Source organism: Intrasporangium sp. Soil_C_50, from assembly GCF_057656595.1.
Genome location: NZ_JBDGKB010000007.1, coordinates 56,806 through 112,937 on the forward strand (window position 1 = coordinate 56,806; position 56,132 = coordinate 112,937).

At 73.9% G+C, this 56,132-nt stretch carries 51 protein-coding genes and 2 pseudogenes (2 of these 53 only partly in view); 31 read left to right on the top strand and 22 right to left on the bottom strand.

Features of this window, described 5'->3' with window-relative positions:
* Positions 1-380: the 3' portion of a BON domain-containing protein gene (locus AC3A5R_RS15490; RefSeq protein WP_487621661.1), read on the top strand. The gene continues 85 nt to the left of window position 1, outside the view; 380 of the gene's 465 nt are visible here — the last part of the coding sequence; its start codon lies beyond the left edge, outside the window; it ends in the stop codon at positions 378-380.
* Between the two features lie 74 nt (positions 381-454).
* On the opposite strand, the gene AC3A5R_RS15495 is transcribed toward AC3A5R_RS15490, so the two are convergent.
* Positions 455-913 carry a methyltransferase family protein gene (locus AC3A5R_RS15495; protein WP_487621662.1) on the bottom strand — a complete coding sequence of 153 codons (459 nt, stop codon included), beginning with the start codon at positions 911-913 and terminating at the stop codon, positions 455-457.
* A 318-nt stretch (positions 914-1,231) separates the two neighbouring features.
* A complete protein-coding gene (locus AC3A5R_RS15500) occupies positions 1,232-1,411 on the bottom strand; it encodes an ATP-binding protein (RefSeq protein WP_487621663.1) in 180 nt (59 codons plus the stop codon).
* Between the two features lie 9 nt (positions 1,412-1,420).
* Here AC3A5R_RS15500 and AC3A5R_RS15505 point away from each other — a divergent pair, with 9 nt between their 5' ends.
* Complete coding sequence (locus AC3A5R_RS15505) at positions 1,421-1,855, top strand: VanZ family protein (protein ID WP_487621664.1); 435 nt, start codon at positions 1,421-1,423, stop codon at positions 1,853-1,855.
* Here the strand turns inward: AC3A5R_RS15505 and AC3A5R_RS15510 are convergent.
* Both AC3A5R_RS15510 and AC3A5R_RS15515 read right to left on the bottom strand, forming a co-directional pair.
* A complete protein-coding gene (locus AC3A5R_RS15510; protein WP_487621665.1) occupies positions 1,812-2,150 on the bottom strand; it encodes a VOC family protein in 339 nt (112 codons plus the stop codon). The two genes, AC3A5R_RS15505 and AC3A5R_RS15510, sit on opposite strands and share 44 nt — an antisense overlap.
* Before the next feature lie 92 nt (positions 2,151-2,242).
* On the bottom strand, positions 2,243-2,779 hold the full coding sequence (locus tag AC3A5R_RS15515; protein WP_487621666.1) for a GNAT family N-acetyltransferase: 537 nt from the start codon (positions 2,777-2,779) through the stop codon (positions 2,243-2,245).
* 64 nt (positions 2,780-2,843) lie between these two features.
* On the opposite strand from AC3A5R_RS15515, the gene AC3A5R_RS15520 reads away from it, so the two are divergent.
* Positions 2,844-3,287 (top strand): DUF1810 domain-containing protein, encoded by a 444-nt coding sequence (locus AC3A5R_RS15520; protein WP_487621667.1) that lies wholly within the window; start codon positions 2,844-2,846, stop codon positions 3,285-3,287.
* A 186-nt stretch (positions 3,288-3,473) separates the two neighbouring features.
* On the opposite strand, the gene AC3A5R_RS15525 is transcribed toward AC3A5R_RS15520, so the two are convergent.
* The gene (locus AC3A5R_RS15525; protein WP_487621668.1) at positions 3,474-5,003 is read right to left on the bottom strand and encodes a CYTH and CHAD domain-containing protein; all 1,530 of its coding nucleotides are present in this window, start codon (positions 5,001-5,003) and stop codon (positions 3,474-3,476) included.
* 95 nt (positions 5,004-5,098) lie between these two features.
* Between AC3A5R_RS15525 and AC3A5R_RS15530 the strand changes: the two genes are divergently transcribed.
* Both AC3A5R_RS15530 and AC3A5R_RS15535 read left to right on the top strand, forming a co-directional pair.
* Positions 5,099-5,362, top strand: a complete 264-nt coding sequence (locus AC3A5R_RS15530; protein ID WP_487621669.1) for a DUF1905 domain-containing protein — start codon at positions 5,099-5,101, stop codon at positions 5,360-5,362.
* Positions 5,363-5,430: 68 nt separating this feature from the next.
* The gene (locus AC3A5R_RS15535) at positions 5,431-5,925 is read left to right on the top strand and encodes an aldo/keto reductase (protein ID WP_487621670.1); all 495 of its coding nucleotides are present in this window, start codon (positions 5,431-5,433) and stop codon (positions 5,923-5,925) included.
* A 53-nt stretch (positions 5,926-5,978) separates the two neighbouring features.
* Here the strand turns inward: AC3A5R_RS15535 and AC3A5R_RS15540 are convergent, their stop codons facing one another.
* Positions 5,979-6,362 carry a hypothetical protein gene (locus tag AC3A5R_RS15540; protein WP_487621671.1) on the bottom strand — a complete coding sequence of 128 codons (384 nt, stop codon included), beginning with the start codon at positions 6,360-6,362 and terminating at the stop codon, positions 5,979-5,981.
* A 188-nt stretch (positions 6,363-6,550) separates the two neighbouring features.
* Between AC3A5R_RS15540 and AC3A5R_RS15545 the strand changes: the two genes are divergently transcribed.
* The gene (locus tag AC3A5R_RS15545; RefSeq protein ID WP_487621672.1) at positions 6,551-7,528 is read left to right on the top strand and encodes a hypothetical protein; all 978 of its coding nucleotides are present in this window, start codon (positions 6,551-6,553) and stop codon (positions 7,526-7,528) included.
* 39 nt (positions 7,529-7,567) lie between these two features.
* On the opposite strand, the gene AC3A5R_RS15550 is transcribed toward AC3A5R_RS15545, so the two are convergent.
* The 3 genes from AC3A5R_RS15550 to AC3A5R_RS15560 form a co-directional block, all read right to left on the bottom strand.
* The gene (locus AC3A5R_RS15550) at positions 7,568-7,903 is read right to left on the bottom strand and encodes a DUF4760 domain-containing protein (protein ID WP_487621673.1); all 336 of its coding nucleotides are present in this window, start codon (positions 7,901-7,903) and stop codon (positions 7,568-7,570) included.
* 118 nt (positions 7,904-8,021) lie between these two features.
* Positions 8,022-8,501 (bottom strand): hypothetical protein, encoded by a 480-nt coding sequence (locus AC3A5R_RS15555; RefSeq protein WP_487621674.1) that lies wholly within the window; start codon positions 8,499-8,501, stop codon positions 8,022-8,024.
* Between the two features lie 90 nt (positions 8,502-8,591).
* Complete coding sequence (locus tag AC3A5R_RS15560; RefSeq protein ID WP_487621675.1) at positions 8,592-11,372, bottom strand: helix-turn-helix transcriptional regulator; 2,781 nt, start codon at positions 11,370-11,372, stop codon at positions 8,592-8,594.
* Between the two features lie 225 nt (positions 11,373-11,597).
* Between AC3A5R_RS15560 and AC3A5R_RS15565 the strand changes: the two genes are divergently transcribed.
* Positions 11,598-12,491, top strand: coding sequence for a DMT family transporter (locus AC3A5R_RS15565; protein WP_487621676.1), 894 nt, complete (start codon positions 11,598-11,600; stop codon positions 12,489-12,491).
* Positions 12,492-12,580: 89 nt separating this feature from the next.
* Here the strand turns inward: AC3A5R_RS15565 and serA are convergent, their stop codons facing one another.
* The gene (gene serA, locus AC3A5R_RS15570; RefSeq protein ID WP_487621677.1) at positions 12,581-13,792 is read right to left on the bottom strand and encodes a phosphoglycerate dehydrogenase; all 1,212 of its coding nucleotides are present in this window, start codon (positions 13,790-13,792) and stop codon (positions 12,581-12,583) included.
* 135 nt (positions 13,793-13,927) lie between these two features.
* On the bottom strand, positions 13,928-14,650 hold the full coding sequence (locus AC3A5R_RS15575) for a GntR family transcriptional regulator (RefSeq protein ID WP_487621678.1): 723 nt from the start codon (positions 14,648-14,650) through the stop codon (positions 13,928-13,930).
* Positions 14,651-14,666: 16 nt separating this feature from the next.
* Between AC3A5R_RS15575 and AC3A5R_RS15580 the strand changes: the two genes are divergently transcribed.
* The 4 genes and pseudogenes from AC3A5R_RS15580 to AC3A5R_RS15595 form a co-directional block, all read left to right on the top strand.
* Entirely contained in the window at positions 14,667-17,504 is a 2,838-nt protein-coding gene (locus AC3A5R_RS15580; protein WP_487621679.1) for an FAD-binding and (Fe-S)-binding domain-containing protein, read from the top strand.
* 45 nt (positions 17,505-17,549) lie between these two features.
* Positions 17,550-18,023, top strand: coding sequence for an ANTAR domain-containing protein (locus tag AC3A5R_RS15585; protein WP_487621680.1), 474 nt, complete (start codon positions 17,550-17,552; stop codon positions 18,021-18,023).
* A 164-nt stretch (positions 18,024-18,187) separates the two neighbouring features.
* Entirely contained in the window at positions 18,188-18,454 is a 267-nt protein-coding gene (locus AC3A5R_RS15590) for a three-helix bundle dimerization domain-containing protein (RefSeq protein ID WP_487621681.1), read from the top strand.
* A 362-nt stretch (positions 18,455-18,816) separates the two neighbouring features.
* Positions 18,817-19,014 (top strand): annotated as a pseudogene (locus tag AC3A5R_RS15595) (4'-phosphopantetheinyl transferase family protein); the annotation flags it as partial.
* Between the two features lie 234 nt (positions 19,015-19,248).
* On the opposite strand, the gene AC3A5R_RS15600 reads toward AC3A5R_RS15595, so the two are convergent.
* Together AC3A5R_RS15600 and AC3A5R_RS15605 are read right to left on the bottom strand one after the other, a co-directional pair.
* Positions 19,249-20,691 (bottom strand): M1 family metallopeptidase, encoded by a 1,443-nt coding sequence (locus AC3A5R_RS15600; protein WP_487621682.1) that lies wholly within the window; start codon positions 20,689-20,691, stop codon positions 19,249-19,251.
* A gap of 3 nt (positions 20,692-20,694) precedes the next feature.
* Positions 20,695-24,600, bottom strand: coding sequence for a Pls/PosA family non-ribosomal peptide synthetase (locus AC3A5R_RS15605; RefSeq protein ID WP_487621683.1), 3,906 nt, complete (start codon positions 24,598-24,600; stop codon positions 20,695-20,697).
* A gap of 465 nt (positions 24,601-25,065) precedes the next feature.
* Here AC3A5R_RS15605 and AC3A5R_RS15610 point away from each other — a divergent pair, with 465 nt between their 5' ends.
* From AC3A5R_RS15610 to AC3A5R_RS15640, 7 genes are read left to right on the top strand one after another with little or no spacing between them, the layout of a single operon-like run.
* Positions 25,066-26,070, top strand: coding sequence for an SDR family oxidoreductase (locus AC3A5R_RS15610; RefSeq protein WP_323097437.1), 1,005 nt, complete (start codon positions 25,066-25,068; stop codon positions 26,068-26,070).
* A complete protein-coding gene (locus AC3A5R_RS15615) occupies positions 26,067-26,255 on the top strand; it encodes a hypothetical protein (protein WP_487621684.1) in 189 nt (62 codons plus the stop codon). The genes AC3A5R_RS15610 and AC3A5R_RS15615 overlap by 4 nt, the downstream gene beginning before the upstream one ends.
* Before the next feature lie 15 nt (positions 26,256-26,270).
* On the top strand, positions 26,271-26,441 hold the full coding sequence (locus tag AC3A5R_RS15620) for a hypothetical protein (RefSeq protein WP_487621685.1): 171 nt from the start codon (positions 26,271-26,273) through the stop codon (positions 26,439-26,441).
* Positions 26,438-28,285 (top strand): glycoside hydrolase family 15 protein, encoded by a 1,848-nt coding sequence (locus AC3A5R_RS15625; RefSeq protein ID WP_487621686.1) that lies wholly within the window; start codon positions 26,438-26,440, stop codon positions 28,283-28,285. Before AC3A5R_RS15620 ends, AC3A5R_RS15625 begins: the two co-directional genes overlap by 4 nt.
* The gene (locus tag AC3A5R_RS15630) at positions 28,282-31,350 is read left to right on the top strand and encodes an FAD-binding and (Fe-S)-binding domain-containing protein (RefSeq protein WP_487621687.1); all 3,069 of its coding nucleotides are present in this window, start codon (positions 28,282-28,284) and stop codon (positions 31,348-31,350) included. The genes AC3A5R_RS15625 and AC3A5R_RS15630 overlap by 4 nt, the downstream gene beginning before the upstream one ends.
* A complete protein-coding gene (locus AC3A5R_RS15635; RefSeq protein WP_487621688.1) occupies positions 31,347-33,152 on the top strand; it encodes a thiamine pyrophosphate-requiring protein in 1,806 nt (601 codons plus the stop codon). Before AC3A5R_RS15630 ends, AC3A5R_RS15635 begins: the two co-directional genes overlap by 4 nt.
* Before the next feature lie 8 nt (positions 33,153-33,160).
* The gene (locus tag AC3A5R_RS15640) at positions 33,161-34,327 is read left to right on the top strand and encodes an enolase C-terminal domain-like protein (protein ID WP_487621689.1); all 1,167 of its coding nucleotides are present in this window, start codon (positions 33,161-33,163) and stop codon (positions 34,325-34,327) included.
* A 262-nt stretch (positions 34,328-34,589) separates the two neighbouring features.
* On the opposite strand, the gene AC3A5R_RS15645 is transcribed toward AC3A5R_RS15640, so the two are convergent.
* On the bottom strand, positions 34,590-35,120 hold the full coding sequence (locus AC3A5R_RS15645) for a DUF4383 domain-containing protein (protein ID WP_487621690.1): 531 nt from the start codon (positions 35,118-35,120) through the stop codon (positions 34,590-34,592).
* Positions 35,121-35,407: 287 nt separating this feature from the next.
* Here AC3A5R_RS15645 and AC3A5R_RS15650 point away from each other — a divergent pair, with 287 nt between their 5' ends.
* The 10 genes from AC3A5R_RS15650 to AC3A5R_RS15695 all read left to right on the top strand — a co-directional run bounded on the left by AC3A5R_RS15650 (position 35,408) and on the right by AC3A5R_RS15695 (position 46,206).
* Entirely contained in the window at positions 35,408-36,307 is a 900-nt protein-coding gene (locus AC3A5R_RS15650) for a hypothetical protein (RefSeq protein WP_487621691.1), read from the top strand.
* Positions 36,304-36,771 carry a phage holin family protein gene (locus AC3A5R_RS15655; RefSeq protein ID WP_487621692.1) on the top strand — a complete coding sequence of 156 codons (468 nt, stop codon included), beginning with the start codon at positions 36,304-36,306 and terminating at the stop codon, positions 36,769-36,771. Before AC3A5R_RS15650 ends, AC3A5R_RS15655 begins: the two co-directional genes overlap by 4 nt.
* A complete protein-coding gene (locus AC3A5R_RS15660) occupies positions 36,768-37,511 on the top strand; it encodes a DUF3618 domain-containing protein (RefSeq protein ID WP_323097446.1) in 744 nt (247 codons plus the stop codon). Before AC3A5R_RS15655 ends, AC3A5R_RS15660 begins: the two co-directional genes overlap by 4 nt.
* Before the next feature lie 115 nt (positions 37,512-37,626).
* The gene (locus AC3A5R_RS15665) at positions 37,627-38,208 is read left to right on the top strand and encodes a hemerythrin domain-containing protein (RefSeq protein WP_487621693.1); all 582 of its coding nucleotides are present in this window, start codon (positions 37,627-37,629) and stop codon (positions 38,206-38,208) included.
* 393 nt (positions 38,209-38,601) lie between these two features.
* Positions 38,602-39,327, top strand: a complete 726-nt coding sequence (locus AC3A5R_RS15670; RefSeq protein WP_487621694.1) for a GAF and ANTAR domain-containing protein — start codon at positions 38,602-38,604, stop codon at positions 39,325-39,327.
* A 151-nt stretch (positions 39,328-39,478) separates the two neighbouring features.
* Positions 39,479-41,944 carry a molybdopterin oxidoreductase family protein gene (locus AC3A5R_RS15675; protein ID WP_487621695.1) on the top strand — a complete coding sequence of 822 codons (2,466 nt, stop codon included), beginning with the start codon at positions 39,479-39,481 and terminating at the stop codon, positions 41,942-41,944.
* Positions 41,941-42,423, top strand: a complete 483-nt coding sequence (locus tag AC3A5R_RS15680; RefSeq protein WP_323097452.1) for a hypothetical protein — start codon at positions 41,941-41,943, stop codon at positions 42,421-42,423. Before AC3A5R_RS15675 ends, AC3A5R_RS15680 begins: the two co-directional genes overlap by 4 nt.
* 119 nt (positions 42,424-42,542) lie before the next feature.
* Positions 42,543-44,153 carry a phytoene desaturase family protein gene (locus AC3A5R_RS15685; RefSeq protein WP_487621696.1) on the top strand — a complete coding sequence of 537 codons (1,611 nt, stop codon included), beginning with the start codon at positions 42,543-42,545 and terminating at the stop codon, positions 44,151-44,153.
* Entirely contained in the window at positions 44,150-44,602 is a 453-nt protein-coding gene (locus tag AC3A5R_RS15690) for an SRPBCC family protein (RefSeq protein WP_323097454.1), read from the top strand. The genes AC3A5R_RS15685 and AC3A5R_RS15690 overlap by 4 nt, the downstream gene beginning before the upstream one ends.
* A gap of 761 nt (positions 44,603-45,363) precedes the next feature.
* Positions 45,364-46,206 carry a cytochrome P450 gene (locus AC3A5R_RS15695; protein WP_487621739.1) on the top strand — a complete coding sequence of 281 codons (843 nt, stop codon included), beginning with the start codon at positions 45,364-45,366 and terminating at the stop codon, positions 46,204-46,206.
* Here the strand turns inward: AC3A5R_RS15695 and AC3A5R_RS15700 are convergent.
* From AC3A5R_RS15700 to AC3A5R_RS15730, 7 genes and pseudogenes are all read right to left on the bottom strand, one after another.
* Positions 46,117-46,359, bottom strand: a pseudogene (locus AC3A5R_RS15700) (STAS domain-containing protein); the annotation flags it as partial. The gene AC3A5R_RS15695 and the pseudogene AC3A5R_RS15700 sit on opposite strands and share 90 nt — an antisense overlap.
* A complete protein-coding gene (locus AC3A5R_RS15705) occupies positions 46,269-48,098 on the bottom strand; it encodes an ATP-binding SpoIIE family protein phosphatase (RefSeq protein WP_487621697.1) in 1,830 nt (609 codons plus the stop codon). The pseudogene AC3A5R_RS15700 and the gene AC3A5R_RS15705, both read right to left, overlap by 91 nt.
* Complete coding sequence (locus AC3A5R_RS15710) at positions 48,095-48,886, bottom strand: GAF and ANTAR domain-containing protein (RefSeq protein ID WP_487621698.1); 792 nt, start codon at positions 48,884-48,886, stop codon at positions 48,095-48,097. Before AC3A5R_RS15710 ends, AC3A5R_RS15705 begins: the two co-directional genes overlap by 4 nt.
* Before the next feature lie 131 nt (positions 48,887-49,017).
* Positions 49,018-49,884, bottom strand: a complete 867-nt coding sequence (locus tag AC3A5R_RS15715) for a glycosyltransferase family 2 protein (protein WP_487621699.1) — start codon at positions 49,882-49,884, stop codon at positions 49,018-49,020.
* Positions 49,874-50,956 (bottom strand): glycosyltransferase, encoded by a 1,083-nt coding sequence (locus tag AC3A5R_RS15720; RefSeq protein ID WP_487621700.1) that lies wholly within the window; start codon positions 50,954-50,956, stop codon positions 49,874-49,876. The genes AC3A5R_RS15715 and AC3A5R_RS15720 overlap by 11 nt, the downstream gene beginning before the upstream one ends.
* Entirely contained in the window at positions 50,953-52,035 is a 1,083-nt protein-coding gene (locus AC3A5R_RS15725) for a glycosyltransferase (RefSeq protein ID WP_323097459.1), read from the bottom strand. The genes AC3A5R_RS15720 and AC3A5R_RS15725 overlap by 4 nt, the downstream gene beginning before the upstream one ends.
* The gene (locus AC3A5R_RS15730; protein WP_487621701.1) at positions 52,023-53,126 is read right to left on the bottom strand and encodes a glycosyltransferase family protein; all 1,104 of its coding nucleotides are present in this window, start codon (positions 53,124-53,126) and stop codon (positions 52,023-52,025) included. Before AC3A5R_RS15730 ends, AC3A5R_RS15725 begins: the two co-directional genes overlap by 13 nt.
* 212 nt (positions 53,127-53,338) lie before the next feature.
* Between AC3A5R_RS15730 and AC3A5R_RS15735 the strand changes: the two genes are divergently transcribed.
* The 3 genes from AC3A5R_RS15735 to AC3A5R_RS15745 all read left to right on the top strand — a co-directional run bounded on the left by AC3A5R_RS15735 (position 53,339) and on the right by AC3A5R_RS15745 (position 55,893).
* Positions 53,339-54,493 carry a YihY/virulence factor BrkB family protein gene (locus AC3A5R_RS15735; RefSeq protein WP_487621702.1) on the top strand — a complete coding sequence of 385 codons (1,155 nt, stop codon included), beginning with the start codon at positions 53,339-53,341 and terminating at the stop codon, positions 54,491-54,493.
* Positions 54,490-55,224 (top strand): alpha/beta hydrolase, encoded by a 735-nt coding sequence (locus AC3A5R_RS15740; RefSeq protein ID WP_487621703.1) that lies wholly within the window; start codon positions 54,490-54,492, stop codon positions 55,222-55,224. Before AC3A5R_RS15735 ends, AC3A5R_RS15740 begins: the two co-directional genes overlap by 4 nt.
* Positions 55,225-55,323: 99 nt before the next feature.
* A complete protein-coding gene (locus AC3A5R_RS15745; RefSeq protein ID WP_323097463.1) occupies positions 55,324-55,893 on the top strand; it encodes a hemerythrin domain-containing protein in 570 nt (189 codons plus the stop codon).
* A gap of 82 nt (positions 55,894-55,975) precedes the next feature.
* Here AC3A5R_RS15745 and AC3A5R_RS15750 read toward each other — a convergent pair whose 3' ends face one another.
* Positions 55,976-56,132, bottom strand: the 3' end of a protein-coding gene (locus AC3A5R_RS15750) for a glycosyltransferase family 2 protein (protein WP_487621704.1). It continues 608 nt past the right edge of the window; 157 of the gene's 765 nt are visible here — the last part of the coding sequence; its start codon lies off the right edge, out of view; the stop codon is at positions 55,976-55,978.

Consider the following 56,132-nt stretch of genomic DNA (forward strand, 5'->3'; position numbering starts at 1 on the left):
ACCGCATCGGTGTGGCGATCACCGACGGGGCCGTCACCCTGTCGGGTGAGGTCGACACCGACCTGGAGAAGGAGGCCGCCCTGCGCGCGGCGTTCCGAGCCGAGGGGCTGACCGCAGTGGCCGACGAGATGGTCGTCAGGCTGCGCGCCGGGTGCGCCGACGTGGACCTCGTGCGATCCGCGGCCGAGGCACTGGCCTCGGTGCCGGGCATGCCGCCGGACGGCGTTCGTCTCACCGTGCACGACGGCCGGGTGCTGCTGACGGGCTGGCTCAGCTCCCACGACCAGCGCCAGGCGGCCGAGCGGGCCGTGCGAGGCGTCCACGGCGTCATCGCGGTCTTCAACGTGGTCGAGGTCGAGCCCGGTCCTCAGCCGCGATGAGCGTTGAACCGCAGTGGCCTGAGTGACCATCCCCGACCGGCAGACTCACGGCCGGGGGCCGACGACGGGTACAGCTAGAGCCACCGACGCACCCGGGCACGGTAGGCGTCGTAGGCCGGGCCGAACTTGGCCGCCAGATACCGCTCCTCCGGTCGGATCGCGCCCCAGAACAGCACGGCGACGCCGACGGGCACGAGCACGAGTGCCCAGGCCGAGGGCGCCAGCAGCGAGAGCGCGACGTCCAGTGCGATGAGGCCGAGGTAGAGGGGGTTCCGGCTGACCCGGAAGGGCCCCGACTGGAGCAGCTGCGTCGTGGGTCCGCCCGGCAGGACGGACGTGCCCCGCGCGGCCATCACCCACAGCGTCCACCCGTTCCAGAGGACGAACGCCCCGGCCAGCACCCCACCGATCCGGCGTGCCGGGTCGGTCGGGAGCGTGAACGGGTCGCCGAGCGTGTTCGTGAGCACGACGCCGAGCAGCAGCGGCACGCCCAGGGCCACGGGCGGCCACACCCGGAACGACGGGGCATCCACGCCGCGATCGTCCCACTCCGGACCCGCCCACCCCTGCTACTCCACGGCAGCCGATGCGGAAGCTGCGGACGCGCGGCTTTCGCGATTCCTGGGACGCCGCCGCGTACCGGTGCAAATCTGGAAAGTGGTTCGACAACCGGTCGATCTGGCGGTGGCGGCGCGTTGAACAGCGAGCGCGCCGGCGCCGGCAGCGGAGTCGACCCTCGGGTTCGAGGGGACGCCGGTCCCGGGACGAGGCACATCTGCTGACCCGTCCCGGTCGACGGCAAAGGCCCCCGCCGCGTGGGCAGCGCGGTGGGGGCCTTCTCGCGCCCGACGTCAGGCGGCCGGCAGCCGGACCGTGACGCGGAGACCCCCGCCCGGGCGGGGCTCGAGGGTGAGGGTGCCGTCGTGCGCCTCGACGATACGGTCGACGATGGCCAGGCCCAGCCCGATGCCCGAGTGGTCGGAGGGGATGCGGTCGGTGCCGCGTCGGAACGGCTCGGTCAGCGTCGACACCAGCTGACCATGGATCCCGGCGCCCGCGCGGGCTCCGTCACCGGCGCCGTGAGCCTCGTGCCGCTGGAGGACCTGCCCCACATGGGGACCCTCCAGGTCGTCGGCAACCTCCTCCTCCTGGCGGTACCGGGGTTGCTGGCGCCTCTGCGGTTCGCGGCAGTGGCGTCGCTACCGCGGATGCTCGTGGCCGCGGCGGTCGTGTCGGCGTCGATCGAGACCGCCCAGTACGTCCTGCGGCTGGACCGCGTGTCCTCCGTCGACGACGTGCTGCTCAACACCATCGGGGCAGGGCTGGCGGCCCTGGCCTCCCGACGCTGGTGGCACGACGCGCGACCGTGGCGTCGTGAGCAGGGCGGCTGCGACCGCGATCCTGACGTCCCGGCGTGCGCGTCGGGGGACGTCAGTGCTCCACGCAGAACTCGTTCCCTTCGGGGTCGGCCATGACGACCAGCTCGCCGTCGGCGGCGATGATGCGCCCGCCGAGCGCGACGAGCCTCTCGACCTCGGCCTCGACCGGCCCCATGGCCCGGAGGTCGAAGTGCTGGCGGTTCTTGGCGGTCTTGGGCTCCGGGACACGTCGGAACCACAGGTTGGGCCCTCCCCATCCGGCCGGCTCGACCCAGGCGCGGTCCGTGGTGCTGTCCTCGTCGACGTTCGAGCCCATTGCCGCGGCCCAGAAGGCGGCGAGGGCCAGGGCGTCGGCGCAGTCGAACGTCACGGACTTCACGTGAGAGACCATGCTCAGGAATCTAGGCCGACGTGGGCCGCTCAGCACTCAGGAGGGCGAGCCGTGCTCACGGCAGTGCGTCGCGGGTGCTCGGCGGCGGAACGCTACGGGGCCAGATGGGCCAGGGTGCAGTCGTCGAGCCAGCGGCCGTCCCGGCCGAGGACGGCAAGACGCTCGGTGGCCTCGAGAGCGAACCCGTTCTTCACGAGGACGCGGATGGACGCGGCGTTCTCCGCGAACGTCTTCGCGACGATCCGGCGGATCCCGGCTCGGTGCAGGGCGGCGACGACCAGACCGGTCGCCGCGCCGGCGACGCCGTGGTTCCAGTGGTCGGGGTTGACGGAGTAGCCGAGGTAGAAGTCGCGCACGGTCGGCTGGGGTCCCAGCGTCTCGGGCACGTAGCGGCGCCCGCCGATGTCGCCGACGACCTGACCGTCCAGCAGGACGGCGCACAGCAGTGCGTCGGGGTCGGCGCGCCGCTCGGCGATCAGGGACCGCGACTGCTCGAGGGTGTCGACGGTGCGAGTGACGTAGGCCTGGCACTCCGCCCGTCGCTTGTAGTCGAGGAAGGCCGCCGCATCGGCGTCTTCGGCTGGTCGTACGGTGATCCGGTCGTGGGCCAAGGGCCAGGACAGCTCCATGTCGACCGGACAGTAGCCCACGCGCCGCTCAACGACGACGCTCTCGGTGAGGCACGATCGACTCATGGTCGATGACGCCTTCAGCCTGGTTCGCTTCGTGACGGCGCAGGACGCCGGTGGGACCTACGACCGGGCGCTCGCCGAGCTGCGCGCCGGGCGCAAGCAGTCGCACTGGGTGTGGTTCGTCTTCCCGCAGGTGGCCGGACTGGGTCAGAGCCCGACGGCTCGCACCTACGCGGTCAGTGGACTCGACGAGGCCCGCGCCTACCTGGCCCATCCGCTGCTCGGTGCCCGGCTCCGCGAGGCGACGCTCGCCGTGGCCGACTCGGGCTCGCGCGATCCCGTCGAGATGATGGGCTCGGGCATCGACGCCATGAAGCTGCGCTCCTCCATGACCCTCTTCGTCGCGGCGGCGCAGGACGAGGACGACGAGCGGCTCTTCCAGCGGGTGCTCGACCGCTACTTCGACGGCGAGCCGGACCCGCGGACCACGGCCCTGCTCGCCTGAGCCGGGGTGCTGGACCGGCCGGCGGCCGATCGCCCGGCGTTCACGGACTGTTCGGCGAACCGTCCATCGGGGCGGGGTCGGTGGGGGCCGTGGACGGATAGCGTCCTGGGTGCAGGCAGCCGCGACCGCCAGTGCGGTCGCGCCGGACGCCCTGACCACCGAGTTGGTGCTCATGACGTCCTGCCGTCAGCGCGCCCAGCGCCGGACCTGCTTGCGGCAGAACGTCGCCCAGGCGCTCTCGAACTCCGACTCGGCCCGCTCGGCGCGCGTCTGCTCGAGCGCGTGGAGCCGACCGTAGGTGAAGCTGTTCTCGCCGGCGAGGTGCGCCTGGACGCCGAGCTCGCGCAGCCGGACGCGCGCGGTCACCGCGTCCTGGTGGGTGCCGAGGATCTTCTGCACCCGCTTGGCGTCCTTGCCGAGCGAACGAGCCCGCTTGCCCAGCGTCGATGCCGCCGCCTCGGCGGCGTAGCGCAGGCGCTTGGCCTTCTTGCGGGCCTCGTGGTACGCCGCGTCGCTCTCGGCGTGGCCCGAGGCGTCCGCGATGTCCCCGACGGCTCGACGGAGCCGCTCGAGGTCACGGGCCAGCAGTCGCCGTGCCACCTTGCGGGCCGGCTTCGCGGCACCGGGGCGCAGCGGCGGGGTGGCCAGGAGCTCGTCGAGAGTGTCGAGCAGGCGCAGGTAGCGCTCGCCGTTGACCGCCTCGTCGGCCTTCGCCAGCCCGGACTCGTGGTCCGCGCGCAGCTCGTCGTCGATGCGGGTCGCGACCGCCCCCATGACCAGCTCCGGGGGCTCGGTGCCGGTGAGCTCGATGAGGTGCTCGCGCAGCACCTGGGCGTCCCGCGCGGGGGCGAGCTCCTGCCCGAGCCACCGCAGCTCCTCCCGCACCGGATCCGTGACGGGACGGTCGAGGACCGGCCCGAAGGTCGTGAGGGCGGAGCGCAGCGTCCGGGCGGCGATGCGAAGGCGGTGGACCGACTCGGGCAGCCCCGCTCGGAAGCGGGCATCCTGCTCGTGCAGTCGATCGACCTGCTCGGCCACGTGCGTCGCCCACAGCGCGCCGGCCGTCCCGTCGGGGAGCTCCGCGCGGGCCGGCCGGTCCTGCTCGGCGGCGAGCGTGTCACCCAGGGCGCGGGCCAGCTTCGACGCGGTGGCTGCCGGCGCCGCGCCCGCCTCGAGCAGGACGTCGGCGAGGGCATCGAGCACCGCGGCCGGCCCCTGGTCGAGCTCGACCTCCCACTCGCGCCACGCCTGCTCAGGGCCCTCGGTCGCGAGCAGACGCGCTCGCACCGAGTCGTCCGTGACCCGGGCGAGGACGCCGCCGTCGGCGTCGCAGACGGCGTACTCCCGTCGGGCCGTGCTCAGGGCGACGACGGGGGAGAGGGGCCGGTTCCGGGTGACACCACGGGCGCGGCTGCGCAGCTCCTCGGGCAGCCCGTCGTCGGCGGTGCCGAGCGGTACGCGCACCTCCGTCCGGGTGTCCGGCCCGGCGGGCAGCTTGAGGGTCCAGCCGTCGTCGGTGCCGCCGGAGCGCCGGCGCAGCGTCATCCCGTGCCGTGCGAGGTCGTGGTGCGGCGTGTCGTAGTACACGGCCTCGAGACGGAGGTCGTCGGGCTGCTCGACCGAGACCACGCCCTCGGCCGCGGTGAGGTTCGGGAAGACGGTCTCCGTCCCCACGTCGAACTTGAGCTCGGTCTCGTCCACCTGCGAAGCGCCCATGCTCTGATCTTGGTCCGCCGGGCCCCGCAGGCAAAGGCCCATGGCCCTGTTCCGTTCGCCGGGAGGACCGCCGCTGCGCGGTTATCGTGGGCCGCATGGCGACCTTCCGTACCGTGCTCGAGGCGACCGGCGGCAACAACGTCGGCATCGTCGTGCCCGAGGCGACGGTGCTCGCCTTCGACCGCGGCAAGCGCGTGCCCGTCATCGTCACGATCGACGGCGGCTACACGTACCGGACCACGATCGGCGTCATGGGCGGTCGCTACCTCGTCTCGTTCAACGCGGCGACCCGCAAGCAGACGGGCCGCGGCGCGGGTGACGAGGTCGAGGTCGAGCTGGTCGTCGACCCCGAGCGCTGACGGCCGGTCGCACCACTCACGTCGCCTCGCGGTCGACGGGCGCGTCGACCGGGCGTCCGGCCGACGTCGTGGCCCAGCTGGCCAGCAGGGCGAGCGCGTCGGCGGCCGGACCGATCTGGCGCGAGCCGGAGGATGCGATCCTGCTCGCCCCCGAGGAGCTCGGCATCGGGTTCGTGCCGTTCAGCCCGCTCGGTCGCGGGTTCCTGACCGGGCAGGTCACCGCCGAGACGCGGTTCGGGGAGGGCGACGTCCGCGCCACGCTGCCGCGCTTCGGGCAGGAGGCACTGCAGGCCAACCTGGCGCTCGTCGACGAGGTCACGAGCGTCGCGGAGCGCAAGGGTGCGACGGTCGGACAGGTCGCGCTCGCGTGCCTGCTGGCGCAGCAGCCCTGGATCGCCCCGATCCCCAAGACCCGGCGCCCGGCACGTCTGGAGGAGAACCTCGGCGCCATGGACCTCGAGCTCACGGCCGAGGACCTGGACGAGCTGGACCGGGCCTCCGCCGGCATCGAGGTCCAGGGCGACCGGTACCCCGAGGCCATGCAGCGCCTGATCGACCGCTGAGGCCATCGTCCTGGATCACGGGCGCGGCCCTGCTGGTTGGCGCACCAGGGCGCTCAGGACCGGCAGTCGACCGCGACCACCTGAGGTCCGGAGCCGAACGGCCCGTCGTCGACCGGCACCGTGGCGAACCTGATCGGCACCTGCTGAGGTCGGCTCGGGTGCTGTTCGGTGGGGGGCATGAGGCATTCGGGCCACCCTCCGTGGTGGCTCTCACCGCGCGCGTCGACCCACCGCGACACCGAGCCAGTGGCGCCATAGGTCCAGTCCTCGTCCGAGCCCGACCTGGCCGTGAACTGCGGCGACGCCTCGTCTCCTCCGAGGATCGCCGTGCCCGTCAGCCAGGTGACGTCGTCGCCCGTGGCGCGCCCGAGCGCGAAGGAGCCGGCGGCGACCAGGGCGGTGGCCGTCACGGCAAGTACGACGTCGCGTGTCTTCATGCGTCCCCTCGGGTGGTGCGCCAGCAGGTTCTACCGTGGCGTGACCGTCGACGCCCGCTGAAGGGAGCATGGCACGGCAGCGGTCGCTCCGGCCCGCGTCGGAGGGGAGCGAGGACGGGGCATCCATCCTCCGACGTCACTCCGGGAGGGTGACGCGCGAGGGTGGTCGGCTGACGGCACAATCGCTCATGGGAGGACACGTCCGCCGGTTGGGTGCCGTCGCAGCGCTCGTCGTCGTCGCGACCGCCGGATGCACCGGGGGTGGCTCGGTCACGCTGCCGACGGCGGTATCCCGGACCAGCTCGACGAGCGCCGCAGCGCCCAGCCTGACGCTGCCCACGGTGACGCGTCCCGGCGAGAGCCCGAGCGAGGCCCCCGCCGAGACGCCGGCGGCCTCTCCGAGCCCGACGAGCGGCACGGCGTCCGAGAGGCCCACGGTCACCAGGCCAACGCAGCCCGCGACCGTGACCCAGACGAACACGGCCACGGTGACGCAGACGAACACGGCCACCGTGACCCAGACGAACACCGCGACTGTGACCCAGACGAACACCGCGACCGTGACCCAGACCAGCACGGCGACCGTGACCGCGACGCCCACGACCGCCACGCCCAGCCTGTCGGAGAGCGCGACTCCGCCTGCCGGAGAGGTGGCCGCGACGCCCATCTCCGACCAGGGGACGGTCTGGTGGCCGTGGCTGCTCCTCGCTCTCGTCGTGCTCGGGCTCCTCGCGTGGCTGCTCCTGGCCCGCCGCCGCGCCAACCAGGTGCTCGCGGCGTGGGACGCCCGGCTCGACGCCGCGAGGGCGGAGGCCTCGTGGGTCGAGGACGCGCTGACCGGCCAGGTGCTCTCGACACCGACGACCGAGGAGGCACAGGCGATCTGGAGCGCGGCGCAACCGCGCCTGCTGGCCATGGACGAGAGCCTCCACGCGCTCGTGGCCGACGCTCCGGACGAGCAGCGCGCCGCGGCTGCGACGAACCTTCGCGACCAGCTGGGTCGGCTCGTCGAGGCCGTCGGCACCGACGTGGCCGGCGGGTCGGGCGGGAGCGCCGACGACTTCCGGACGCGTCGGGCCACGATCGACACTGCGCGTCACGAGCTGCGCCAGACCCTCGGCCCCGTCGGGCCGCCACCGCCGGCCCCCGGGGCCGAGCTCCCCTGAGCAGAGTCGTCTCGTCGGGGTGACAGGTGAAGACGTGGATCAGTCCTGCCTGGCGGCCAGCGCCTCGAAGTTCTCGTACAGCTCGGGGACACCGAGCTTGTCGCGCAGCTTCGTCGCAGCCGGACCGACGCGCGCCCAGAGCCCTGAGACCCAGAGCCAGTCCAGGACGAGGTCGGTGTCGAGCAGCCCGTTCTTGGTGAGCGTCCCGATCGTCTCGCCCCAGGTCAGGATCCGCGACACGAGGACGTCGTCGACCGACGCCGTCTCGGGGTCGAACGTGTCGGCCCACACCGCGTGCTGTGCTTCCTCGATGCCCATCCCCGAGCCCCACTGTGCGAGCTGCACGAGCAGGGCTGCGTCCTCACGGTTGGCCACGTGACCTTCTCCTGTCCGGCCTCGGTCCCCGCCCCTCGGTCCTCGATGCTGACGTCACCGACGCTACTCGCGCGGTCATGCCCGGGGAGAGGGTTTCGGCCACGATGCTGGGCCGGGATCAGCGTTCCACCGTCGCCCGGATGGCACCGGAGACGTCGCCGGAGACGAAGTCGGCGACCGTGAGGAAGTGGCCCTCGGCCTCGAGTTCGCGGTAGCCGCCGGTCCCGGCGATGAGGCGTGCCGATCCGCGACCGAGGGCGCGCGGTGCCCCGAGGGGGTAGGTGATGCCGGTGAAGGACCATGTCATCCGGCCGGCGTGGCCGTGGAGCACGAGGTTCCCGGTCAGTCGCCCGACGCTGGTGCTGAGGGGGTCGACGTGTGGGGTGGCGTCGGCCGGGCCCGCGTCGCTGACGGCGCCGGCGGCCGCGAAGTGACCTACGGCGGTCCCGTCGGGCCGGAACCCGAGGTCGAAGGTGATGACCACCTCGGACCGTGTGGGAGCGCCCTCGTGACGGGCAAGCGGAACAGCCGTGCTGGGCTGTGCGGCGGTGATGGCGGCCGCGACCATCACCGCACCGACGAGCGTGCGACGGATCATGTCAACCTCCCGGTTTGTCCTGTCCCTGTCACAGGTCAGGCTGCGCCGAGGGCTCCGGACTGCGCATCGGGGGAAACCCTTGCAGGAGGGTCACATCGGGGTCAGCAGTCGTCTGGCGAGCTCGGTCCGCGAGCGCACACCCAGCTTGGCGTAGACGCGGGACAGGTTCGCCTCCACCGTCTTGATCGACACGTGCAGCGTCGAGGCGATCTGCCGGTTGGTCAGCCCCCGCGTCACGGCCTCGGCCATGCGTCTCTCGGTGGGGGTCAGGAGGGTCCCCTGGCCGGTCAGGCCGAATCGGTCGTTCTCGTCGTCGAGTCGCTGTTGCCACAGTCCGATCCCGTGCCGGGCGCAGCACTGGCGTGCGGCATCCAGCCGGCGCAGCGCGTCCGGCCTCCGGCGAAGCCGTCGCCGGATGGTCACGTCCAGCAGCAGCGCACGGGCCCGATCGCTCGGGTGCCCGCACTCGGCGAAACCCTGCTCGGCGCGGTCGGCGGCCACGGACGCAGCGGGAAGGTCGTCGGAGCTCGAGAGCACGATGGCTCGGGCGAGCTCGGCAGCGGCTCCCGACCAGGCGAACCGTGCCCGCGCCGACAACCGCGCCGCGACCGCGGTTGCCCGCTCGAGGTCACCACACGCGGCCAGCGCCTCTACCGCCGACAGCTCGATGCGCAGGAACCCGGGCTCGCGGAAACCGCACTCGTCGGCCAGATCGACAGCCGGTGCGAGCACGGCTTGCGCGAGGTCGAACTCGCCGCGGGCGATGGCGACGTCACCGAGGACCCGGGCGTGCCTGACCTGCTGTCGCGGGTCGCCGGCGGCGCTGCTGGCGGTCACGGCCGCCTGGGACAGGGCCCGGGCACCCTCGAGGTCGCCGCGGAGGGCCGCGACCAGGGCCTCGAGGTAGTCGAGCTGGAGCCGGAGCGAGCCCTGGGAGGAGCGCGCGGCCACGACTCGGCAGTCGGACAGGACGGCGTCGGCCGTGTCCAGGTCCCCGGCGAACGCCTCCAGCTCGGAGAGGTGGAAGAGGACGGGGGGAAGCGCCCCCTCGCCGCCCTCGCGCTCGATCTCGGTGCGCAACGCTGTGAGGAGCGCCCGCGCGTCCGCGAGGTTCCCGGCCGCCTTCAGCCGCAGGGCACCGCCGACGCTGCGTCGCAGCAGCCGGGGGCTGGGCGGGAGTGACGCCACGCTCCTGGCAAGCGGGCGCGCCGCCAGCGCCTCGGCGACCCCGTCCTCGTCGGCGCCGACGAGGAAGTGCAGCGTCTCGAGATGGTCGGCCGCGTCCTCGACCAGCTCGTCGACACCCAGGTGCACTGCGGCTTCGAGAGCCTCCTGAGCCACGGGAATCGCTCTCACGCAGTCGAACTGGCCGATCGCCATCGACAGCTCCACCTGCGCTCGGGTGGTCACCGCATCGCATCTCCGGGTGTCGGACAATGCCTCCTGGAGCACCTCGGCGCCGGCCGGCATGCCGTCGCGCAGAGCTCTCCCGCGCGCGAGCCGGATCGCCAGCGCGATGCGGTCGGCGCGCCCGCCCGGTGCTGCGAGCTCGGCCTCCACGACGTCGATCGAACGTCGAACGTCGCCGGCCTCGAACCAGGTGTCGGATGCAAGCAGGACGCGCTCGGCACGGGCGGGGTCGTTCGCCGGGGTCGTGCGCAGCGACGCGTCGGCCAGCTCTGCGGCCGTATCGATGCCGCCCCGGGCCAGCGCCTCTCGCGCCGAGGCCATCAGGCCGGCCGCGGCGTCGGAGTCGGGGAGCGTCGTCGCCGCAGCCACGTGACGGCCGCGTTCCACCGGGTCCGTCAGGCAGCGAGCCAGCGCTCGGTGCAGCTCGCGCCGCCGCGCCGCCGAGAGGTCGGCGTAGGCGCACGTCGACAGGACGGGATGTGTCGTGCGGAGGCCACCGAGCACGACCTCCAGCACCCCGGCGTCGATGGCCTCATTGACCGGGCCATGACAGTCGGCTCCGCAGACGGAGTCGAGAACGGTCGGCGCGACGAGGCCCGCCACGGCGACGACGTCGACCACGCCACGCGAGGCGCGGGACAGATGGGCCAGTCTCGAAGAGCCCGCGCTCCGGAGCACGTCCGAGACGCGGGCCGGCTCGAAGCCGCCGACCGTGAAGTCACCACGGACGACAGCGGACCCGACCTCGAGTGCCACCAATGGGTTCCCGCGCGCGACCCGGAGGACGTGGTCCGTCGCAACCCGCGAGAGGTGGACCCCGAGCCGGGCACCGACGATCGATGCCAGGACATCGTCGGGCAACGGGCCCAGGTGCACGCGACGTCCTCCCTCGACCACGGTCTCGAGCGACTCGGCCTCCGTGCGAGCGACCGTCAGGACCAGGAGGCCACGGTGCACAAGGCGCTGACCGAGCAAACCGATGACGCGGCGGGACTCGACGTCAGCGTCGTTCACGTCGTCGACTGCGACCACGAGGGGCCCGCCGCGCGCCAGTCCGGCGAAGGCAGCGAGGCACGCGAGCTCGGCGGCTCCTCGGCCCGTGCGGCCCCCGGCCCCCGGGTCCACGTGGTGGCGAGTGGGTGTCAGGAGCGTCGCCAGGAGGGGCGGGACCTCGGGTGGCAACGCTGCCATCGCGAGGTCGAGGTCGTCGCTCAGCAGGTCGGCGACGGCCCGGAAGGGCGCACGACCGAACGCCGGCGCAGGGGCCGTCAGCGTGCGCATCCCCGCGGCGCGGGCCTCCGCGACGCACCAGCGCCAGAACGACGTCTTGCCGATCCCGGCCTCGCCCACCACGTGGACGGCGACTGCCTCCCCACCCGCTGCCCGCGCGAGCTGGTTGGCGAACTCTGCGCGCTCGACCTCACGCCCCAGCGGGCCAGGCCCTGCAGGAGTCCTCTGCACCCGTCCAGCCTGACACCCGCTGCGCCCAGCGGCCAGAAGGCCGGCGAGGGTCGCCGACCGGCTCTTGTCCAACGTCGCGTCCGCGGAGGGAGGGGAGGCTTGCGCGGGCGGGTCGGGGTACGACCTAGCATGGACGTGCACAGCCGGGAGGGTCCATGACACGCGTCGCCGGCCCCCACCTGCTGGGCAGGCGTGCGTAGTTCGCAGGAGTCCGAGGCGGGAACGGTGCGAAGGAACATCCCGGCAGTCGCGGCCCTCGTGGCGGCCACCGCCGTGTGGGGCTCCACGTTCATCATCACCAAGGACTCCCTCGACGAGCTGGACCCGGCCTCGTTCCTGACCTGGCGCTTCGGCATCGGCGCTGCCGCACTCCTGCTCGTCCGCGGGGCCACGGTGGCACGACTGACCCGGCCCGAGCTACGGCGCTCCGGCCTGCTGGGGGTGGCACTGGCCGGCGGCTTCCTCCTCCAGACCAGCGGCCTGCAGCACACCCTCGCCGGGGTGTCCGGGTTCCTCACCGGTGCCGCCGTCATCCTGACGCCCGTCGTCGCGGCACTCGCCTTCAAGGAGCAGGTCGGTCGGGCCGGATGGGTCGCCGTGGCGCTCTCCACCGTCGGCATCGCGGCCCTCGGCGGAGGCGTCGGCACGCCCTCGGTCCTGGGCGCCGCGCTCACCCTGGCCGGCGCCGCCTGCTTCGCCGTGCACATCACCGGCTTGAGCCAGTGGGCCACCCGGGAGAACGCGTACGGCATGACCGCCGTCAGCGTCACCGTCGCAGCGGTCCTCTGTGCCGCCTACGCCGTGGCGACCGGACGGGGTGTCGCGGTCCCGGCCACCCCCGATGCGTGGGAGGCGGTTCTCTACCTGGGCATCGTCGCCACCTGCATCGGCTTCGTCGTCCAGGCGTGGGCCCAGTCGGCTCTCACGGCCACGGCCGCGGCGGTCGTCATGACGATGGAACCCGTGTTCGCTGCGGTTCTGGCGGCTGCGCGGGGTGAGGCCGGCCTCGGCTGGACGGGCTGGGCCGGAGGACTCCTGGTCGTCGCCGGCATGGCTCTCGCCGAGCTCGGGCCGCGTGACTGCTGCGACGCCCTGGCGCCTCGCGTCGAGTGCTGCTGAGCTCATTGGGCACTCTCGCACCGGCGTCGACCTGGCTGGCTGCCAGTTCGACGCCGCCCGGCCGTCGGCCAGGACGAGTGCGGCGTCGGCTACTGGGCCGACTCGCTGGGCCAGGACTCGAGGTGGAGCGCCTCGTGCCCGTCGCGCAGCGCGGTGAGGGTCTCGTCGACGAGCGGCACGTCGGTGTCGGTGACGACGTAGCCGAGCTGGCCGCGGGTCGCGAGCGACTGGCCGACGACGTTGACCCCGGCGGCGGCCAGCGTGTTGTTGATCGAGGCGAGGACCCCGGGGATGTTGTGGTGCAGCAGCGCCATCCGGAAGGAGCCGTCGCGCGGCGTGGGGAGGACCTCGGGCAGGTTGACCGACAGCGACGTCGCGCCCTCGGCGATGTAGCTGCCGAGCTTGTTCGCGACGAACGAGCCGATCTCCTCCTGCGCCTCCGCGGTGGACCCGCCGACGTGCGGGGTGAGGATGACGTTCTCGAGGCCGCGCAGCGGCGACTCGAACGGGTCGCCCTGGGCCTTCGGCTCGGTGGGGAAGACGTCGATGGCCGCGCCGGAGAGGTGGCCGGACAGGATGTGGTCGCGCAGGGCCTCGTCGTCGACGACCATGCCGCGCGAGGCGTTGATGAACACCGAGCCGGGCTTCATCATCGCGAACTGCTCGGCGCCGAACAGGCCGGCGTTGCCCGGACGACCGTCGACGTGGAGGCTGACGACGTCCGACTGCTCGAGCAGCTCGTCGAGGGAGCCCATGCGGCGCGCGTTGCCGTGCGCCGGCCGGTCGGCCGTGTCGAAGAAGACGACGCGCAGGCCGATCGCCTCGGCCACGTTCGACAGCTGTGTGCCGATGTTGCCGTAGCCGACGATGCCGAGCGTGCGGCCGCGGGTCTCGTAGGCGCCCTTGGCCGACTTGTCCCAGATCCCGTCGTGCATCTTCTGGGTTTTCTCCGGCAGGCGGCGAGCGAGGGCGATGACCTCGCCGAGGACGAGCTCGACGACGCTGCGGGTGTTCGAGAACGGGGCGTTGAAGACGCCGACGCCGAGCTCGGTGGCGCGGCCGAGGTCGACCTGGTTGGTGCCGATGCAGAAGCAGCCGATGGCACGCAGGCTGGGCGCGGCGTCGAGGACGGCCGCGGTGACCTTCGTGTTGGAGCGGATGCCGAGCACCGTGACGCCCTCGAGGGCCTCGATGAGCTCGTGCTCGCTCAGGGATCCGGAGCGGGTCTCGACCTCGAAGCCGTTGCGGCGGAATGCCTCGGGTGCGACGGGGTGGACGTTCTCCAGCAGCAGTACCTTCACGCGTGTCTCCCTCGGGGTGTCCCGCTTCGTGCGGGGCGCCCGAAATCTTGGTTGGTCTCGGTATCAAGGGTGCCCCAGCCGGTGGCCGGGGCGCGATCTCGTGCGCGGGCTGAGACGCGCAAGGTGGGGGGGGCGTCAGGGCTCGGCGGCCGCGGCCGCCCCCTCGGGCGTCCGGTCGAGTGGACCCGCGAGCGTCCGGGCGAGCAGCTCGCCGGTGTGCTCGAGGTGGTGGCGCATCGCCTGCTCGGCATCGGCGCCGCGGCGGTGCAGCACGGCCGTGACGATCGGCTCGTGCTCGTCCCGGATCTCCGCGAGCGTCCGCCCGGCGGTGGTCGTGGGCGGTCCGAGCAGGGCGGTGGTCGCCCGGAGCCGGTCGATGATCGCCGCCGCGCGCTGGTTGCCGCCGGCGCGCATCAGGGTGTCGTGCACGGTGTGGTCGGCGACCCAGAACCGCCCCTCGTCGGGGGAAGCGGTGCCGCCCTCGCCGAGAGCGGTGCCCATGGCCTCGAAGGCCTCGCGGATCTCGGTGTGCTGGGCGTCGGTGGCCTGCTCGGCGGCGCGGCGGGCGGCGGGCGGCTCGAGGGCGAGGCGGATGTCGATGATCTCCTCGATGTCGCGCGCCTGCGGCGTCAGCACGCGGAAGCCGCGGTTGCGGTCGATCCGCACGAGGCCCGCCTCGGCGAGGCGCAGCAGCCCCTCGCGCACCGGGCTGCGCGAGATGCCGAGCAGGTCGGCGAGCTGGTAGACGGAGTACGTGGCGTCCGGCACGAGCTCGCCGGCGGTGATGCCCGCGCGCACGGCGTCGACGACCGCGTCCGCGAGGGAGGGTGCGCCGTGGGGGAGGGTCAGCCGGACCATGCGTAACATGTTACCCATGGAACACCTCGACGCGCAGGTGGTGCAGGCGCTGGGCCGTGCCGGCCTCGACGTGCACGCGGACGCCGGCACCCGGAGCATGTACGCCTCCGACGCGTCGCTGTACCGGATCCCGCCCCTCGCCGTGGTGCGCCCGCGCGACGTCGGTGAGGTCGAGGCCACCCTCGCCGTGGCCCGCGAGACCGGCGTCCCGGTCACCTCGCGTGGCGCCGGCACGTCGGTGGCCGGCAACGCCGTCGGGCGTGGCGTCGTGCTCGACTTCTCCCGCCACCTGAACCGCGTCCTGTCGGTCGACCCGGACACCCGCACGGCGGTCGTCGAGCCCGGCACCGTGCACGCCGTGCTCCAGAAGGCGGTCGCGCCCCACGGCGTCCGGTTCGGGCCCGACCCGTCGACGCACCCCCGCTGCACCATCGGCGGCATGATCGGCAACAACGCGTGCGGCTCCCGGTCGCTGGCCTACGGGCGCACCTCCGACAACGTCGCCGGCCTGGAGCTGCTCACCGCCGCCGGCGACCACCTCGCCACCGGCTACGACGCGTCCGGCGCCCCCTTCGCCCACGGTGCCGACGACGTCGTGGCCGGCGTCCGCAGCGTCATGGGGCGCCACCTGTCCACGGCGCGCACCGAGTTCGACCGGTTCGGCCGGCAGGTGTCGGGCTACGCCGCGCACCACCTGCTGCCCGAGCGGTTCGACCTCACCCAGGCCCTGGTGGGCTCGGAGGGGACCCTCGGAGTCATCACGCAGGCGACCGTCCGGCTCGTCGTCGATGCCTCCGTCCGGGTCGTCGTCGCACTCGGCTTCGGTGACATCGTCGCGGCGGGCCAGGCCGCCCCTGCCGTCGTGGCGCACGCACCGACGTCCTGCGAGGGGCTCGACTCCCGGCTCACCGACGTGCTCCGCGCCCGACGCGGCCCCGACGCCATCCCGCCCCTGCCGCGCGGGCGCGCCTGGCTGTTCGTCGAGTTCGCCGGCGACGACCTCGGCGAGGTCACCTCGCGGGCCCGACGCCTCGTCGACGAAGGGCTCGCCGACGACGCGGTCGTCGTCGTCGACCCCGCGGTTCAGGCCCGGCTGTGGCGGATCCGCGAGGACGGCGCCGGCCTCGCGGGTCGCGCGCCCTCGGGCAAGCCGGCCTGGCCCGGATGGGAGGACGCCGCCGTGCCGCCGGCGCGGCTCGGCGAGTACCTCGCGGCCTTCGACGAGCTCGTCGGCTCCTACGGCATGACGTCCGCGCCCTTCGGCCACTTCGGCGACGGCTGCATGCACGTGCGGCTCGACCTGCCGCTCGACCAGCCCGACGGCACGAAGGTCATGCGCGAGTTCCTCACCGAGTCGGCCCGGCTCGTCGGCGGGTTCGGCGGATCGCTCTCCGGCGAGCACGGCGACGGCCGGGCCCGCTCCGAGCTGCTGCCGCACATGTACTCGGCCGACGCCATCGCCCTCTTCGGCGGCATCAAGCACGCCTTCGACCCCGACAACCTGCTCAACCCCGGGGTGCTCGTCGACCCCGATCCCGTCGACCAGGACGTGCGACCGGTCGGGCACTTCCCGGTCCGCAACCTCGCGATGGCCTACCCCCACGACGGCGGCGACCTCGCCCAGGCCGTGCACCGCTGCACCGGCGTCGGCAAGTGCCGCGCCGACAACTCGGCCGCCGGCGGCGTCATGTGCCCCTCCTACCTCGCCACCCGCGAGGAGAAGGACTCCACCCGCGGACGCGCCCGCATCCTGCAGGACGTCGTGCGCGGCGAGCTGCCGTGGTCGCACCCGTCGGTCCACGACGCGATGGACCTGTGCCTGTCGTGCAAGGGGTGCGCGTCCGACTGCCCCACCGGCATCGACATGGCCACCTACAAGTCGGAGGTGCTGCACCAGACCTACCGCCGCCGGCTGCGCCCACGCTCGCACTACACGCTCGGGCGGCTACCGATGTGGGCGCGGCTCGCCGGGCGCGTACCGGCCCTCGCCAACCGGTCGCTGACCCTGCCGCTCGTGGCGCCGGTGGCGCTGTGGCTCGCCGGCGTCGACCGGCGTCGCTCGATCCCCGCGTTCGCCAGGCGGCCGTTCCGTCGCAGCTTCACGCCACGCACCTCTGAGCTGAAACCCGTTGTCCTGTTTGCCGACTCCTTCTCCGACTCGTTCTCGCCGGAGGTCGCGGAGGCCACGGTCCGCGTGCTGCGGGACGCCGGCTACGAGCCACGCCTGCCGAGTGGCTCGATCTGCTGCGGCCTGACGTGGATCACGACCGGACAGCTCGACTCGGCCAAGGACATCCTGCGCCGCACGGTCGCGGCGCTCGCCGAGGACGCCCGCGCCGGCCTGCCGATCGTCGGCATCGAGCCCTCGTGCACCGCCGTGCTGCGCTCCGACGTGCACGAGCTGCTGCCCGGCGACGAGGACGCCGCGCTCGTCTCCTCCCGGGTCCGCACCCTCGCCGAGCTGCTCGCCGAGACGCCGGGATGGACGGCCCCCGACCTCTCCGGCACGCAGGTCGTGGCCCAGCCGCACTGCCACCACCACGCGGTGCTCGGCTGGAAGGCCGACGCGGACCTGCTCGCCGACACCGGTGCGTCGGTGCAGACGCTGTCCGGCTGCTGCGGGCTCGCCGGCAACTTCGGCGTCGAGATCGGCCACCACGAGGTCTCCCTCGCCGTCGCGAACCAGAACCTGCTCCCGGCGATCGACGCGGCCCCCGGCGCGGTCGTGCTCGCCGACGGGTTCTCCTGCCGCACGCAGGTGGCGGACCTGCGCGACCGCCCGGCCGTGCACCTGGCCCAGCTCCTCGACCCCGAGTCGGCCGGGCGTCGGGCCGGGCCGGGGCGCCCTGCCTGAGCCCGCCACGTTGTCCGAGGCGGCGTCATTGTCGATACTGACGGCATGGGTCCCCAGACTTCGGATTCGGAAGCGGAGTTGCAGCGCCTCGAGCAGCTCGAGGAGCAGGTCGAGGTCAACCGTGCCGACCTCGACGCCTTGCTGGCCAAGAGCGACAGCGACGACCGTCGTGCCGATGCCAGTGAGGCACGGGCCGACGAGACCCGGCTGCGTGCCGACGAGAACCGGGGCAGGATCGCCGACCTCGAGGTCCGGGTGGACGTCGACCGTGAGCTGATCCTCGAGCTGCAGGCAGAGGGCGCGCTGAGCCACGAGCAGGTCGCGCAGTTGGAGGTGGCCCTGCGCACCTCGCGCCAGATCGGCGCCGCGATCGGCATCGTCATGGCGAACCGCCGCATCGACGAGCAGAGGGCGTTCGAGGTGCTCCGCAAGGCCAGCAGTCTCACCAACCGAAAGCTGCGACTGGTCGCCGAGGACGTCGTGCTCACAGGAGTGGTCGACGACCTTCCCGTGCTCTAGCTAGCGCGTGGCCACAGGAAGCGAGGCGAGCTCGCGCTGCTCGGCGTCAGGGCGGGGTGCTCGATGCGCTCCCGGGCGGCCCACTCCGCCGTCACGGTGAGCGACACGACGCGGGAATGGACCGAGGGGTTGTCTTCGGGCCGGGGCTCCCGGAGCATTGCTGCATGGACCGCGACGCCGAACGCCGGGCCCTGGCCGAGGTGCAGACGCGCCTCGAGCAGCGGTTCCCTCACCTGCACCCGGACGTCGTGGCGGCGGCCGTGACCGTCGCGCACCAGAACCTCGACGGACCCGTGCGCGACTTCGTGCCGGTGCTCGTCGAGCACGCAGCCCGCGACCGCCTCGCCTTCGTCGACCCCGAGTCGCCCGACACGGCCTCGGCGGACGGCCAGGACGGCGCGACCGGCCCCACGGGCGCCGCCGACGCGTGAGCGCCGAAGCCGCGGCCGAGGTCGTCCACGTGGCCGTCGGCGTCTGGTCGGTGGCGGTTCCCGCCGACGTGACCGCCTCGGGCCCGCACCTGGAGGCCCTCGACGGCCCCGAGCGTCGACGCGTGTCGGAGTCGCCGGTCGCGTCGGTGGCCGCGAGTCGCGCCGCCGGGTACCTCCTCGTGCGGCACGTGGTCGGCGACGTGCTCGGCGTCCCGCCCGGCGACGTCACGCTCGACCGCACCTGCGCGCGGTGCGGCGCGCCGCACGGCCGGGTGCGCGTGACCACCGACGCCGGTCTGCACGTCTCGGTCACCCACACCGGACCGATCGGGGCGCCCGACACGTCGGCGTTCCGGCCCGGTGTGGTCGCCGTCGCCCTGACCCGGCTGGCACCGGTCGGAGTCGACCTCGTGCGCGTCGTGGAGGCCGACTTCCCCGGGTTCGACACCGTGGCGTTGCACCCCGACGAGCCCCCCACTCGTGACGCTGTGACCCGGGCGCGCCTGTGGGCCCGCAAGGAGGCGGCGCTCAAGGCCGTCGGCACCGGGCTCGGCGTCGACCCGGCGTCGTTCGCCGCGCCCCCGCCGGGCGTACCGACGCCGGTGGGGCCGGACCGCGTCCCGGTCACCGTCGCGGACCTCGGCGACCTGCACGATCCTGCCGACCCTCCCGACCCACCTGGGCTCGTCGGGGCGGTCGCGCTGGCGCGGAGCGACGCATCGGTGCCGGTCGTCGTGCTCGCGGGCAGGTCCGCCAGCCCGGCGTGGCCGCGGGCGTCAGGACAGTCAGGGCAGTCAGGGCAGCCCGTGCAGTGGGGGCAGTCCGAGCCGCCCGCGGAGTCGGGACAGTCCGGGAGGACCGGGCGATCCAGGCGGCTCGGGCAGCTCGGGCAGGGTTCGCTCGTCGAGCCAGGCGGTGAGCAGCCCACGCACCATTGGTGATTCGGCCTCCTCGGCGCCGCTGCGTACCGCGTGCTCGACCGCGAGGTCGACGAACGCGTCGGTGCTGACGGTCCCGTCGGCATGGGTCGCGGTCCAGTCGCGGAGCAGGCCGAAGAACGTGGCGTCGCCGAGGTGGGTGCGCAGCGCGTGCAGGGTGAGGGCCCCTCTCTTGTAGACCCGGTCGTCGAAGAGGTCGCGCGGCCCCGGGTCGGACAGGACGAGGTCCTGGGGGAGTGCCGCGAGCCGCGCGTGGTGCGCGCGGGCGTTGACAGACGCCGGGACGCCGTCGGCGGCCTCGGCCCAGAGCCACTCGGCGTAGCAGGCGAAACCCTCGTGCAGCCAGATGTCGCTCCACGTGCCGAGGGTCAGGCTGTTGCCGAACCACTGGTGCGCCAGCTCGTGGGCGACGAGCCGCTCGTGGCGTCGGTCGCCGGGGAGCCAGTTGGCCCCGAAGGTCGCCATCGCCTGGGCCTCGAGCGGGATGTCGAGGTCGTCGGCGGTGACGACGACCGTGTAGTCGGGGAACGGGTAGGGCCCGAAGCGCTCGGCCAGCACCGCCATCATCTCCGGCAGCCGGTCGAGGTCGTGCCGGGCCGTGGCCCTGTTGCCGACGGGCACGAGAAGGCGCACCCGCAGGGGCACGTCGGCGAGGACGTGCTCGGTGTAGCGGCCGACGTGGACGGCGGCGAGGTAGGTGGCCATCGGGTGCGTCTGCTCGAAGACGCGCCGGGTGCGGCTCCCACGCACGCGGGTCTCGGTGAGCACGCCGGTGGCCGTGACGGCGAAGGGGGAGTCGCACTCGATGGCGATGCGGTAGGTCGCCTTGCCGCTCGGGTGGTCGTTGCACGGGAACCACGTCGGCGCGCCCGTCGGCTGCGAGGCGACGAGTGCGCCCTCGGCGAGCTCCTCCCAGCCGAGCGTGCCCCACCGGGTGCGCGTCGGGCCCGGGGTGCCGGAGTAGGTGATGGTGAGCTCGGCGGTCGTGCCGGCCATGAGCGGACGCGCGGGGCGGACGGTGACGGCGTGGCCGCGGTGGGTCCACCTGACCGGCGAGCCGTCGACCGTGACCTTTCCGGCGCGCAGCCCCACCAGGTCGACCCTGAGCGCCTCGAGGGGCGCGAGCGCGCGGACCGTCAGCGTGGCCCGACCGGACAGCCGGTTGCTCGAGACGCGGTAGTCGAGGTCGAGGTCGTAGTGCTCGACGCGGTAGCCGGGGTCGCCGCGCTCGGGTGTGTACGCGTCGAGGACGTGGTGGTCGGCGCGGCGGGTGCGGCGGGTGCGGTCGGGAACGCTCACCGTTCAGGCGCTCGGCTTCTCGTGCCAGGGTGCGATGGGGTTGCCGGTCCACCGGCTGCCGGCGGGCACACTCTCCCCCCGGAGCACCAGCGAGCCGGGCCCGACCGTGGCCGTGCGGGCGATCGAGGCTGCCGGCAGGATGACCCCGTGCGGACCGAGGGTGGCGCCCTCGTCGAGGGTGACGCTGTCCATGCTCATGATCCGATCATGGAACAGGTGCGTCTGCAGCACGCAGCCCCGGTTGACCGTGGCGCCGTCGCCGAGGCTGACCAGGTCGGCCTCCGGCAGCCAGTACGTCTCGCACCACACGCCGTGGCCGATGCGGGCGCCCAGCGTGCGCAGCCAGACGTTGATCGCGGGTGTGCCGGTGGCGGTCCAGGCGAACCACGGGCCGGCGACCATCTCGACGAACGCGTCGACCACCTCGTTGCGCCACACGAAGGAGCTCCAGAGCGGGTGCTCGACCGCCCTGATGCGACCGACGATGACCCACTTCGCCAGCGTCGTGACGGCGGCGGCCACGGCCCCGGTGGCGGCGAGGACGACCCCGCCCAGCAGGGCCGCGACGACCCACCCCCAGCGCAGCGCGAGGGTCTCGACGGCCACGAGCACGCCGAACCCGAGGGCGACGGTGACCATGACCGGCACGATACGGCACAGCTCCACGAGGCCGCGGAAGACCTTGAGCCGCAACGGAGGTCGGAAGGTCCGCTCGTCGTCGCTGCCCTGCGGTGGGCGTCGGAGCCGGACCGGCGGGCTGCCGAGCCAGCTCGACCCGGCCTTCGACTTCGGCGGCGCCGCCGAGAGCACCGCGACGAGCCCGAACTTCGGGACGCGTCGGCCCGGGGCTGTCATGCCGCTGTTGCCGAGGAAGGCGCGCTTGCCGATCTTGACCGGCGCGATGTGCACCCAGCCGTGCGCCAGCTCGTAGCTGCCGACCATGGTGTCGTCGGCGAGGAAAGCCCCGCTCGCGACGGTCGTCATCGACGGCAGCAGCAGCACCGTCGAGGCCTCGACGTCGCTGCCGACACGGGCCCCGAGCAGCCGGAGCCACACGGGGGTGAAGAGGCTGGCGTACAGGGGGAAGAGGTAGGTGCGGGCCTGGTCGAGGAGCCGCTCGGTGAGCCACACCTGCCAGCCGATGCGGCTGCGCACCGGGTGGAAGCCCTGACGGAGACCCAGGGCGAGCAGCCGCACGAGCACGACGGTCAGCAGCGCCAGCCCGACCATCCCGATGACGGTGACGACCGGCACCCACGCGAGGACGGTCAGCGCGGCGTCGCCGGTGCCGGAGGTGCCCCGGAGCGCGCGGGCGAGCACGAGCAGCGCGGGTGTGAGCGCGACGAACGGCAGCAGCGACACCAAGGCGCCGGAGGCGCCGTAGGCCGCGACCCAGGCCGGGCGCCGAGGCGGCCGCTCGGCGGGATGGCCGAGCGCCGCCGGGTCGTGGACGCGCGTGGCGGGCGAGCCCGCGACGACGCGTCCGGCGGGCACCGACGTCAGCACCGTCGAGCCGGCCTGGACGACGGCGCCGCGGCCGATGTGGACGTCCGGGCCGATGGTGCTGCGGGCCCCGACCACGGCCTCGCGCCCGATGTGGACGGTGCCGACGTGGACGACGTCGCCGTCCATCCAGTAGCCCGACAGGTCGACCTCGGGCTCGATGCTGGCGCCCCCACCGATGGTCAGCAGCCCGGTCACCGGCGGCACGGTGTGGAGGTCGACACCGGGGCCGATCGTCGCACCCAGCAGTCGCGCGTAGTGGACGATCCAGGGCGCGCCGGCCATGGTCACCGCGCCCATGGCGTCGGCGAACCGCTCGGCCGCCCAGAGGCGCATCTGCACCGACCCGCCGCGGGTGTAGGAGCCGGGCTTGAGCCCGCGCAGCAGCAACCGGCAGGCGAGAGCGGTGATCCCCATGCGCCCGACGGGCGTCACGAACGCAAGGAGGCCGATGCCGAGCGCCCACCACGACACCGGTCGCGGCCACGTGGCGACGCCGGAGGCACGCAGCAGCTCGGTGACGATGCCGAGGCCGACGAGCCACTGGAGGCCCTTGATCGTCAGCAGCACGACCGACACCAGCGTCTGGAGCAGCTGCGTGCGCCGGGGGATGCGGTGCACGGTGCGCTCCGGTCCGCCGCCGGACGGGTCGACCGGCGCGAACGACTCGAGCAGCTCGACCTGGGCGCCGAGGCGCGGGTGCGCGTGGATGTCGGCGACCGTGACGGTCGGATAGCGCTCGCGGAGCAGCGACACGAGCCGGGCCGAGGACAGGCTGCCCCCGCCGAGGGCGAAGAAGTCGGCGTGGGGCGAGCCGACCGACGCGCCGAGAACGGCCGACCAGTGCCCGGCGACCCACGCCGCGGTGCCCTCGAGGTCCGACGCGTCCGCGTCCGCCCCGGCGCCGGGCAGCGGCCACGGCAGCGCGGCCCGGTCGACCTTGCCCGAGGTACGCGTCGGGATCGACTCGACGGTGGCGAGGATCGGCACGAGCGCGGCGGGCAGCTCCTCGCGCAGGCGCTCGCGCGAGGCGTCGAGGTCGAGGTGCTCGGACGCGGGGACGAGGTAGCCGACGAGCAGCTGGCTGCCGACCGGGGTGGTCTGGACCGCAGCCGCGGCTGCGGTCACGTGGGGCAGCGCCTGGAGGGCGGCGTCGACCTCACCGAGCTCGATGCGGCGGCCGCCGAGCTTGACCTGCTCGTCCGCGCGGCCGACGAAGAGCAGCCCCTCGGCATCGTTGACGACGAGATCGCCCGAGCGGTAGGCGCGCTCCCACCCGAGCGTCGGCATCGGCGCGTACTTCTCGGCGTCCTTGGCCGGGTCGAGGTAGCGGGCCAGCCCGACGCCGCCGATGATGAGCTGGCCGGTCTCACCCTCACCGACGGGCTGCTCGTCGGGTCCGACGACGGCGAGGTCCCAGCCGTCGAGCGGCAGGCCGATGCGCACCGGCCCCACGCCGTCGAGCGGGGCCGCGCACGCGACGACGGTCGCCTCGGTGGGGCCGTAGGTGTTCCACACCTCGCGGTCCGGCGTCGCGAGCCGCGCCGCGAGGTCGGGCGGACACGCCTCGCCGCCGAAGATGAGCAGCCGCACGGGCTCGAGCGCCTCCGCGGGCCACAGGGCCGCGAGCGTCGGGACGGTCGAGACGATCGTGATGTCCTGCGCGACGAGCCACGGACCGAGGTCCTGGCCGGTGCGCACGAGCGAGCGTGGCGCCGGCACGAGGCATGCACCGTACCGCCACGCGAGCCACATCTCCTCGCACGACGCGTCGAACGCCACCGACAGGCCGGCGAGGACCCGGTCGCCGGGCCCGACCGGCCGCTCCTGCAAGAAGATCCGGGCCTCGGCGTCGACGAACGCCGCTGCCGAGCGGTGCGACACGGCCACGCCCTTCGGCACGCCGGTGGAGCCCGAGGTGAAGATGACCCACGCGTCGTGCTCGGTGGTGACCGTGACGGGTTCGGGCGGCGTCGGGTGCGCCTTGCTGGCCTTCGGGCCCCGCGGGGGTGGGGCCGCCCGGCCCACCGGGCGGATCCGGCGGCGCGGCCCGACTATCGCCGTGACCGCGGCCTCGCCGAAGACGAGATCGGCACGCTCCTGTGGGTCGTCGGCGTCGACGGGGACGTACGCGGCCCCCGCATGGAGGATGCCGAGCACCGCGACGTAGAGGTCGACGGTGCCCGACGGCGCACGGACCCCGACGCGGTCGCCGGGACGGACACCGGCGCGGGCCAGGTCGCGGGCGAGGGCGACCGCCGCGGCAGTCAGCTCGGCGTAGGTGAGCACGGTGGCCGTGTCGTCGACCGCCGGCACGTCGGGGTGGGCCGCCGTCGTCGCCGCGAGGACGTCGACGAGTGTCCGCGGTTCGGGGGCGCGTGCGGCCGCGCGGAGCCGGTCGGTCACCGGGCCAGCCTCCTGTCAGGGTTCGTCACCTCCGACGCTAGAGCCCCGAGGTGAACGGGAGGGGTCGTTCGACGGGGTCGGTCCCGGGCGAGGTGTAACGCCGGGGCGTCCGCAACGGATTCAGGGGGTAGGGAGGCGTCGTCGACCCCCGAGCGCCGGCGCCTCCCGCTCTCGCACCGTGTCCTTGACCGCTCGCGACCCCCCACCGGGGCCGCAGTCGTCGGCCCCGGTCGCGCCGGCCTCCGCCTGCCGCCGGCTACCACGGCCCCGCGGCCGCGCCCGCGTCGCGCCCACGGCCACGACGCCCGCACGCCTGCACGTCACGGCGTGTGACGTACGCCTCGGCGTGCCCTCGTCACAACGGCCTCGCCCGGGGTAGGGGGCACCCGTCGCCGGACCACCTGCCCCTCGGGTGCCCCTGCACCTGGCCCCTGGGGCTCACGGACGAGGTGCCGAGGAGGACGAATGACGCAGGTCGTGGCCATCACGGGAGCAAGCGGAGGTATCGGACGGGCCACCGCCCGCGAGTTCGCGCGGCGTGGGAACGACGTCGCCCTCCTCGCCCGCGGGGAGCGGGGGCTCGAGGCCGCGGCTGCCGAGGTCCGGGCGCAGGGGCGGCGCGCGCTGGTCGTGCCGCTCGACGTGTCCGACCCCGACGCCGTCGAGGCCGCGGTCGAGCGCGTCGAGAGCGAGCTCGGCCCGATCGCGGTGTGGGTCAACGACGCCTTCACCTCGGTCTTCGCGAGGTTCGAGGACATCACCCCGGAGGAGTTCAGGCGCGTCACCGAGGTCAGCTACCTCGGCTACGTCTACGCGACCCGCGCCGTGCTCCGGCGCATGCGGCAGCGGGACGCCGGCACGATCGTCCAGGTCGGGTCGGCGCTGGCCTACCGCGGCATCCCGCTCCAGAGCGCGTACTGCGGCGCCAAGCACGCGATCCAGGGCTTCCACGAGGCACTGAGAGTCGAGCTGCTCCACGAGAAGAGCGGCGTCCACGTGACGATGGTGCAGATGCCGGCGCTCAACACGCCACAGTTCTCGTGGGTGCTGTCCCGCCTGCCCCGGCAGGCCCAGCCGGTGCCCCCGATCTACCAGCCGGAGGTCGCGGCCCGCGCGATCGCGTTCGCCGCAGAGCACCCGAAGCGTCGTGAGTACTGGGTCGGGGCCACGACCACGGCGACGCTGATGGCCAACGCCGTCGTGCCCGGCCTGCTCGACCGCTACCTGGCGAGAACGGGGTTCGACTCACAGCAGACAGACCAGCGACGCCCCGACGACCAGCCGGCCAACCTCTGGGACCCGGCCGACGGCGACGACGGCCGCGACTTCGGGGCCCATGGCGCGTTCGACGGGAAGTCGAAGCCGACGAGCCGCCAGCAGTGGCTCGCGCACCGGTACCCGCAGCTGGCCGGCGCGGCAGGCGTCGCGGTGGCGGGCCTGGCGCTCGCGGTCGTGGGGCGGCGTCGTTGAGCGGCAACGGCAGCGGCAACGGCAGCGGCAACGGCAGGGCGCGGGTCGCTGGTGCGGCCGGGACCGCCTGGGGCGCAGTGCTGTTCACCTGCCCCGACGAGGTTTGGCAGCGGGTGACGGGCCGCGGGTGCACCGCCGACGAACAGCTCGTCACCCAGCTGCTCGGCCTCCGTCACCTGGCCTAGGGGATCGCCGAGCTCGTGGCCCCCGGCGTGGCCCGGCGCCCGGCTGCCCTCGTCGACGTCTCCCACGCGCTGTCGATGGTGGGCCTGGCGGCGTGGCGACGCGAGTACGCGCGTCCGGCGCTCGCGTCGGCGGGCGTCGCCCTGGCCGGTGCCGCGCTCTCCCGCGGGGGACGGAGGCGGCGATGAAGCCGTCGCGCCCGTCGGTCACAGCCGACACGAGCCGGTCCACCGGACAGCCCTTCCACGTGCTGCGCGAGTACTCGTTCGTGGCCGATGGCCACCGCGGTGCGCTCATCGGGCCGCGCGGCGACGTCGTGTGGATGTGTGTGCCCCGCTGGGACTCGCCGGCCACGTTCGCGAGCCTCGTCGGCGGACGCGGCGGCTACACCGTGACGCCGGTCGAGCCCTACGTCTGGGGCGGGACCTACGAGCCCGGCAGCCTGGTCTGGCGCAGCCACTGGGTCACCAACGACACGACCGTCGAGTGTCGCGAGGCGCTCGCCGCTCCGGCGGACCCCCACCGGGCCGTGCTCCTGCGCCGCATCGAGATGCCCGACTCCGACGGGGCCCGCGTGGCCGTGTCGCTCGACCTGCGCGGCGACTTCGGCAGCACGCCGGCCGACGCGCGTCGCGACGACGCGGGCCGCTGGGTGCTCGGCTGCGGCGACCTGCGGGCCCGGTGGAGCGGGCTGCCCGAGGCATCGCGGGGCGACGACGGCGTGCTGCGCGCCGAGCTGTACCTCGCTGCCGGGGAGCACCGCGACCTCGTGCTCGAGGTGTCCGACCGCCCCCTCGGCCCTCCGGTCGAGGCGCCCGACGCCTGGCGGGCGACCGAACGCTGGTGGAGCGAGCAGGTGCCGGCCTTCGAGGACGTCGTCGGGAGGCGCGACGCCCGGATGGCCTACGCCGTGCTGCGTGGCCTGACGACGCCGGGCGGTGGCATGGTCGCCGCGCCGACTCTGGGGCTGCCCGAGCGTGCCGAGGCCGGACGCAACTTCGACTACCGCTACGTGTGGCTGCGCGACCAGGCGTACGCCGGCCTCGCGGTCTCGGTCCACGAGCCGTTGCCGCTGCTGCCGGAGCTGGTCGACGTGACGACGGCCCGCATCCTCGAGCACGGCCACGACCTCGCGCCCGCCTACTCGGTCACCGGGGCCCTCCCTCCCGAGGAGTCGACCCTCGACCTGCCCGCCTACCCCGGTGGCGCCGATGTCGTCGGCAACTGGGTGCGGGGGCAGTTCCAGCTCGACACCCCGGGCGAGCTGCTCCAGCTGTACGCGTCGGCCGCTCGGCACGACCTGCTCACCGCGGAGGACGCCACGGCCGCGGAGACCCTCGTCGATGTCATCGCCGCACGGTGGACGCAGCCCGACGCCGGCATCTGGGAGCTCGACCCGGACTGGTGGACGCACTCGCGCCTGGCCTGCGTCGGTGGCCTGCGCCGCATCGCGCAGCACGGCCCGGGCGCCCTCTCCGATCGCGCCGACAGCCTCGCCGACGCCGTCCTCGCCGAGACGAGCCGGCGCTGCCTGTCGCCCGGCGGGGCGTGGCTGCGCCGGCCGGGCCGCCCCGAGCTCGACGCGTCGCTGCTGCTTCCGGGTGTCCGCGGTGCCCTCGCACCCACCGACCCCCGCAGCCTGGCGACGATCGCCGCCGTCGAGAAGGACCTCTCCGCGGACGGCTACCTCTATCGCAACCGTCCCGACGACCGCCCGCTCGGCGAGGCCGAGGGCGCGTTCCTGCTGTGCGGCTTCGCGATGTGCCTGGCGCACTGGGGAGCCGGGCACGAGGTCGAGGCGTTCCGCTGGTTCGAGAGGCAGCGTGCGGCGGCCGGGCCGGCGGGCCTGTTCGCCGAGGAGTTCGACGTCGAGCAGCACCAGCTGCGCGGCAACCTGCCGCAGGGATTCGTGCACGCGCTCCTGCTCGAGTGCGCCCAGCGACTCGGCGGCGAGCCGGACCGCGACCCGTGCGGTGAGTCGAGCGGCGACCCGCCACACGCCGGAACTGATGGGAGAACGAGACAGCGATGACGACGACCGACCACTCACCCGCGCCCACCCCCGCGACCACCACGTCGACCGGTCCGGCGCGCCCCGGCACCGCCACGCCGACGCCGGAGGCACGCCTCGTCACCGCCTTGCGCGCCCGCGTGCGGGGCGAGGTGCGACCCGACCTCGGCAGCCGGGGCGCCTACGCGGTGGACTCCTCCAACTACCGGTACGTGCCCACGGTCGTGGTCAACCCCCTCGACCCGGACGACGCCGCCGCGGCCGTAGCCGTCTGCCGTGAGCACGACGCGTCGATCGTGTCGCGCGGTGGCGGTACGAGCCTCGCCGGCCAGACCACCGGGACCGGCGTCGTCATCGACTGGTCACGCCACTGCACGCGTGTGGAGTCCGTCGACGTGGCGCGACGCCGCTGCGTCGTCGAGCCCGGCATCGCCCTCGACGACCTGAACCGGGAGCTCGCCCCGCACGGGCTGATGTACGGGCCCAAGCCCTCGACGCACCGCACGTGCACCCTCGGCGGGATGATCGGCAACAACTCGTGCGGGTCGACGGCGCAGGCCTACGGCAAGGTCGTCGACAACGTCCACCGGCTCGAGGTGCTCACCTACGACGGCGAGCGGATGTGGGTCGGCCCGACGGGCGAGGACGAGTACGTGGAGGTCGTCGAGGCCGGCGGCCGGTGGGCCGAGATCTACCGGGCGCTGCGTGGCCTGCGCGACGACAACCTCGAGCTGCTGCGGACCCGCTACCCGAAGATCCCGCGTCGGGTCTCCGGCTACAACCTCGACTCCCTGCTGCCCGAGGCCCACTTCGACCTCGCCAAGGCGCTCGTCGGCTCCGAGAGCACCCTCGTGACCGTGCTGCGGGCCGAGCTCGCGCTCGTCGAGGTGCCCAGGGCCACCGCAATGGTCGTGCTCGGCTACCCCGACATCGCCGAGGCGGGCGACGCCGTGCCGCAGGTCGTCTCCCACGACCCGTCGATGCTCGAGGGTCTGGACGACGTGCTCATCGACCTCGAGCGCGAGATCGAGGCGGCCGGCGACGCCGTCGACGACCTGCCCAAGGGCCGCGGCTGGCTCGTCGTCCAGTTCTCCGCCGACACCCAGGAGGAGGCGGACGAGCGCGCCAAGGGCCTGCTGCGCGACGTCGAGGGCAACGAGCACCCGCCGACGACACGGTTCTACGACGACTCCGCCCACATCGAGGAGCTCGTCCGGGTGCGCGAGGCAGGCCTCGGCGCCACCGCCCACCCGTCGGCGCGGCACGACACGTGGCCGGGCTGGGAGGACTCCGCCGTCCCGCCGGGGCGGCTCGGCGACTACCTGCGCGACCTGCGCGAACTCTTCGACGAGTTCGGCTACCGCGAGGACGAGACGTCGATCTACGGCCACTTCGGCCAGGGCTGCGTGCACTGCAGCATCCCCTTCGAGCTGCGCACCGCCGACGGGATCGCCCACTACCACGAGTTCACCTCTCGGGCAGCGCACCTCGTCGTCCGGTACGGCGGTTCCCTCTCGGGCGAGCACGGCGACGGGCAGGCCCGCGGCGACCTGCTGCGGATCATGTTCGGCGACGAGGTCGTCGCGCTCTTCGAGCAGGTCAAGGACCTCTTCGACCCGGACGACCGGATGAACCCGGGCAAGGTCGTGCGCCCCAACCCGCGCGACGCCAACCTGCGCCTCGGCACCGAGTACGCGCACCCCGAGCCGCGCACCGAGTTCGGCTTCCCCAACGACGACGGACGCTTCTCGCAGGCGGTGCTGCGCTGCGCCGGGATCGGCAACTGCCGCACCTCCTCGAGCGAGGAGCAGGTGATGTGCCCGTCGTACATGGTGACCCGCGACGAGGTCCACTCGACGCGTGGCCGGTCCCGTCTGCTCTTCGAGATGATGCGCGGCGACGCCATCACCGACGGCTGGCGTTCCGCCGAGGTGCGCGACGCCCTCGACCTGTGCCTCGCGTGCAAGGGCTGCAAGTCGGACTGCCCGGTCGGCGTCGACATGGCCACCTACAAGGTCGAGTTCCTGTCGCACCACTACGAGCACCGGGTGCGACCGGCCGCCCACTACTCGATGGGCTGGCTGCCGTTGACGGCCCGAGCGGCGGCGCGGGCACCCCGTGCGGTCAACCGGCTGACGCAGTCGCGTCTCACCGCCCCGCTGCTCAAGCGGCTCGGCGGGATCGCGCCGGAACGCAGCCTCCCGGCCTTCGCCGAGGAGCCGTTCACGGCGTCGGACGGGGCCCGCTCGCGCGCACGTACCCGTTCGGGAGGCGCTGCGGCCCAAGCGAACCCGGGTGTCCCGGGCCGCGTCATCCTGTGGCCCGACACCTTCTCCAACTACTTCCACCCGACGGTGCTGGCGTCCGCGGTCGAGGTGCTCGAGGACGCCGGCTTCACCGTGGTCGTGCCCAGCGAGCCGGTGTGCTGCGGGCTGACGTGGATCTCCACCGGCCAGCTGCGCACGGCCAAGCGCGTCCTGCGGCACACCGTGTCGGTGCTGCGCGACGACCTGCGCGCCGGCACCCCGGTCGTCGGCCTCGAGCCGTCGTGCACGGCGGTGTTCCGGTCCGACGCCCCCGAGCTGCTCACGGGCGACGAGGACATCCGGCGCCTCGCCCACCAGACGACGACCCTCGCCGAGCTGCTGCGCGACCGGGCGCCCGACTGGCAGCCGCCGCGGCTCGACGTCGACGCCATCGTGCAGACCCACTGCCACCAGCACGCCGTGATGGGGACCAAGCCCGACGACGAGCTGATGAAGGCCGCCGGCATCGACGCCGACCGGCTCGGCTCGGGATGCTGCGGCCTCGCCGGCAACTTCGGCTTCGAGCGCGGCCACTACGAGGTGTCCGTGGGCGCGGGCGAACGCGTGCTGCTCCCACGGGTACGGGAGGCGGACGCGTCGACCGTCGTGCTCGCAGACGGCTTCTCCTGCCGCACGCAGGTGGAGCAGCAGACGGGACGCCACGCCGTGCACCTCGCCGAGCTGCTCGCAGGCGGCCTCCGGGACCGCCCGGCACCCACCGACCAGACCGACCAGACCGACCAGACCGACCAGCCCCGATCCGAGGAGGACCAGAGATGACGACCACGACTGTCGGAGACCATGTCCTGGAGCGACTGCGCGAATGGGGCGTCGAGCAGGTGTTCGGCTACGCCGGCGACGGCATCAACGGCCTGTTGGCCTCGTGGGAGCGCGCCCAGGACAGGCCGCGCTTCATCCAGGCCCGCCACGAGGAGATGGCCGCCTTCCAGGCCTGCGGCTACGCCAAGCTGAGCGGCCGCGTCGGCGTCTGCACCGCCACGAGCGGGCCCGGTGCGATCCACCTGCTCAACGGCCTCTACGACGCCAAGCTCGACCACGTGCCGGTCGTCGCGATCGTCGGACAGACGGCCCGCTCGGCTATGGGCGGCAACTACCAGCAGGAGGTCGACCTGCTCAGCCTCTTCAAGGACGTCGCGGGCGAGTACTGCCAGATGGTGACGGTCCCCGAGCAGCTGCCCAACGTCCTCGACCGGGCGATGCGCATTGCCGCCTCCCGGCGCACCGTCACCGCGGTCATCATCCCCAGCGACGTGCAGGAGCTCGAGTACGTACCGCCGCAGCACGCGTTCAAGATGGTGCCCTCGAGCCTCGACCAGACCTTCGCCCTGCCGGTGCCCTCCGACGCCGACCTGCAGCGGGCGGCCGACGTGCTCGACGCCGGGGAGAAGGTCGCCATGCTCGTCGGCCAGGGCGCCCGAGCCGCGGTCGTCGAGGTCACCGAGATGGCCGATGTCCTCGGGGCCGGCGTCGCCAAGGCACTCCTCGGCAAGGACGTGCTGTCCGATGAGCTGCCGTGGGTCACCGGCTCGATCGGGCTGCTCGGCACGCGGCCGTCCTACGAGCTGATGATCGACTGCGACACACTGCTCGTCGTCGGCTCGAACTTCCCGTACACGCAGTTCCTGCCCGGTTTCGAGGGCGGCGAGCCGAAGGTGCGGGCCGTGCAGATCGACGCCGATCCCACCATGGTCGGGCTGCGCTATCCCTTCGAGGTCAACCTCGTCGGCGACGCCGCCCGCACCCTCCGCGCGCTGCTGCCGCTCGTCACCGCGAAGGTCGACCGTTCCTGGCGCGAGACGGTGGAGTCGAACGTCGCTCGCTGGTGGGACGTCATGGCGGCCCGCGGCAAGGTCGAGGCCGACCCGATCAACCCCGAGCACGTCTTCGAGGAGCTGTCACCGCTGCTGCCCGACGACGCGATCATCACCGCCGACTCCGGCTCGGGTACCAACTGGTACGCCCGGCACGTCAAGATGCGCGGCACGATGCGCGGCACCCTCTCGGGCACCCTCGCGACGATGGGCTGCGGCGTGCCGTACGCCATCGGGGCGAAGTTCGCCCACCCCCATCGGCCGGTTCTCGCGACGGTCGGCGACGGCGCCATGCAGATGAACGGCATGGGCGAGCTGGTGACGATCGCCAAGTACTGGAAGGACTGGGCCGACCCGCGGCTCGTCGTCATGGTCCTGCAGAACGGCGACCTCAACCAGGTCACGTGGGAGCTGCGCGCCATGGGCGGCTCACCGCAGTTCCTGCCCTCCCAGCACCTGCCGACCGTCGACTACGCCGGGTTCGCGAGAAGCCTCGGGCTCGAGGGCATCCACGTCTCCGACCCCGGCGAGGTCAGCGCCTCGTGGATGCGGGCACTCGCCTGCGACCGACCTGCCGTCATCGTCTTCGAGACCGACCCGGCCGTGCCGCCCATCCCGCCGCACGCCACGTGGGACCAGATGAAGAAGGCGGCCGAGTCGGTGCTTCGTGGCGACCCGGACCGCGTCGACGTCGTCAAGGAGGGCATTCGCAGCAAGCTAGCCGAGGTCCTCCCGGGCCGCGGGGACTGAGGCGAGCCGTGTACGAGGCGGACCCGACGACTCCCTCGCGGCTCGCACACCGCACGCCCCGGGACTCCGGAGCCGGTCGCGGCACGGTCGAGCTGGTGCGGGCCACCGCGTTCACCGTGCCGACCGACGCGCCCGAGGCCGACGGCACCATCGCCTGGGACTCGACGACGTGCGTCGTCGTCGAGGTCGGGTGCGACGGGCTGACCGGCACTGGCTGGACCTACGGCGCCCCGGCCGTCGCGGAGCTCGTCCGTGAGCTGCTCGCGCCGGTCGTCGAGGGCCGTGATGCCCTCGCCGTGGCCGACCTGTGGAGCGACCAGGTGCGGGCGATGCGCAACGTCGGCACCCGAGGGCCCGGAGCGATGGCCGTGTCCGCCGTCGACACGGCGCTGTGGGACCTGCGCGCGCGCCTTCTCGGCGTGCCGCTGCACCACTTGCTCGGGTCGGATCGCGTCTCCGTACCGGTCTACGGCTCAGGGGGATTCACCACCTACAGCCAGGAGCGGACCGTGGAGCAGCTGACCGCGTGGGCCGCGCTCGGCGCGCACTGGGTCAAGCTCAAGATCGGTGAGTCGTGGGGTACGTGCGTGGACCGCGACCTCGAGCGGACCGCAGCAGTGGTCGACGCCGTCGGTCGCGGGGTCGAGGTGTTCGTCGACGCGAACGGGGCCTTCTCCGTCGGCCAGGCGGTCCGCGTCGGGCGGCGCCTCGACGAGCTGGGCGTGACGTGGTTCGAGGAGCCGGTGAGCAGCGACGATCCGGCCGGGCTGCGGCACGTTCGGGAGCGCGTCGTCGCCGACGTCGCTGCGGGGGAGTACGCCGACTCGCTCGACGCCGTGCGCGCCCTCTGCGCGTCGGGCGCCGTCGACTGCCTGCAGCTGGACGTCACCCGCATCGGGGGCATCACGGCGCTCTACCGGGCGGCGGCGATCGCGCAGGCACACCACCTCGACGTGTCGGCGCACTGCGCCCCGCACCTCAGCGCGGTCGCCTTCTCGGCCGTCCCGGAGCTGCGCCACCTCGAGTACTTCCACGACCAGGTGCGCGTCGAGGAGCGCCTCTTCGACGGCGTCCCGAGGCTCGTGGCCGGTTGCCTGCCGCTCGACGCGGACGCGCCGGGCCACGGCATGCGACTGCGCCCCGACGCGTCCCGCTGGCTCGCGGCGCTGGCCTGAGCCGACCGCCCGGGCAACGGCGCCGTGCCTGTCCGGGCACCGACGCGTCAGGCCGGGTTGAGCGGCCCCGTCGGCGACGGCGGGTCAGCCGGGTCGGCAGACGCGCGGGGGACCGGGGCAGGACCGCCAGCCGGGTCGTCGTCGGACGACTCGGGCTCGAGGTCGGATACCGATGGGGCGTCCGCGGCTGCGGGCCGGACGTCCCGGCCCTCCGCCGAGCGAGTGGAGGGCCTGGACCTCGGGGCCTGCTCGCGGGACGGGCTCACGACGAGGCGCTGTCGCGGCGCCAGTCGCCGTACCGCGCGTCGTGGCCGGCGATGGTGTGCGCCCCGGGGCGACGGCCGAGGACGACGCCGAGAGCGACCATGCCGAGGCCGAGGACGAGGTGCAGCCAGTCGTCGGCGCGGTTGAGCGGCACGAAGTTGGCCGCCGACGTCTTCTCGACGAACAGGCCGTACAGCCACAGGACGAGGTAGAGCGCGCCACCGCCGATGAGGTAGACCCGGGAGGCGTTCCAGCGTCGGGCGGCGAGGATCCCGACGACGCCGTAGAGCAGGTGGACGACGTTGTGCAGCACCGACACCTGGAAGACCCCGAGAAGCATGGCGCCCGAGTGGTGCCCGGCCATGCCGAGGTTCGAGTAGTCGGCCGTGACGCCGGGGACGAAACCGGCGATGCCGACGGCGAGGAACGCGAGGCCGACCACGAGCGCGGCGCCCTGGACCGCCGTCCGGCGCTCCGTCACTGACCGGTTGGTCGCGCCGCGAGTCGCAGGTTCTGGACGAGTGGTCATGGTGCTCCTCTCCGCCCGGGGATTCGCGGGCAGCGTGTACGACCCCGTGCCCACCGCCCGAGACTTCAAACCCGGCCGGGCCTTCCGATTCCGGGTCGCCACGGAGACCGCATCACTGCCTCCGCGGCGGCGCGACCGACAAGGGAGGCCGCCCCGGCCGCGCCGGCTCGCCTTGTGCCCGAGACGTTTCGGCGCGGCACCGCCGGGTAGTCGAAGCCCAACCGCCGGGGTCAAACGCCGTCGTCCGACCGGCCGACGCGCACCCCTCGACCATTGGAGAGCGGACGATGACGCAACCAACACACAACCCAGGGTTCGGTGAGGTGCCGCAGGAGCGGGAGGGCCCCGGCACGGGGTCGGGCGGCGCACGGGACGCCGGCTCGCCCTACAGCGACACCAGCGAGGTACGCCTTTCCACGGCCGCCGACGCCGTCCCCTACGACACGACGCCCACGCCCGGCGCCTCCGGCGCGTCCGGTCCGTCCAGCACGTCCGGCTCATCGTCGGACGGCGGCCTGACCGACACTGCCAAGGACACGGCCAGGGAGGCGGCCGACCGCGGCCGCGACGTGGCCGGAACAGCGGCCGATGAGGCGAAAGCCGTTGGCGCCGAAGCGAAGTCGCAGCTGACGGCCCTCCTTGAGCAGCTGCGGGGCGAGCTCGGCACGCAGGCCTCGGACCAGGGCCAGCGCGCCGCGCGTGGGCTCGGCTCGCTCGGTGACGAGCTGCGCCAGATGGCCGCCGCGGCGCCACACGACGGTGTCGCCGGTGACCTCGTGCGCCGCATCGAGCAGCAGGTCCGCAGCGCCTCCCAGTGGTTGGAGAACCGTGAGCCCGGCGAGCTTCTGGAGGACGTCCGCAGCGTCGCTCGGCGGCGCCCGGGCGCGTTCCTCGCCGGCGCGGCCCTGCTCGGGCTCCTCGGCGGACGGCTGACGCGAGGCCTCACCGACAGCCCGACCTCGACGTCGGGCGGAGGCGAGGCGACGGGGTCCCCGACCACCGGCACGTACGGCGTCACCGGCGCAACCTACGGCACCACGGGCGGCACCGCCGGCACCACCAACGGCGCCGAGAGCGCCTACGGCAGCACCCGCGGACCGGCCACCGTCGTACCGACCGGCTCGACGCCGGCGACGGTGCCCGACGCCGGGGTCGGAGGCCTCGACACGGGCGAGGGCCTGCGATGAGCACGCCCTTCGACGCGACGACCCCGGCCCGCGCCGAGACCTTCGCCAGTCCCACCACGACGAGTGCCGAGACGAAGGCGGAGAGCTCCTCCCTCGGCGAGATCATCGCGGACATCGGCGAGGACCTCTCGACGCTGCTGCGCCAGGAGGTCGAGCTGGCCAAGGCCGAGGTGAAGGAGTCGGCCCAGAAGGCCGGCCGCGGCGCCGGCATGTTCGGCGGTGCCGCCACCGCCGGCTGGTTCGCGCTGCTGTTCCTGTCCCTCGCGGTCTGGGAATGGCTCTCCGGCGCCATCGACAACCGCGGCTGGGCTGCCGTGATCGTCATGGCGGTGTGGGCCGTCGTCGCGGCGGTGCTGGCCGCCGCCGGCCGCAGCTCCTTCCGCAAGATCGACGGCCTGCCCCGCACGGTCGACACGAGCAAGAAGATCCCCGACGCGCTCAAGGGACACGAGGAGACACGATGAGCACCTACGAAACCGGCGCCCAGGGCGCCACGAACGACCCTGACCTCCAGTCGTACTCGCGGGCCGGCGCCAACGAGGCCTCGCGCCCCGAGCCCGGCAGCCCGGACGAGATCCGGCGCGACATCGAGCGGACGCGGGCGGGTCTGAGCCGCGACGTCAACGCGCTCGGTGACGCCGTCACCCCCAGCCACCTGGCGCGACGCGGCGCCGACCGGGCGAAGCAGCGTGCGGTCGGCCTGCGCGAGCGGGTCATGGGATCGGCCTCCCACGCGGCGCACTCCACGTCGAGCTCGACGCATTCGGCAGTGAGCAGCGCCGGAGACGCCGTGGGCGACACGCTGGGCACCGTCGGTGACAAAGCCGGGGACGCCGCGCACGCCGTCAGGCAGCAGGCCACCGGGTCGCCGTTGACAGCGGGCCTCGTCGCCCTCGGCGTCGGCTGGCTCGTCGGCTCCCTCCTGCCGGCCAGCCAGAAGGAGCAGCAGCTGGCCCAGACGGTGCAGGAGAAGGCGCAGCCCGTCGTCGAGGAGGCGAAGTCCACGGCCACGGACGTGGCCAAGGAGTCGGCCGAGCACCTCAAGGAGCCGGCTCGCCAGGCCGCCGAGTCGGTGAAGGACCAAGCTCAGTCCTCGGTCGAGCACGTCAAGGACGAGGGCAAGGACGCGGCGGCATCCGTGCAGGACACCGCACAGTCCGGCGCCTCCGGCTCGTCCCCCGGTTCCTCGGGGGGCATGGGCTGACCCGCGTCGAACACGTCCGGGGCGGGCGACCAGCCGCCCCGGACGTGCTGCTCCCGGCCGGTGGCTGCCCGACCGCGGCGCACCTCCATCGCACGGACAACGGAAGGACCTGACCATGAGGAGATCGGCCAAGGCGCGTCGCGAGGCGGCGAAGCTGGACGAGGGTGACGTCATCGCGGTGCTCCTGCGCCAGCACGCCCGCGTCCGCGACCTGTTCGACGACGTCGCGAGCGCGGACGGTGGGCACAAGCAGCGGGCGTTCGACGAGCTGCGAGCCCTGCTCGCGGTGCACGAGACCGCCGAGGAGATGGTGCTGCGGCCGATCTCCGAGCGCCTGGCCGGCAGGGCCGTCGTCGATGCCCGCAACGCCGAGGAGGCCCGGGCCAACGAGGTGCTCGCCGCCCTCGAGGACCTCGACGTGGCCTCGCCCGACTTCGACGGACAGCTCGAGCAGTTCCGACAGGCCGTCGTCGCGCATGCCGAGGCCGAGGAGAGCGAGGAGTTCCCGGCCGTGCTCGAGGGGTGCGACGACACCGAGCGGCTCCAGCTCGGCCGGGCGCTGCAGGCGGCAGAGGCCGTCGCCCCGACGCACCCGCACCCGTCCACCGCGGGCTCGACGGTCAAGCAGTGGGCTGTCGGGCCCGCGGCCTCCCTCGTGGACCGCACCCGCGACGCCATCCGCTCCGCGCTGGGCTAGGCCGGCAACGCCCTGAACCCGTCCCGGGTCGTTCGTGACCCGCCTCCGGGGGTAGAACCCAGATGACGACGGGTGCACGACGACACGGAGGGCGAGCGCATGTCCCCGACCGAGACCTCGCTCGTCCCGAGGACGAGGCCGAGCGGCCCCAGCGTCCACCGGAGTCCGGCCGTGGCCGGGCCCGGCCTCGGAAGAGTCGTGGCCGCGGGCCTGGCGCCGGCCGTCCTGCTCCTCGCCGCGTGCTCGGGGGTTTTCGACGCGCGCGGGGGTACGTCGATCGACGGCCGCGCCCGCCCCGTCGAACACCCCAGGGCCAGGCGCCGCCCCGACCGCTGCGAAATTCGCTGGGTGCGTCCGGTGACGTGGTGCCCTGCGGTGCGGGACGATGTGCAGGTGAGCACCTCGGCTGACGCGTCGGCCAGCGAGTTTGCGCGGGTGGCGCGTGACCTCGCAGAGACCCACGGGGTGCTTCCGACGGTGGAGGCGGTCGTGCACCGAGCCGTCGAGGTCGTACCCTGCGACTGGGCCGCGGTCGCCGTCACCGACCATCTGACGTGGCGCCCGGCGCGGCTATCGGCGTCCAACGACCCCGCGCTGGCCGACGTCATCGCGAAGATCGCGGGTGGGTGCGGCGCGAGCCCGGGGATCGCGGCCTTCGAGTCGGGCGACGCGGTCGTCGTGCACGACCTCGCCGAGGACGGACGCTTCCCCGAGTACGCCGCGCAGATGCTCACCCGCACCGGGGTGCGGTCGGTGGTCTCGCACGGACTGCGGCTCGCGGGCGCGACCGTCGGCGTCATGACGTGCTACGCCCGGTGCCCCGAGCTGTTCGACGCGGTCGCTGTCGAACGGGCCCACCTGCTCGCGCAGCACGCAGTCATCGCCATCGAGGCGTCCCTCGCCGACGACCGCGCCGACAACCTCGAGGCCGCGCTCGCGCGCAGTCGCACGATCGGGGCCGCCGTCGGCATCCTCGTCGAGCGCTACCGGCTCACCGCCGACGGTGCGTTCGCGGTGCTGGCCCGCCTGAGCCAGAACCACAACCGCAAGGTCGCCGACGTCGCGGCCGAGCTGCTGGAGACCGGCACCGTGCCCGGGCTCGAACCGCTCGTCGGCTGACGGGGGCCCATCCCCGGTGAGGGGAGGGTGACGCACGTCGCGGGCGTCGACCGCTCCGGGCGGTCCCGCGTGGGTAGGGGCAGGGCGACGACGGGTCAGCGACCCACCACTCTGCCGCACGCCGACGGCCCCGTCTGCGAGGAGGACGGCCATGCCCACCCAGGACCGCATCGAGGACGTGTGGGGCGAGCGAACGCCGTACGCCCGGGGAACCCGGTGGCCCGAGCGCGTCGACACGCATCTCGCTGACGGGGTCCACGAGGACGACGTGGAGCGCTGGGTGCGCACGGCGTCGACGCTGCACTCCAACGGCGACGCCTTCGACCTCGGCGTGCGCGACGGGAGCATCGTCGGCGTGCGTGGCCGGCCGGAGGACCGCGTCAACCACGGCCGACTCGGTCCCAAGGACCTCTTCGGCTGGCAGGCGATCGGCTCACCGGACCGGCTGACCCGCCCCCTGGTGCGTCGGGACGGACGGCTCGTCGAGTGCTCGTGGGAGGAGGCGATGGAGCTGCTCGTCGGGCGGACGAAGCAGCTGCTCGACGAGCAGGGCCCGAGCGCCATCGGCTTCTACACGACCGGCCAGCTGTTCCTCGAGGAGTACTACACGCTGGCGGTCGTCGCCCACGGCGGCATCCGCACCAACCATGTCGACGGCAACACCCGCCTGTGCACCGCGACCTCGGCGGAGGCGCTCAAGGAGTCGTTCGGATCGGACGGCCAGCCCGGCTCCTACACCGACGTCGACCACGCCGACACCATCGCCCTGTTCGGGCACAACGTCGCCGAGACGCAGACGGTGCTGTGGATGCGGATCCTCGACCGGCTCGCGGGCGTGAACCCTCCGGCGCTCCTGTGCGTCGACCCGCGGCCGACGCCGGTGGCGAAGGCGGCCACCCTGCACCTCGCCCCGCGCCCCGGCACCAACGTCGCCCTCATGAACGCGCTGCTGCACGAGATGATCTCCCGCGGGCACGTCGACGACACGTGGGTCGCGGCGAACACCGTCGGCTACGACGAGCTCGAGAAGACCGTCGGCCGGTACTCACCCGACGTCGTCAGCACGATCTGCGGCGTGACGGCGGCCGACATCCGGGCTGCGGCGCGACTGCTCGGCGAGTCGAACGCCCTGCTGTCGACCGTGCTGCAGGGGTTCTACCAGTCGCACCAGGCCACGGCGGCCGCGGTGCAGGTCAACAACGTGCACCTGCTGCGAGGCATGATCGGGCGGCCCGGCTGCGGCATCCTCCAGATGAACGGCCAGCCGACCGCCCAGAACACCCGTGAGTGCGGCGCCGACGGTGACATGGCCGGCTTCCGCAACTGGAGCAACCCCGACCACGTCGCCGACCTGGCCCGGGTCTGGAACGTCGAGCCGAAGCAGATCCCGCACGCCACGCCGCCGACCCACGCGATGCAGATCATGCGCTACGTCGAGGACGGGTCGATCCGGATGCTGTGGGTGTCGGGCACCAACCCGGCGGTGTCGATGCCCGAGCTCGCACGCATCAGGTCGGTGCTCGCGCAGGACCGGCTGTTCCTCGTCGTCCAGGACATCTTCCTCAGCGAGACCGCGCAGCTGGCCGACCTGGTGCTGCCGGCCGCGACAGCGGGGGAGAAGACCGGCACCTTCACCAATGCCGACCGCACCGTGCACCTATCCGAGAAGGCCGTTGAGCCGCCGGGTGAGGCTCGGCCGGACCTCGACATCTTCGTCGACTTCGCGATACGAATGGGCTTGCAGGACAAGGACGGCGAGCCGCTCGTCAAGTGGCAGACGCCGGAGCAGGCCTTCGATGCCTGGCGCGAGTGCAGCCGTGGCCGCCCGTGCGACTACAGCGGTCTCAGCTACGAGAAGCTGCGGGGCGGGGGCATCCAGTGGCCCTGCACGGACGACGCGCCCGACGGCACCGAGCGGCTCTACACCGACGGGATCTCCTGGGCCTCGCCCGAGCTGTGCGAGTCGTACGGGCGCGACCTCGAGACCGGGGCGCCGTTCGAGGCCACCGACTACCAGGCGATGAACCCGCACGGCCGCGCCGTCATCCGTGCCGCCGAGTACCGCGCGCCCCACGAGATGCCCGACGAGCAGCACCCGCTCCAGCTCATCACCGGCCGCACCGTCTACCACTTCCACACCCGCACGAGGACCGGCCGCGCGCCGGAGCTGCAGGCCGCCGCCCCGGAGGTGTGGGTGGAGGTCTCGACCGCCGACGCGGCGGCGTACGGCCTCGTCGAGGGTGACGTCGCCGAGATCGCTACGCCGCGTGGCGAGGTGCGGGCTCGCGTCCGCGTCTGCGACATCCGCCGTGGCGTCGTCTTCCTGCCGTTCCACTACGGCTACTGGGACACCGCGGGCGGCCACGCGCCCCAGGAGCACGGGCGCGCGGCCAACGAGCTGACGCTCACGGCCTGGGACCCCGTCTCCAAGCAACCGATCTTCAAGACGGCCGCGTGCGCGCTGCGCAAGGTGGCCGACGCGGCCGGGGTCGCGTCCCCGGCCCCCGCCCTGCGCACGACAGCGGCCCACCTCACCGGGGGCGCCACAGAGGGCGCCACCGAAGGCGCCACCGAAGGCGCCACCGAAGGCGCCACCGAGGAAGGAGCGGTCCGATGAGGATCGGGATCGTGCTGGCCGACCTGCACCACGACGAGAACGAGCTGGCGAGGGCGTTGCTGCGCCTGTCCGACGAGCATCGGGCCGACCACGAGGTGCACTACGTCGCGCGCGACCTGGCCGAGTGGTCGAGCGGTCACGTGCGCGAGATCGCCCGGATCGCAAGCCAGTTCGACCAACAGCTCGACCCTGTCCCGGACGAGTCGCCGACTCTCGTCGAGCACGCGCGGATGTGGATGTCCGAGCGCGCCGGGCGGTCCGACGCCACGGAGCTCGTCATGGTGCGGGCCCTGCGCGACGTGTACCTGCGTGCCTCGAGCGTGCTCGCCGACTGGGAGATGGTCGGGCAGGCCGCCCAGGCCATCGTCCACGACGAGCTCATGGACCTCGCCGCCCGGTGTGGCGGACAGGCCAAGCGGCAGGCGCACTGGGCCAACGCCAAGATCAAGGAGTCCTCGACCCAGGCGCTGGTCGTATGAGCAGCCCGGCCACCGACGGTGGCCGGGCGAGTGCTCGCCCGGGGCGGCGGACGTTTTCCGCCGGCCGCCACCGGGTAGTGGCGCTTCATACCCGTTGACCTTCGACAGGAGGGAACACCGTGACGAGCCCCGACGCCGTCGTCATCGGCAGCGGCCCGAACGGCCTCGTGGCCGCCAACCTCCTCGCCGACGCCGGGTGGTCGGTCGTCGTCCTCGAGGAGCAGGACACCCCCGGCGGCGCTGTGCGCAGCGACGACGCGGTCCTGGCCGGCTACGTGCACGACACCTTCAGCTCGTTCTACCCCCTCGCGCTCGGTTCACCGACGATCCGCGACCTGCACCTCGAGGAGCACGGCCTGACGTGGGTGCACGCCCCGTCGGTCGTCGGGCACTCCTTCCCGGACGGTCGCTGGGCGGTGCTCCACCGGGACCGCGACGAGACCGCCGCGGGCCTCGAGGCCGACGCGCCGGGCGACGGCGAGGCCTGGCTGCGGCTGTGCAGCACGTGGGACCGCATCGGCGACGACCTCGTGCGCTCGTTGCTGACGCCGTTCCCACCCGTGCGCGGCGGCCTCGGGCTCGGGGCCAAGGCCCTGCGCCACGGCGGCTTCGAGCTGCTGCGCCAGCTCGTCATGCCGGCCCGGGCGCTCACCGAGCAGCTGTTCCACGGCGACGCCGCTCGCCTGCTCGTCGCGGGCAACGCCACGCACGCCGACATCGGCATGGAGTCGCCGGGGTCGGCCGCGATGGGCCTGCTCCTCGTGCTCCTCGGCCAGACGGTGGGCTTCCCGGTGCCGGCGGGGGGCGCCGGGCAGCTGTCCGCGGCCATGGTCCGCCGGCTGGAGTCGCGGGGTGGCACCGTCTGTCTCGGCGAGCGCGCCGAGCGCATCCGCGTCGAGGGCGGGCGCGCCGTCGCCGTGCGGACCGCCTCGCGCGAGGTCGTCGCGCGCCGCGCCGTCGTCGCCGACGTGTCGGCGCCCGCGCTCTACGGCGGCCTCGTGCCCTGGGAGAACCTGCCCGGCAGGCTGCGCCACCGCATGGCCGGCTTCACGTGGGACCCCTCCACCGTCAAGGTCGACTGGGCCCTCGACGGCCCGGTGCCCTGGCTCGGCGCGCCCGAGACCGCGCCGGGCACCGTCCACGTCGCCGACTCCCTCGACGAGATCACGCTGACCGGGGCGCAGATCAGCGCCGGGCTCGTGCCCGACCGACCGTTCCTCCTCGTCGGCCAGATGGCGACGACCGACCCCTGCCGCGCTCCCGCCGGCGGGGAGTCACTGTGGGCGTACACCCATGTGCCGCAGCGGGTTCGGGCTGACGCGGCGGCGGAGGGGTCCGGCGTCCCCACCGTCCGGGGGACGTGGGACGCTGCCGACCTCGACGCGTTCGCCGACCGCGTCGAGTCACGCATGGAGGAGCGCGCGCCGGGGTTCCGCGAACGCATCCGCGCCCGACGCGTCCTCGGACCCCACGACCTCGAGTCCCGCGACCGCAACCTCGCCGGGGGCGCCCTCAACGGCGGCACCGCCTCGCTGCACCAGCAGCTCGTCTTCCGCCCCGTCGCCGGCTCGGGGCGCGCAGAGACCCCTGTCGCGGGTCTGTTCCTCGGCTCCGCGTCTGCGCACCCCGGCGGCGGTGTCCACGGGGCCTGTGGTTCCAACGCCGCCCGGGCCGCGCTCTGGCACGACCGCATCCGGCGACCCGTCCGATCCCTCCGGAGGCAACCATGAGTACGACCACCCGCACCATCGACCGCCCGCCGGACGCCGTCTTCGACGTGCTCTCGCACGGGTGGAACTACAGCCAGTGGGTCGTCGGCGCGTCCCGCATCCGCGACGTCACCGAGTCGTGGCCCGAGGTGGGCTCGGAGATCCACCACTCGGTCGGTGCCTGGCCGCTGCTCATCGACGACGTCACCACCGTCCGGCGCTGCGAGCGACCGAACCTGCTCGAGCTGACGGTCCGGGCCTGGCCCACGGGGGAGGGCATCGTCCGGATCACCTGCGAGCCGGACGGCGACGGCACACTCGTCACGATGGAGGAGGACGCGACGCGCGGCATCGCCTCCTTCGTGCCCAAGCCCGTCCGCGACATCGCGCTCGACCTGCGCAACCGGGAGGCCCTGGACCGCCTTGCCCTGCTCGTCGAGAAGGCCAGGCAGAGCCCCTACGCCCGCTGACGTCGGTCCGCCGGACGCCTCCCGCCGTAACCGGCCGTCCTTCACCCCGGGTGGGTTCATCCGGCCGGCGCGGGGTAGTGGACCGCCGAGCGACCGAAAGGGACACCATGCGGTTCGACCAGACCATCGACCTCCTGCGGCGCGGCTACGTCTTCACCGCGTGGGCGCGGCGTCGAGGTGCCGCCATCGGCCAGCGGCACGCCCGCTACGGGACGGGGGTGCGCCTCCTCGGACGCCGCGCCACCGTCGTCGGCGGGGCGGCGGGGGTCCGCCTCTTCTACGACCAGTCCGTGATGCGGCGCAAGGGAGCGATGCCGGCAGCCGTCGCTCGTCCCCTCTTCGGCCGCGGCGCCGTCCACGGACTCGACGGCGAGGCGCACGAGCACCGCAAGGCGATGTTCGTCGGCCTGCTCATGGACCCGGCCCGCGTCGCCGAGCTGCACCGCATCGCCGACGACCTCCTCGTCGACGCGCTCGCCCGCTGGCGTGCCGCCGGCCGCGGCGTCGTCTACCCCGACCTCTCGCGCGTCTACGGCCGCGTCGTCGTCCGCTGGGCCGGCATCGAGGTGCCGGCCGAGGTCGAGGAACGGCGCGCCGACGACATGGCCACCATCGTCGAGGACTTCGCGACGCCGGTGCGCCCGTACCTGCGCGCCCGGCGGGCGCGGGTCGTCTGCGACCGCTGGGCGATGCGCCTGGTCCGTGAGGTCCGCGACGGGCGCCGACGCGTCGGTGAGGACAGCGTGCTCCACCGCATCGCCATGCACCGCGACGCGGACGGCAGGCTGCTCGATGCCCACACGGCCGCGGTCGAGCTGCTCAACGTGCTGCGTCCGACGGTGGCCGTGGCGCGCTTCGCCGCCTTCGCCGCGATCGCCCTCGACCTCAACCCGGCGTGGGCCGACCGCCTCGCCGAGGAGGTCGACGAGCGGGGGAGCGCGGTCGGCGGGCCCCTCGCGGTCGCCTTCGCCCAGGAGGTCCGGCGCCTCTACCCGTTCGTGCCGGCCCTGGCCGCGATCGCGACCCGCGACACGAGCTTCGAGGGACACACCATCCCGGCCGGCAGCCGGGTGCTGCTCGACATCATGGCCACCGACCACGACCCGGCCGAGTGGCCGGACCCCAACTCCTTCGACCCGGACCGGTTCGTCGACTCCGGTGCAGAGTGGAGCGACCCGTTCGTGCCGCAGGGCGGCGGACGGCCCGAGACCGGTCACCGCTGCCCGGGCGAGATGGTGGCCGTCGGGCTCCTCGCCCTGACGTGCGCCCGGCTGGCGTCGCATGAGGCCTCGCTCGTTCCGGGGCAGGACGCCGGCTGGCGCTGGGGGCACGTGCCGGCCCGGCCGCGGTCCGGGCCGGTCGTCACGCTCGGTGCCGGCTCACGCCGGGTTCGGGCCGCTGTCCTCGCCGGGGGCCGCGACGACCGGGATGCCGACGAGGCCCAGGACCTGGTGGGCAACACTGCCGGCGTCGGCGTGCAACGTGACCGCGGCACCGGCGTCGACCGCTGCCCGGCACACGGTCTGCAGGACACGGACACCGGCGCTCGCCAGGTGGGTGACGCCGCTGAGATCGAGGGTGAGCGGGCGCGTCGCGGCGCGTGACCCGATCGCCAGGTTCGTCGCCAGCTGGTCGGCGGTCGCGGAGGTGACGGGTCCGACGACGGTCAGCGTGCCGGGCTGGTCCGGGGCCCGTAGACGATGAGCTCGTCGACGAGGCTCGTGCCCGCCGGTCTGCCGCTCCCGCCACCGTTCCAGCCTGGCCCTCCGGTGAGCACGGCGGCTCGGCGGCTCAGCCTCCGGGTCGTCGTCACGGTCGTCCCCTCGGCAGCCTCGGCTCCCCCTCCCGTCGCGCTCACCCCGGTCGTGGCCAAGGGTGCCGTGGGGGCGCCGTGTGCGACTGTCACCGAGTCGGTCAGCTGGCCGACCAGGGCCAGACCCAGCCCTCGCAGCCGCATCCCGGCATCGGGCAGCGGGTGCTCCGGACGGGCGCCCGGTGCGACCTCCGGCTCACGCCACCGGCCGTCGTCGGCCACCGACACGGTCGCGACGCCGGACGCGTCGAGCCGCGCGGCGAGACGCACGGTGACGCCGCTGCCGTGGCTGCCGGGGGCGGCGTGCTCGACGCAGTTCGTGGCGAGCTCGAGGACGACGTGGCGAAGGTCGCTGCGGTCGTCGTCGCCGGCGCCGGTGTCTGCGAGCCACCGGTCGAGCCGGCCTGCGAGGGCGGTGACGTGCGGAAGGTCGGCGGGCACGGTGAGCGACAGGTCCTCGACCGCGTCGACCCGGCGCGCCGCGAGGACGGTGATGTCGTCGGTGAAGCCGGTCTCCCGGGTCATCATCTCGAGCGACTGCACGCAGACCCGATCGGCGCGGTGGGCCGGGGCGCGGGGCCGTAGCGGGCGCACGTTCACCGCGTCGGTGACCACCTGACCGAGCTCGACCGTGCTCTGTTCCCAGGACCGATCCGGTCGCTCGAGGATGCCGTCGCTGTAGAGCAGGAGCAGCGCCGAGTCGGCCAGCGAGGTGCGCGCCACGACGGACGGCGCCCCACCGCCGAGGGGGGTGGCTCCCGTGGGCGCCAGGTAGTGCCACTCCTCACCCGTCACGACGAGCGGGGGTGGGTGGCCGGCCGTGCAGTACTCGACCTCACCGGTGCGCGGGTCGAGGGCCGCCACGCACACGGTGGCGGCCACGGCGGCCGGGACGTGCGCCGCGACGGCCTCGAGAGCCGCGAGCGACGCGGCGACGCCGGCACCGGCACGGAGCCGCTCCTCCAGGACGGCGCGCAGCTGACCCATCGTCGCGGAGGCCGCGACGCCGTGCCCGACCACGTCGCCGACGACGAGGGCCACCCGTCCGTCCTCGAGCGGCACCGCCCCGAACCAGTCGCCCCCCGCGGCCGTGTCGGACTCGGCCACGAGGTACCGGGCCCCGAGCTCGAGCCGGGGCAGCACCGGCACGCCCGTCGGCAGCATGGACTCCTGCAGCGCGGTCATCGCCTCACGATTGCTGCGGAACCGTTCGTGCCAGTGCTCGGAGGTCCGCTCGGCCGCCTCGCGCCTCCGGACCTGCTCGGTGACCTCGGAGCCGACGGTCAGCACGCCTCGGACCGTGCCGTCGGGACCGCGGAGAGCGTCGAAGCGGAAGTTCCAGATCCGCTCCTCCAGCTCGCCGGACGGGCCGGGCAGGGTGAGTGGCCACTCGGTGCCGACGAACCCCTCGCCCGTCCTGAGCACCTCGAGGATCCGCTCCTCGATCCCGCTGCCACGCAGCCAGTCCGACCCGCGCAGCACCGACCCGAGCGGGCCGAAGGCCGGTTCGAGCACCTGGCGCGCCAGCGCGTTGAAGGCGACGACCCGCAGGTCGGGGCCCTCCATCGCCGATGCGGGCACACCGAGCTGGTCGAACGAGGCGACGACCGCCTCGAGGGAGGTCGCGATCGGGCCGAGCTCGATGGCGTCCCGCGGGTCCCGGCCCGGATGCCGCCGGGTCACCGGCCCAGCTCCTCACCACCGGCGGCGCTCGGCGGGACTCCTGCGGCGGTGGCCCCCTCGGCGGCCGCGGGCGCCGAAGGGAGCGAGCCGGTCTCCTCGACCTCGGCCGCGATGTCGCGCAGCTTGCGGTTGAGGTTCTGGCTCGCCTCGCGGAGCAGCTCGAACGCCTCCGAGGACGTGACGAGCCGCCGCGCCATGATGACGCCGATGGCCGTGCCGATCTGGCGGCTGCTCGTCAGCGCGGCATGGAGGTTGTCCGCGTCGTTGGCGCGGAGGCGCTGCTCGACGGCAAGGGCGGCGAAGGGCGCGATGACGGACGCGAGGTGGACGTCAGTCTCGGTGAAGGCGTCGGCCGCCGTGGAGTAGAAGTTGATGGCTGCCCGGTCCTCGCCCCCAAGGGCGAGCTGCACCGACAGCATGCTGCGCACGCCGGTCTCCTCGACGCACCGCGGTCCGAAGGCGGACCACCGCTCGTCGACCGCGAGATCTCCCGACGAGACGATGGAGTCTCCTTCCGAGGCATCGAGGCACGGGCCTTCACCCTCGGCGTACTGGAGGGCGTCGACGCGCTCGGGCAGCTCGTCGGTGGCACTCAGCGTGCGGGGCCGGGCGCCGGCCCGCAGGAGCGTCAGGGCGCAGTGGTGGGTGTGCGGCAGCGACCGCGCCGCGAAGCGCACGACACGGTCTGGGTCGAGGCCGGAGCCGTCGGCCGCCGTGAGCGCTGTGCCGAGGTCGCTGAACTGACGGCCCACCTGTGCGAGCCCGAGTTCGCTGTCGCCACTGGTCATCAGCACCGTCCGTCGACGTCTCCGGAGGCTCCGCGGGGTGGGCGCGGGATCCGGCCGTGGTCTCGACCCTAGTCGCGTCCCACCGCGGGTCAAGGTGGGCTGCCACGCGCGCGGCGGCCGGGGTCACGGTCTCACTGCACGACCCAGACGCCGTCCGGCCGGCGTCGGGCCACGCCGAGTCGGGCGAACTCCTCGAGCCACGACTCCATGGGCCACCACCCCCAGCGCCGGGCGAACCGGTTGGCGTTGGCGACGATGTCGGTGAGGTGCTGGGTGGGCGGGTCGGACGTCGGGTGGTGCTGGTGGTGGACGCGAGCGCCGCCGACCCAGGTCAGCGTGCCCCCGGCGGCGGCCAGGCGCTGGCCGAAGTCCGTGTCCTCGGCGCCGTAGCCGACGTACGCGGGGTCGAAGCCCCCGATGGTCCGCCACGTGCGCACGGTGGTGGCGAACGACAGCGACCAGAAGAGCCGGACGTCGTCGGCGACGAGGGTCTCGTCGGCACCGAGGGTCGGGCGCCCCGGGTGCGGACTGCTCAGAGCGTCGAGGTCGAGCTCCCGGTAGTCGCGCCCGGTGGGCGGCGGTGGCAGGTAGGCGACCTCGCCGGCCAGCACCTGCAGCCGCGGCGCGTCCGGACGCGCGAGCAGCGTCGCGTAGCGCTCGACGAGGCCGGTGGAGGCGATGCAGTCGACGTCGAGCAGGACGAGGTGGGACGCCCCGGCCGCCTCGGCGGCGTGGACGCCGAGGTTGCGGGCGGCGGCGAGGGGCAGGCTCGAACCCACCCGGTCCATGGCGGGGACGAGCACCGGTGGCCTGCCGTCTCCGGCGGCCGGGCCGGGCCACCGGGCGCGCACGAGCTCTTCGATGTCCGGGTCGTCCATCGCCACGACGACGAGGAGGTCCGGGCGACGGGTCTGGCGGCGCAGGCCCCACAGGTGCCGCTCGAGGTGCTCGTGGCGTCGGTGCACGATGGTGACGACGGCGACCCGGTCACCGCCCACGGCCCGCCCCCACCGGCGTCCGTCCTGGTGGAGCCGCCCGGGTGGCGAGGGCGTCGAGGCGCGCGGCTGCCTCCGCGGCGCCGCCGCCGGCCGACCACCCGGACCACCCATGCCCACCGAGCTCCAGCGCGCGCCGCAGGATCGCGGGCCAGCGTGTTGCGTCACCCGGCCACGCGGACAGGCCCACGGCCGCGTGCAGCCGTTCGACCGCCTCCGCCGTGGCGACCTGCTCGCCGAAGGGCCGCTGCTGGGCCACGACGACCGCCGGACGGCGCAGCGCCGCGACGTCCGCGACCGCGTTCTGGCCGGCGTGCGTGACGACGACGTCGGCCTCCGCGAGGTCGGCGGCGAGGTCGGGCGACGGGTTGAGCGGACTGCGCTCGACCCAGGTCCAGCCCGGTGTCACCGCCCGCGCAGCATCGAGCTGGGGCGCCCCGACGTCCGTGCCGCCCGCACCCCAGAGGACGAGGACGCGCCGCGGTCCGTCGGCGTCACGGGCCCGCATCCCGTCCGGCGCGGGGGCGACGCCGTCCCGGTGCGCCGCCGAGGCGTCGAGGCGCGTGATGCCGCCGACCGCCCAGAGCTTGCGCCGCCAGTGCTCCGGCCAGCCGCCGTCGTGGGTGCCCGCCGGCCACGGTGCGAGCAGCGCGTCCGCGAGGTCGTAGGCGAGCCGGTGCGCGCGGTCGCGACGCTGCCCGGGCATCGCCACGACCACGACCGGCACGCCCGCGAGGCGCGTCAGCACGGAGACCTCGACGGAGACGTCCACCACCACGAGCGACGGACGGGCCGTCGCGAGCCACGACGCCACCTGCGCCGTGCGGTCGGCCAGGCCGTCGTCGTGCAGGGGAGCCCAGTGCAGGACGCCGTTGCACGTCACGTCGAGCGCCGTGAGGTCGGCGTCCGCGGCGACGGCGGCGTCGTCCCGCTCGAGGCGCAGCCACGGGCCCTCCCAGCCGGCCGGCGCCGGCAGCGAGCTGAGCCCCGCGACGGGCGTCCGGAGGTGGGCAGCCACGGCCTGCAGCCGCGCCAGGTGGCCGTGTCCGTGGTGGTGGACGTACCAGCCGATCACGCGGCACCCACCCGTGGTTGCAGGCTCGCGTAGACCGTCAGGTACTCGTCCACCATGCGCTCGACCGAGCAGTGCGCCAGGCCATGGGCCCGGCAGCGCCCCCGGTCGAGGGCGGCGGCCCGCTCGACGGCGGCGGCAGCCGCGGCGTCGTCGGCCGCGGCCGGGAGCAGGACCCCGACGTCGGGGGCGACGAACTCGCCCAGGCCGCCGCGGTCGAGGGCGACCACAGGGGTGCCGCAGCTCAGCGACTCGGCGGCCACGAGGCCGTACGGCTCGTCCCAGTCGGGGGTGACGAGCGTGACCGCACTCGAGCCGAACAGGGCCACGAGGCCGGGGCTGGCCAGGTGGCCGAGGTACTCGGCCCCGGGCCCGAGCAGCGGTCGTACCACGCTCTCGAAGTAGGTGCGGTCACCGATGGGCCCCGCCAGTCGCAGGCGCCGTCCGGCGGCCCGGGCCATCGCGACGGCCCGGTGCGGCGCCTTCTCCGGGACGATGCGACCGACCCACGCCAGGTCCGGACCGCCCGGTCCCGGCGTCCACCGCTGCGCATCGACGCCGTTGTGCACCACGCGCGCCGGGGTGACGTGCGACCACGCCCGCGCCGTGTGCCGGCTCACGGCCGCGAAGTGCGGGCGGCCGCCCTCGTGCCCGGTCGCGGAGGCGATGGCCACCGCGGGCTCGAGCCACGGGGTCGGGGGTGTGTGCAGGGTGGTGAGCACGGGTGCGGTCAGCAGGCCCGCCATCGCGACGGGCAGGTGGTGCAGGCTGTTGTTGTGCACCACGTCGACGTCCGTGCGCGCCCGCAGGGACAGCATGACCTGCAGGTAGGCGTGGTGGTCGCGCAACCAGGCCTCCGGCACCATGGCGACGTCCGCGCGCGCTGCGTCGCTGAGGCGGAGTGGGCTGACGTCGAGCTCGTGCACGTCGAGGGCCGGGTCGCTGCCCGGAGCCGCGAAGACCGTGACGTCGACACCTCGGGAGCGCAGCCCCCGCGCGAGGTGCCACGTCAGCGACTCGAGCCCGCCGGCGAACGGCTCGGCGATCGGGTAGGCCGACGCCGCGATGATCACGACGTGCATGCGGTCCTCGGATCATCCACAGCCGCAAGGACGTTGGCGTAGACCTGCTCGTGCAACGCGGCGATGCGCGCTCGCTCGCGCCGCCGCTCGAGAGGATCGGCGCGCCACCCGGGGCGGTCCCGGTGAGCCGCCCGCAGGACGTCGGCGAGGGGGAGCGCCCGCGAACCGGGCAGCCGGTCGGACGGCTGGGGCGCGGCGTAGGACAGGCAGGGCCGCTGCTCCGCGTAGTAGCCGCAGTCCGGGGCGGCGACGACGGTACCGAGGTCGTAGCACGCCTCGAGCCACCCGGAGTGGGTGCCGAACCTGTACGGCAGCACCGACACGTCGAGCGACTGGAGGTAGTCCCAGAGCTGGCCGTCGGTGAAGTAGTCGTGCACATGCAGCTCCACTGCGCCGCGACGCTCCAGGCAGCGTAGATGTCGCTCGACGTCGACGGCGTGGCGGTCGTACCCGGCGGTCATGACGTCGGTGTGGGCATCGACCCGTAGCCGCGCGTCGGGGAGGCCGGACAGGGCCTCGACTGCCGCGTCGATGACGGGCAACGGGTCCATCCCGGCACGCAGGCTCTTGACGTGGACGCCGACGACGAAGCCGTCGTGGGTCGCCCGAGGTGCGCCGAGCCGCCCCTCGTCGACGACGTGCGGGTGCGGGACGACGAGCGCCTCACGGCCCCAACGGTGCCGGATCACCCCGGCCGCGCCCGGCGTCAGCGTGAGGACGGCGTCTGCCGCCTCCACCAGCACGCCGAGCTGTGCGTCGTGCAGAGCCGGGTCGAGGTGGTGCGGGTTGCGCAGGTCATGGACCGTGAGCACCAGCGGGCGCCCGTGCCGCCGCAGGGCCGCGACCAGCTCGGTCAGCGTCTGCGGGGAGACGGCGTCGAAGCCGAAGTGGACGTGCATGAGGTCGAACTCGTGCGCGTGCTGCTCGACCCATCCCGGCTCCAGCATCCGCGGCGGCCACCACTGGGCGTCGGGCACGTCGGCCCGTGGACGCGGGTCCGGCAGCCGTGTGACGGACGTGTCGCCGTCGGGGGCGGCGAGGTGGCGGACGTAGACGTGCCCGGAGGGGACGGAGGCGATGACGGGACTCAAGCTGGTGCCTTTCGCAGCAGGCACGCAGACGCACGGTGTGAGGGGGCGCCGGCGGGACGGGGGCCCCGTGGCTCGAGCTCCTGGTCGGGGTGTACCCACGGGCCGTGTTCTCACACGCTTCGCCCACCGTGACGGCGTCGGCACCGTCCGAGCCGGGCAAACCGCGGTGCCCGGGGGCGCTGGGACGGGCCGGCGCCGGGTACGCATCGGTCATGGCAACCAACGACCACGACACCGCACCCGTCGCAGAGCGCCGGGAACCCGAGGCGCCGACCGACCTGCCCAAGGAGTCGCTGCGGGCCGTCCTCGCTCGCGCCCGCAGGGAGTTCAAGCGCGACCGGCTCACCGACCTCGCGGCTGCCCTCACCTACTACGGGCTGCTCGCGCTCGCGCCGGCGCTCGTCGTCCTCGTCGCAGCCATGGGGCTGGCGGGGCCGGACGTCGCCGACCGTGTCGTGCAGCAGACGCAGTCGCTGGCCCCCGGCTCCAGCTCCCAGCTCGTCGCGCAGCTCGTGCACCAGGCGCAGTCGAACCGGACCGGCGCCGGCATCGGGGCCCTCGTCGGCATCCTCGTGGCCCTCTGGTCGGCGTCGGGCTACGTCTCCGCGTTCATGCGCGCCTCGAACGTCGTCTACGACGTCCCGGAGGGTCGGCCGATCTGGAAGACCGTGCCGATCCGCATCGGCGTGACGGTGCTGGCCGTCGTCGTGCTCGTCGTGGGCGCCGTGATCGTCGTCGTCTCCGGCCCGGTGGCCCACCAGGTCGGCGACCTCATCGGCGCCGGCGACACGACGGTGCTGGTGTGGAACATCGCCAAGTGGCCGGTGCTGCTCGTCCTGCTGTCGGTGCTGCTCGCTGTGCTCTTCTGGGCCAGCCCCAACGCCCGCCAGGGCGGCGTGCGCTGGGTGAGCCCGGGCGGTGTCATCGCCGTGATCGCGTGGCTCGTCGTCTCGGCGCTGTTCGCGCTCTACGTCACCTACTTCGCCTCGTACAACAAGACCTACGGCTCGCTGGCCGGGGTCGTGGTCTTCCTCGTCTGGTTGTGGCTGACGAACATCGCGCTCCTGCTCGGGGCCGAGGTCAACGCGGAGCTGGACCGCAGCCGGGCCATCGCCGGTGGCCTGCCCGAGCACGTCGAGCCCTTCGCCGAGCCGCGCGACACCCGCGCGATGGACGAGGACGAACGCGCCGCGGCCGAGCGCGCCGTCCGCTACCGCGAGGGTGTCCGGGCCGAGGACGGGACCGACCGGCGTGACGATTCCCGTGACGATTCCCGTGGCGATTCCCGTCGCGAGGGCCGTGGCGAGGCCCGTGACGAGGACCGTGACGAGGACCGCTACGGGGACCGCGTCGAGGGCCGGGGGTGACGGCGCGCGCGCCCGGGTCGGCAGACGCCCGCGGCGCGCGGCTCATCGACACCCGGGTACCACGAGATCCGCAGGGCATCGCCCTGCTCCTGCACGGCGGCGGCAGCCGCCCCGGTGCGATGCGGGTCAGCCCGGCCCAGCTGTCGGTGCTGCGGCTCGTGCCGACCGCCTCGCGGATCGCTCGCTCGGCTCCACGCGTCGCGGTGCACCGGCTCCTCAACAGCTACCGCGGGTGGGACACCCGCCACACCCCCGTCCAGGACGTCGCGTGGGCGCTCGACGCGCTGCGGGCCCGGCACGGGAGCGTCCCGGTGTGCCTCGTGGGGCACTCGCTCGGCGGTCGCGCCGCCATCCTGTCGCTCGGCCACCGGGACGTGCGCAGTGTCGTGGCGCTCGCGCCCTGGGTGCACACGACCGACGCGCCGGGTGGCGACCTCGCGGACACGTCGCTGCTCGTCGTGCACGGCGACGACGACCGGGTCGCCAGCCCGGAGCGCGCCTTCCGGGTGGCGCGCGCTCTCGCCCCGCGGATGCCCGTCGGCTACGTCGCGGTCCGCGGGGGCCGGCACTCGATGCTGCGGCGACACGAGGTCTTCGACGGCCTGGCCGCCGCGTTCGTGGCCGACACGCTCGGGCCCGGGCGCTCCCCGGACCCGCTGCGCCCCGTCGGTGGCGGGTACGCCGGTGTCGTCGCCCGGGCGCTGGCGGGCGAGGCGTTCATCGAGGTGTGAGGCGGTCTGCGTCCGGGCGACGAGGGTACGGAGCGGGCGACCCGCTGACCCTGGCAGCCGCGTCGGTGACGTGAGCAGCCCCATCCCCCAGGAGATCCCGTGCCTGATGTCGTCGACCTGATCCTGAGCGACCACCGCGAGGTGGAGCGGCTGTTCGCCCTGCTCCGTGACCCGGAGACCCGGGCGCAGAACGTGCCTGTCCTCGTCACCCTCCTCACCGCGCACAGCCGCGCCGAGGAGGCCGAGGTCTACCCTGCCGCCCGCGACGAGGCCGGCGCCGCCGACGACGTGGCCCACTCGCAGGCCGAGCATGCCGAGGCCGACGAGCTGCTCGCGCGGTTGCAGGCGTGCGACCCCGACTCGAGCGAGTTCGACGGCGTCCTGTCCGAGCTCGTCGACGCGGTGAGCCATCACGTCGAGGAGGAGGAGGAGACGGTGCTGCCGGCGATGCGCTCCGGTCTCGACGGGGCCCGACGTGTCGAGCTGGCGGAGGCGTTCCTCGCCAGCCGGGCCGAGCACCTGGGCGCCGGACCCGACGACATCACGCTCGAAGAGCGCCGCCAGCAGGCGGCCAACGCCGACATCGACGGTCGCGCGGGCATGGGCAAGGACGAGATCGAGAGCGAGCTCAAGGCCAAGGCCGAGGAGGAGGAGGAGTCCGAGGGCTGAGCCGTCGCCGGTCGGCACGAAGCGGAGCCGGTCGCGGACGCGCGGCCTCGCTCTCCGATCGAGGCGGCCCTGCGGGGGCGGCTCAGCCGAGGTCGACGACGGACTCCCAGGGTGTGGCCACTCGCAGCTCGCGCAGGTAGTGGGCGAAGCCCTCCGGGGCACGCCCGGTGTCGCGCGAGGAGGTGACGACGCGTCCGGCCGCAGTGGCCTCGACGCGCCCGCCGACCTGGCGCACCGCG

What these genes read in the sequence shown, in the direction of transcription:
- AC3A5R_RS15505 (WP_487621664.1), top strand. Translation starts at nt 1,421, where the DNA reads ATGGATCCCGGCGCCCGCGCGGGCTCCGTCACCGGCGCCGTGAGCCTC.
- AC3A5R_RS15510 (WP_487621665.1), bottom strand. Translation starts at nt 2,150, where the DNA reads ATGGTCTCTCACGTGAAGTCCGTGACGTTCGACTGCGCCGACGCCCTG.
- AC3A5R_RS15515 (WP_487621666.1), bottom strand. Translation starts at nt 2,779, where the DNA reads ATGGAGCTGTCCTGGCCCTTGGCCCACGACCGGATCACCGTACGACCA.
- AC3A5R_RS15520 (WP_487621667.1), top strand. Translation starts at nt 2,844, where the DNA reads ATGGTCGATGACGCCTTCAGCCTGGTTCGCTTCGTGACGGCGCAGGAC.
- AC3A5R_RS15525 (WP_487621668.1), bottom strand. Translation starts at nt 5,003, where the DNA reads ATGGGCGCTTCGCAGGTGGACGAGACCGAGCTCAAGTTCGACGTGGGG.
- AC3A5R_RS15530 (WP_487621669.1), top strand. Translation starts at nt 5,099, where the DNA reads ATGGCGACCTTCCGTACCGTGCTCGAGGCGACCGGCGGCAACAACGTC.
- AC3A5R_RS15540 (WP_487621671.1), bottom strand. Translation starts at nt 6,362, where the DNA reads ATGAAGACACGCGACGTCGTACTTGCCGTGACGGCCACCGCCCTGGTC.
- AC3A5R_RS15545 (WP_487621672.1), top strand. Translation starts at nt 6,551, where the DNA reads ATGGGAGGACACGTCCGCCGGTTGGGTGCCGTCGCAGCGCTCGTCGTC.
- AC3A5R_RS15555 (WP_487621674.1), bottom strand. Translation starts at nt 8,501, where the DNA reads ATGATCCGTCGCACGCTCGTCGGTGCGGTGATGGTCGCGGCCGCCATC.
- AC3A5R_RS15575 (WP_487621678.1), bottom strand. Translation starts at nt 14,650, where the DNA reads ATGGTCCGGCTGACCCTCCCCCACGGCGCACCCTCCCTCGCGGACGCG.
- AC3A5R_RS15580 (WP_487621679.1), top strand. Translation starts at nt 14,667, where the DNA reads ATGGAACACCTCGACGCGCAGGTGGTGCAGGCGCTGGGCCGTGCCGGC.
- AC3A5R_RS15585 (WP_487621680.1), top strand. Translation starts at nt 17,550, where the DNA reads ATGGGTCCCCAGACTTCGGATTCGGAAGCGGAGTTGCAGCGCCTCGAG.
- AC3A5R_RS15590 (WP_487621681.1), top strand. Translation starts at nt 18,188, where the DNA reads ATGGACCGCGACGCCGAACGCCGGGCCCTGGCCGAGGTGCAGACGCGC.
- AC3A5R_RS15610 (WP_323097437.1), top strand. Translation starts at nt 25,066, where the DNA reads ATGACGCAGGTCGTGGCCATCACGGGAGCAAGCGGAGGTATCGGACGG.
- AC3A5R_RS15625 (WP_487621686.1), top strand. Translation starts at nt 26,438, where the DNA reads ATGAAGCCGTCGCGCCCGTCGGTCACAGCCGACACGAGCCGGTCCACC.
- AC3A5R_RS15630 (WP_487621687.1), top strand. Translation starts at nt 28,282, where the DNA reads ATGACGACGACCGACCACTCACCCGCGCCCACCCCCGCGACCACCACG.
- AC3A5R_RS15635 (WP_487621688.1), top strand. Translation starts at nt 31,347, where the DNA reads ATGACGACCACGACTGTCGGAGACCATGTCCTGGAGCGACTGCGCGAA.
- AC3A5R_RS15645 (WP_487621690.1), bottom strand. Translation starts at nt 35,120, where the DNA reads ATGACCACTCGTCCAGAACCTGCGACTCGCGGCGCGACCAACCGGTCA.
- AC3A5R_RS15650 (WP_487621691.1), top strand. Translation starts at nt 35,408, where the DNA reads ATGACGCAACCAACACACAACCCAGGGTTCGGTGAGGTGCCGCAGGAG.
- AC3A5R_RS15655 (WP_487621692.1), top strand. Translation starts at nt 36,304, where the DNA reads ATGAGCACGCCCTTCGACGCGACGACCCCGGCCCGCGCCGAGACCTTC.
- AC3A5R_RS15660 (WP_323097446.1), top strand. Translation starts at nt 36,768, where the DNA reads ATGAGCACCTACGAAACCGGCGCCCAGGGCGCCACGAACGACCCTGAC.
- AC3A5R_RS15665 (WP_487621693.1), top strand. Translation starts at nt 37,627, where the DNA reads ATGAGGAGATCGGCCAAGGCGCGTCGCGAGGCGGCGAAGCTGGACGAG.
- AC3A5R_RS15675 (WP_487621695.1), top strand. Translation starts at nt 39,479, where the DNA reads ATGCCCACCCAGGACCGCATCGAGGACGTGTGGGGCGAGCGAACGCCG.
- AC3A5R_RS15680 (WP_323097452.1), top strand. Translation starts at nt 41,941, where the DNA reads ATGAGGATCGGGATCGTGCTGGCCGACCTGCACCACGACGAGAACGAG.
- AC3A5R_RS15690 (WP_323097454.1), top strand. Translation starts at nt 44,150, where the DNA reads ATGAGTACGACCACCCGCACCATCGACCGCCCGCCGGACGCCGTCTTC.
- AC3A5R_RS15695 (WP_487621739.1), top strand. Translation starts at nt 45,364, where the DNA reads ATGCACCGCGACGCGGACGGCAGGCTGCTCGATGCCCACACGGCCGCG.
- AC3A5R_RS15710 (WP_487621698.1), bottom strand. Translation starts at nt 48,886, where the DNA reads ATGACCAGTGGCGACAGCGAACTCGGGCTCGCACAGGTGGGCCGTCAG.
- AC3A5R_RS15725 (WP_323097459.1), bottom strand. Translation starts at nt 52,035, where the DNA reads ATGCACGTCGTGATCATCGCGGCGTCGGCCTACCCGATCGCCGAGCCG.
- AC3A5R_RS15735 (WP_487621702.1), top strand. Translation starts at nt 53,339, where the DNA reads ATGGCAACCAACGACCACGACACCGCACCCGTCGCAGAGCGCCGGGAA.